Here is a 55,494-nt window from a genome sequence, read left to right on the forward strand (position 1 = left end):
GGCGCGGGCTCTCCCGGCTTCGCCGCCGGCCATCCGGCCGCGCCCGGCGCCGGCTTCCCGGTGCCGCCCGCGCCCCGGGCCGGCTGGTCCCCGAGCCCGCAGGGCGGCCAGTGGGGCGCCCCGGCGTCCGCCCCCACCGCCCAGACCGCCTGGCCGCCGGCCGCACCTGGCGCCGCCACCCAGCCGGCCTCCGGCCCGGCGTATCCGGCTGCGCCGGCGTCCGGCCCGGCGTACCCGGCTGCGCCGACGTCCGGGTCGGCGTACCCGGCTGCGCCGACGTCCGGGTCGGCCTACCCGGCCTCCTCGACGTCCGGCCCGGCCTACCCGGGCCAGCCGTCATCCGGTCCGGCGTATCCGGGCCAGCCGGTCGCCGCGCCGGGTGGCCTCGCTCCGGCCGGCGCCCTGCCCGGGGCGGATCCGGCGTACCCGGGCCCGCGCCCGGGCCGACGCTGGGTGCCGGTGGTGGCGCTGGCCCTCGCCGGGGTGCTGGCCGTGGTCGCCGGCGTGCAGGCGTACCAGATCCACCGGCTCGGCGACCGGCTCACCGTGACCGACCGGCGGCTGGCCGAGGCGCAGGGCGCGGACGGTCAGCGGTTCGACGGTCTGGAGGGCCGGGCGGACGCCCTGGAGAAGCAGGCCGGTGCCACCTTCAACCCGGAGGCCGTGGCGAGCGCCGTGCTGCCCAGCGTGTTCCGGGTCCGCGCCGGGCAGTTCACCGGCACCGCCTTCGCCATCGGCAAGGCGCCGGCCGGGGGCGGCACCACCCTGCTCACCAACTTCCACGTCGTGGAGGCGGTCTACAACAGCGGTGGCCGCAAGGTCTTCCTGGAGCGCACCGACCAGCGGTTCGACGCCACCATCGTGAAGGTCGACAAGGACAAGGACATCGCCCAGTTGCGGAGCACCGCCCGGTTCAAGGCGCTGGTCGCGGGGGCGACGCCGGTCAAGTCCGGGCAGCAGATCGTGGTGGTCGGCGCCCCGCTCGGTCTACAGGACAGCGTGACCACCGGCGTGGTGAGCGCGTTCCGCAAGGACGAGGGCGGCTCCGGGCCGGTCATCCAGTTCGACGCGCCGATCAACCCCGGCAACTCCGGCGGGCCGGTGATCAACGGCGCCAAGGAGGTCGTCGGGATCGCCACCGCGAAGGCCCGGGACGCCGAGGGCATCGGCCTCGCGGTCCCGATCAAGACCGCCTGTGACACGTTCAACCTGTGCTGACCGGCACCGTCGCCGGTCGTCCCTGACCGCAGCGCACACCGTCGAGGCGTGGCCCCCGACCACGCCGATCCGCTGAACCGGCCGTCCCGGCCGCCCCACGGGGGACCAGCAGACCTGGAGGAAAGAAGGATGTCCCAGCCACCGACCGGCGCGGAGGGTTACCCACCCCAGCCACCGGGCGGCACCATGTACGGCAACCCGTACGGTGGTCAGCCCGCGCCGGGCCAGTACCGCCCGGCCCAGCCGGACCCCACCCTGCCCCAGCCGCCCGCCAACCCGTACGCGCCGGGCGCCGCGCCCGTCCCGCCGCCGGGCTACCCGCAGCCGCTGTCGGCCCCGCCGGGCACCACCGCGCCGATGTCCGCCCCGCCGGTCTCCGGGCCCGGGTTCGGGCCGCAGCCGATGTCCGGCCCGCCGGTCTCCGGACCGGGATTCGCGCCCCAGCCGATGTCCGCGCCGCCGGGCGCGGTCCCGCCGTACGGGGCGCCGGCGGCGGGCGCCGGCAAGGGGCGGGCCACCACGCTGGTCCTCGCCCTGGTCGCCGGGCTGCTCTTCGTCCTCGGTGGGGTGATGACCGGCCTCTACGTCAACACCAACGGCAAGCTGCACAAGTCCGAGCAGACGGTCAGCCAGCGGAACGGGACGATCGCGGCCAACCAGCAGGAGATCGACAAGCTGAAGGCGGACCTGCAGTCGGTTCGGGACAAGCTCTCCGACACCGAGCAGGACCTCACCGGCACCAAGAACGACCGGGACGAGCAGGCCCGCCAGAAGCGGGTCATCGCGAGCTGCCTGGACAAGCTCACCACCGCCATCTCGGCGGCGTCCCGCGGCGACAAGGCGGGCTTCGACCGGGCCAACAAGGGCCTGGACAAGATCTGCGACGAGGCCGAGAACTACCTCTGACCGGGTTGAACGGGCCGCTCCGGGCAACCGGGGCGGCCCGTGCCGTGCCGTGCCGTGGGCTGGGCGGCGCCGGTGGGCGCGCCGTGCCGGCGGGCTAGGCGGCGCCGGCGGGGCGGCGGGTCGGCAGGGCGGTCACGCCGGGTGGCGGCAGCCCTGCGGTCGAGGCCAGCAGGGTGCACCAGCCGAGCAGGTGCGGGGCCAGGTCGACGCCGAGCGGCGTCCAGGACGCGCGGATCTCGATGTCCCCGGCGGCGGGCGGGCCGGCCAGCTCGCCGAACCGGGTGGAGAGGGTCTGGGTGACGGTGCCGCCGATCGCCCGGTGCCGGGCGTCCTGCGCGTCCAGCGCATCGGTCAGCCAGGTCCAGCCCACCCCGGGCAGCAGCGGGTCGCTGGCCAGGTCCACCTCAAGCTCGGCGGTCACGTAGGTGACCAGCCGCAGGGTGCCCTGCCACGCCTCGTGGCCGGCCGGGTCGTGCAGCAGGATCAGTCGGCCGGTGGCCACCTCGTCGCCGTCCCGCAGCACCGCGGCGGAGAGCGCGAACGCGTAGGGGGCCAGGCGCTGCGGGGCGCCGACCTCCTCCAGCACGATCTCCGGGCGGCAGGTCACCGATCGCAGCCCCGCGACCGCGCGGACGAAGGTTTCCGGATGCGCGATCGGGGGGGCCATGCCGGCAGCCTATGCCGCCGTCCACCCGCTCGGCGGGACGGCACGCCGGGCGCTCGTCTCGATCATCCGGGAACGGGGGAGGGCGCGCGGGGCCCCGGTTCCCGAGACGCCCCTGCGTTCACGTCACAAAAGGTGATGGTGACGGCGGACGCCGGTCCGGCGCGTGGCACGATTGGCCGCGATGACCACCGAGACCACGGGCACTGCCGCCCGAGACGGAGAAACCCGCCGCGGCGGGCCGGCCGACTCGCCCTTCGTCCGCGCCTGCCGGCGCGAGCCGGGCCCGCACACCCCGGTCTGGTTCATGCGCCAGGCCGGCCGGTCGCTGCCGGAGTACCGGGAGATCCGGGCGAACGTGCCGATGTTGGAGTCGTGCCGCCGCCCCGATCTGATCACCGAGATCACCCTCCAGCCGGTCCGTCGGCACGGGGTGGACGCGGCCATCCTGTTCAGCGACATCGTGGTGCCGGTGGCCGCCGCCGGCATCGACCTGGACATCGTGGCCGGCACCGGGCCGGTGGTGGCCGAGCCGGTGCGTACCGCGGCCGACGTGGAGCGGATCCGCCCGCTCACCCGGGACGACGTGTCCTACGTGGACGAGGCGGTCCGGCTGCTCGTGGCCGAGCTGGGCGACACCCCGCTGATCGGCTTCGCGGGCGCCCCGTTCACCCTGGCCAGCTACCTGATCGAGGGCGGGCCGTCGCGGACCCACGCGAAGACCAAGGCGCTCATGTACGGCGACCCGGAGCTGTGGCACGCGCTCTGCGCCCGGCTGGCCGAGGTGACCTTGGCGTTCCTCCGGGTGCAGGTCGACGCCGGGGTCTCCGCGGTGCAGCTCTTCGACTCGTGGGCCGGCGCGCTCTCCGAGGCCGACTACCGCCGCTACGTGCTGCCGCACTCGGCGCACGTGCTCGCCGGCCTCGTCGACGCCGACGCCGACGGCGCGGGGACGCGACCGGGCGCCGGACCCGTCGAGCCGGCCGTGCCGCGGATCCACTTCGGGGTGGGCACCGGCGAGCTGCTCGGCGCGATGGGCGAGGCCGGGGCCGACGTGGTCGGCGTGGACTGGCGTACGCCGCTGGACGTCGCCACCGGCCGGATCGGTCCGGAGAGGGCCGTGCAGGGCAACCTCGACCCGTGCGTGCTGCTCGCCCCCTGGCCGGTGGTGGAGGCCGAGGTGCGCCGGATCCTGGAGCAGGGTCGGGCCGCCCCCGGGCACGTGTTCAACCTGGGTCACGGCGTGCTGCCGGAGACCGACCCCGAGGTGTTGACCCGGGTGGTCGCGCTGGTGCACGAGCTCAGCGCGCGGCCCCAGGAGGCAAGGAGCTGATCATGGCGCGACCGTGGCGGGTGGCGATCATCGGTGGGGGCATCACCGGGCTGGCCGCCGCCGTCCGGTTGCGCGACCGGGCCCCCGCCGGCACCGAGATCACCGTGTACGAGCAGTCCGGCCGCCTCGGCGGCAAGCTGCGCACCGGCGAGCTGGCCGGCGGCCCGGTCGAGTTCGGCGCCGAGTCGTTCCTGATGCGGGACCCGGCCGGCGCGGCGTCCGGGGCGGTGGCCCTGGTCCACCGGCTGGGCCTGGCCGAGCGGATAGTGCACCCCACCGTCGGGCAGGCCGCCCTGGTGATCGACGGCGGGCTGCGCCCGGTCCCCGGCGGCACCCTGGTGGGCGTACCCGGGGATCTGGCGCAGGTGGCCGCGGTGGCGCGGCCGGCCGCGGCGGCCGACCGGGACGAGGGCCGCCCGCTGCTCGGCCCGGACGACGACATCGCGGTCGGCGCGCTGGTCCGCGCCCGCCTCGGCGACCAGGTGGTGGACCGGCTGGTCGACCCGATGCTCGGCGGGGTCTACGCCGGCCGGGCCGACGACCTGTCCCTGGTCGCCACGATGCCGGCCCTGGCCCGGACGGCCCGGGTGGAGCACACCCTGGTCGGGGCGGTCCGCGCCGCACAGGCCGCCGCGCCCCGCGCGCCCGGCGCCCCGGTCTTCGGCACCCTGGTCGGCGGGTTGAGCACCCTGGTCGACGCGGCGGCGACGCAGAGCGGGGCGACGATCCGCCGGAACGCCGCCGTCCGCGAGCTGCACCGCACCCCTACCGGGTGGCGGCTCACCGTCGGACCCACCCGGTTGCCCGACGGCTCCGCGCCGCGCGCCGGGGTGGAGCCGTCGGCCGTCGAGGTCGACGCGGTGGTGCTCGCGGTGCCCGCCCGCCCGGCGGCCCGGCTGCTCGCCGACGCCGTGCCCGCGGCGGCCGCCGCCGTCGGCGGGCTCGACTACGCCAGCGTCGCGCTGCTCACCATGGCCCTGCCGGAGCCGGAGCTGCCGGGGCTCTCCGGCCTGCTGGTGCCGGCCACCGAGGGCCTGCTGATCAAGGCAGCCACCTTCTTCACCACCAAGTGGGGGCACCTGCGCCGCCCGGACGGGCTGGCCCTGGTCCGCGCCTCGGTCGGCCGGTACGGCGACGAGGCCGCGCTCCAGCTCACCGACGACGACCTGGTCGCCACCGTGCACCGGGAGCTGTCGAAGGCGCTCGGCACCCCGCTGCCCGCCCCGGTCGACCGGCACGTGCAGCGCTGGGGCGGGGCGCTGCCGCAGTACCCGCCCGGCCACCTCGGCCGGGTCGCGACGGCCCGGGCGGAGCTGCGCGCCGCCCACCCGACGCTGGCGCTGGCCGGCGCCGGCTACGACGGGGTCGGCATCCCGGTCTGCGTCCGCTCCGGCGAGACCGCGGCCGAAGAGATCATCACAGCACTGGGAGGATCGGCAGCATGACCGAGCAGACCAACGCGGCCCGGTTGCGGGAGCTCAACGACAGCATCCGCTACACCATGTGGTCGGTGTACCGGGCCACCAGCCCGCTGCCGTCCCTGCGGGAGAACGTCGTCGACGAGGTCGAGTCCCTCTTCGAGGAGCTGGCCGGCAAGGACGTCACCATCCGGGGCACGTACGACGTGGCCGGGCTGCGCGCCGACGCGGACCTGATGATCTGGTGGCACTCCTCCTCCAGCGACGCCCTGCAGGACGCGTACCTGCGGTTCCGCCGGACCACCCTGGGCCGGGCGCTAACCCCGGTCTGGTCGCAGATGGCGCTGCACCGGCCGGCCGAGTTCAACAAGAGCCACATCCCGGCGTTTCTGGCCGGCGAGGAGGCCCGGGCGTACCTCTGCGTCTACCCGTTCGTCCGCTCCTACGAGTGGTACCTGCTGCCGGACGCGGAGCGGCGGGAGATGCTCGCCGAGCACGGTCGGATGGCGCGCGGCTACCCGGACGTGCGGGCCAACACGGTGGCCTCGTTCGCGCTCGGCGACTACGAGTGGATGCTCGCCTTCGAGGCCGACGAGCTGCACCGGATCGTGGACCTGATGCGCGAGCTGCGGGCCGCCCGGGCCCGCCGGCACGTCCGGGAGGAGATCCCCTTCTACACCGGCCGCCGCCGGTCCGTCGCCGACATCGTCACCTGCCTGGTCTGAGCGGGCGCCGGCACGCCCTGCCGGCCGGCGACAGCCGGACCCGGCCGGGATCGCGCCCCTAAAGGGGTGGCGACCCCGGCCGGGCGGCGGTCAGGCGCTCGTCGTGCAGGAGAGGTTGCCGGGCACCGGGTTGCTGCCGCTCCACGAGCCGGTGAAGCCGAACGTGGTGCTGGCGCCCGCGCCGAGGCTGCCGTTGTAGGCGACGTTGCGGGCGGTCACCAGTGTCCCGCTGGCGCTGACCGTGGCGTTCCACGCCGAGGTGACCTGCTGGCCGTTGGCGTAGGTCCAGCTCACCGACCAGCCGCGGATCGGCGAGCCGCCGTTGGTCACCTGCACGTCGGCCTGGAAGCCGCCGCCCCACTGCCCGGTGATCTTGTAGGTCGCCGTGCAGGCCCCGGCCGGGTTCGGCGTGGTCGGCGGCGGCGTGGTGGGCGGGGTGGTGGTCGGCGGGGTCGTGGTCGGCGGCGTGCTGGTCGGCGGGGTCGTGGTCGGCGGGGTGGTGGAGCCGCCGCCGAAGTCGACGTCGCTGCACAGGTAGTACGACTGGTCCAGGTGGCTGGCCTGCCAGATGGTGTAGACCATGTGCCGTCCGCTGCGGCCCGGCGCGTTCGCCGGCACCTGGATCGACACGCCCGACGTCTCCTGCGTCCACTGGCTGGCCGGGGTGTTGCCGATCTGGCCGACCAGTTCCAGATCGCTCCAGCGCAGCGGCGAGGTCAACGCGTTGAAGCCCTGCTTGGTCACGTACACCCGGATGTAGTCGGCGCCGTGGCTGGCCTGGTCGAACAGCTTGATCCGGAAGTTGTTGGAGATCGACGTGGTCTTCCAGGCGCCGACCGTGTCGAGCGCGTTGTAGCGGCCGGACTGGGTGTGCCCGGCGCTGCACAGCTGCCCGTCTGGGATGGCCGCCTGGTGGTTGCCGGCGACGCCCTCGCGGAACAGGCCGTTCCAGTTCCACATGGCGTTCGGGTCGGCCTGCCAGGCCTGCCAGCACATCGGGTCCTGGGTGGCCATCGCCGGGTTCTGGAAGTCGCTGCCCCAGCGTTGCCAGCAGCTGTAGTTGCGCGACGCCGGGTCGACCACCGACCCGTGCGCGGAGGCCGGGCCGGCCAGGGTGAGGTTCAGCAGCGCCGCGACGACCGCGCCGACACTGAGGAGGGCCGCCGCGACGAGGGCGCGGCGGCGGTACGGAGTGGACATCGGAGCCTCCGGGTGGAGATGTCGGTCAAACGACGCCCGGACGGTGCGGGAGTTGCCCCTCCCGTGCCGCGTGCGCTGGCTCCCGTAGCGGTTCCGCCCTGGCACCGTGCCACAGGAAAGCGGTATCCGTCAATCTCTGCGGCGGGCCGCGGTCACCCGTCCCGGCGCATCGGGGTGTGCGGGATGCCGTCCTCGACGTAGCCCGGGCCGCTGGCCGTGAAGCCGTGGCCGGCGTAGAAGTCGACCAGGTGGGACTGCGCCTCCAGCACGCACGGCCGGTCGCCGACCAGCGCGAGGGCCTCGGTCATCAGCCGGCCGGCCAGGCCGCCGCCGCGGGCGGCCGGCGCGACCACCACCCGGCCGATCCGGGCCACCCCGGCCGGGTCGGCCAGGATCCGCAGGTACGCCACCACGGCCCCGTCCCGGGTCAGCCACAGGTGCCGGGTGCCGGGCTCGACGTCCCGGCCGTCCAGCTCGGGGTACGGGCACGCCTGCTCGACGACGAAGACGTCGATGCGCAGCCGGAGCAGGTCGTGGAAGGTGCGGGCGTCCAGCTCGGCGAAGCTGGCCAGGTGTGACTCGACGGGCATCCCGCGATGTTAGGTCGGGTCCGTCCCGGCACCCCGCTCGGCCCGGGCGACCGGGGCGACGGCGGTGCGCGCGGGGACGGTGGCGGTCGGTGCGGTGGCGGTCGGTGCGGTGGCGTGGCGCCGACGGACCTGCGTGATCACGGCGGGGACCGCGACCAGCACGGCGACCGCGGCCGCGACCGGCCACGGACCCCACTGCGCCAACCGGTCGCTCAGCGCGCCCTGCACCCGGCCGGCCGCGGCGACCACCGGGTCGTCGGCGTTCCGGCCGGCGAAGAGCCGGACCTCGTACCAGCCGTACCAGGCCACGTAGCCGCCGGTGAACATCAGCAGCAGGCCGGCCAGCCGGCCGAGCACCGGCGCCGCCCGTCTGGTGCGCCGGAGCAGGGACTCCCGGGCCAGCGCCACCACGAGGGCCGCGGCGCCCACCGCCAGCCCCATGCCGAGGGCGTACGCGACGAACAGGCCGGCGCCGCCGGCCGGGCTGCCGGCGCGGAAGCCGGCCACCACCACGGCCAGGAACGGCCCGATCGTGCAGCCGAGCGAGGCCACCGCGTACGCCACACCGAAGAGCACCATCGAGCCGAACCGCGCCTGGACCGCCGGGCCGGTCGCCGGACGCGGCGTGATCGTCGGCAGCTGCCGGCCGGCGAGCAGCCAGCCGCCGGCCACCACCAGCGCCACGCCGATCAGCACCGACACCCACGGCAGCCGGCGCGCCACCGCGTCCGCCACCGGCCCGGCGAGCAGCCCGAACCCGCCGAAGACCGCGACGAAGCCGAGGGTCATCGCGCCGGTCAGGGCCAGCGCCCGGCGCACCGGCGCGAGCGGCCCGCGGCCGGCCGCCCGGTCCTCGCCCAGCACCAGCACCGACAGGTACGCGGGCAGCAGCGCGAACCCGCAGGGGTTCACCGCGGCGAGCAGGCCGGCGGCGACTGCCAGCCCGTACGGGGTGTCCGACATGTCAGACCAGCTCGGCGACCCGGCGGCGCAGCTCCGCCTGGGACAGCGCGCCGGAGTGCACCACCTTGCCGGTGGAATCGAGCAGCACGTACCACTCCTGGCTGGTGACGCCGAACCGCCGCCACAGCGTGCCCTCGTCGTCGGCCAGGTTGGGGAACGCGGTGATGCCGGTGTCCCGGACGAAGCGGCGCATGGCGTCCGCGCCGCTGCCCAGCCCGGCCACGCCGACCAGGTTGACCCGGTCGGCGTGGTCCCGTCGCACGGCGGCGACGTCGTCGGCGACGCCCCGGCACCGGCTGCACCAGGCCGCCCAGAACCAGAGCACGGCCGGCCGGCCGGCCAGGCTGCGCCCGGCGAACGACCCGCCGTCGACGGTGCGGGCGGTGAAGTCGAGCGTGCCGGGAACCGGCGTGGCGTTGCCGGTGCTGCCGACCGGGCCGGTCGCGGTGGGACCGCTCGTGCCGGTGGCGCCGGCCGCGCCGGTGGTGCCGTTCGTGCCGGTGGCGCCGTTCGTGCCGGCGAGGCCGGTCGGCGCGGCGGCGGCCGGCCCGCCCGACGTCGGGGCGGCGTCGTCGGTCCCGCCGCTGTCCGCGCAGCCGGCGAGGGCGAGGGTGACGGCCAGGGCGAGCGGCAGCAGTGCCGATCTGACTGCGGGCATGCACGGATGCTAGCCAGACCCGCGCCCCGCCGACCCTTACCGCCCGCTTACGACAGGCTCGTCCCGTGCCAGGACCGCGCCGGTCCCGAGGTTGCCGCTGCGGGAGGTCGGTGGGTCGGCGGGCCGGGAGGCCGGGTGGCCCGGCGGTCGTCGTCCGGGCGGGCCGGCGCTGGAGCCGGCGATGTCTGGGATCGACGTGCGCAGGTCTCGGCCGGAAGGGATCCCTGTCGAAAGGCGATATGCCGCTGCGGCATCTTTATGCCTCAGCGGCATATCGCTTTCAGGCGGGGTGCCCGGTAGATCGGAGGACGTCGGCGGGTGCGCCGTCCCGCGGTCGCCCCCGGCCAGCACCGGCGTGGACAGCAGGCTGGCGGGCCGCGGCCGAGGTGCAGTCCCTACCGACCAGGGCGAGGTCCGGTCGTGCCGCCGGGCTGCTGGTGGTGGAGAAGGGCATCACCATGGCGCAGTCGCAGGCCAGATGACCAGGGCGTGGCGCGATCCGCTGGGCAGGCACGCGCCGGCCCGTGCGGCGGGGTGGGTCAGGCGGGGCGGGCGCCCACCGCGTCGCGGATCTCGGCGCCCTGCTCGCCCTCGACCGCCCGGGCGCAGTGGGCCGAGCAGAAGAACCGGCCGGAGACCTCGACACCATGGCCGACGATCTTGATCTGGCAGTGCTCGCAGATGGGTGCCATCCGGTGGATGGCGCACTCGAAGGAGTCGAAGGTGTGCGTGGCGCCGTTCACCGTACGCACCTCGAACGCCATCCAGTAGTCGTTGCCGCAGACCTCGCACGTTGCCATCTGAAACCCCCCGAAAACGGACCCGTCACCACAGCGTCCGGCACCGGACACCGGCCGGCAACCGAAACCGGCGAACCTGGTCCGGCTCGACGGCGCGTCACCCCCGGCGTGTCGCGCGTTAGGCCAGGTGACCGCCGTGAAACGCCCCCGGAGGACCCCCGTGATCAAGCGCAACAAGCTCTTCGGCAACCAGACCCGGGTCACCTTCTGCCTGCCCCGGGACGCCCCGCCCGGCACCGTCAGCGTGGTCGGCTGCTTCAACGGCTGGGAGCCCGGCCGGCACGAGCTGGTCGGCCGCCGGGACGGCACCCGGACGGTGACCGTCCGGCTCGGCCCCGGGGAGTACCGGTTCCGCTACCTGGCCACCGGTGGCGTGTGGCTGGACGACGAGTCCGCCGACCACGTCGACGAGCAGGGCGGCACGCTGCGGCTGTGAGCCGCGGACGGGCCCGGCCGCCCGGCCAGGCCCGACCACGGCGGGTGGTCGAGGGGCGGCTCAGGTGTCCTTCGGCTCCAGCCGGACGGAGATCGAGTTCACGCAGTGCCGGGTGTCCTTCGGGGTGAAGCCCTCACCCTCGAAGACGTGCCCCAGGTGGCTGTCGCAGCGGGCGCAGCGGATCTCCGTGCGCCGCATGCCCAGGGTGTTGTCGGGGATCTCCTTGACCCTCCCCGGGATGGCGTCGTCGAAGCTCGGCCAGCCGCAGTGCGAGTCGAACTTGTCCTCGCTGCGGAACAGTTCGGCCCCGCACGCCCGGCAGTGGTACACCCCGGGGGTCTTGGTGTCGACGTACTCGCCGGTCCATGGGGCCTCGGTGCCGGCCTCGCGGAGCACCCGGAACTCCTCGGGACTCAGCCGGACCCGCCAGTCGTCCTCGGTACGGGGCAGTTCATTGTCGGAAAGACTCACCGCTCAACCGTACGTCGGGCGTCGGTGCCATCGCATATGGTCGCGCAATGGTCGCCAGCAAGGCAGTCGAGGAGATCGAGGTCGCCGGGCACACCGTGCGGCTGAGCAGCGCGGACCGGGTGATCTTCCCGGAGCGCGGGTTCACCAAGGCGGACGTCTTCCACTACTACCTGTCGGTCGGCGAGGGGATCATGCGCGCCCTCCGTGACCGGCCCACCACGCTGCAACGCTTCCCCGAGGGCATCGAGGGGGAGATGTTCTTCCAGAAGCGGGTGCCCGCCCGGGGCGTACCGCCGTGGGTGGCGACCGCGGAGATCAGCTTCCCCAGCGGCCGGAAGGCCGCCGAGCTCTGCCCGGCCGACCTGGCGCACGTGGCCTGGGCGGCGCAGATGGGCACCGTGGTCTTCCACCCCTGGCCGGTGCGCGCCGCCGACGTCGACCGCCCGGACGAGCTGCGCATCGACCTGGATCCGCAGCCCGGCACCGACTTCACCGACGCGGCCACCGCCGCCGGTGAGCTGCGGGCCCTGCTCGACGAGCTGGGCGCGACCGGCTGGCCGAAGACCTCCGGCGGCCGGGGCGTCCACGTCTACCTGCGGATCCACCCGCGCTGGACCTTCGTCGAGGTACGCCGGGCCACCATCGCGCTGGCCCGGGAGCTGGAACGCCGCCGCCCCGAGCTGGTCACCACCGCCTGGTGGAAGGAGGAGCGGGGCAGCCGGGTCTTCGTCGACTTCAACCAGATGGCCCGGGACCGCACCATCGCCTGCGCGTACTCGCTGCGGGCGAACGCCCGGGCCACCGTCTCCACCCCGGTCGACTGGGACGAGCTGCCCGACGTGGACCCCGACGACTTCCACCTGGGCAGCGTGCCGGCCCGGTTCGCCGAGCGGGGCGACCCGCACGCCGGCATCGACGACGCGCCGTGGGACATCAGCCCGCTGCTGGAGTGGGCCGAACGGGACGCCGCCGCCGGGCAGGGCGACCTGCCGTACCCCCCGGAGTATCCGAAGATGCCCGGCGAACCGAAGCGGGTGCAGCCCTCCAAGGACCGGGACCGGCCCCGCGACTGACCGTCCCGCGCGATCACGCGGCCGATAACGATCACGTAACGCGCGCGAACCTTTCCCGGCCCCCGACCGCTCTTGGAGGGCATCGGCCCGACGGGGCCAGGGGAGGGCCGGATGAGATTGGTGTTGAGGCGGGCCAACGAGGCGCGCGGACTGCTGCTGGCCGCGGTGGCCGCGGCGCTGGTCGCGGTCGCGTTGGTCACGGGGCTCACCGACTACAACCGTCGGGCGGTGGAGGCCGGCCAGCGGGCGCTGCTGAGCAAGGCCGCGCTGGAGGAGCGGAGCATCCTGATGAGCGGCGCCGGCGGCAAGAACGCCGCCGAACTGGCCGCCCGGGACCAGGCGCTGCGCGCCGGATTCGCCACCGGTCTCGGTGGCACCCCGGTCACCGTCACCGGCGCCCGGTACGGCGGTGGCCGGGAACTGACCGGCGACCTCGGCCCGCGGGTCCGTACCGACGACGACCCCGTCTTCGCCAACCTGGGGACCCTGGACGACCTGCCCGCGCACGCCGACCTGGTCGACGGCGCCTGGCCCGCACCGGGCGCGAAGCCGCTGCAGGTGACGCTCCCCGAGAAGGTCGCCGGGGCGCTGGGGATGACCGTCGGTGAGCGCGTGCCGATGCTCGACCGCAGCACCGAACGGGCCAGCACCATGGTGCTCGTGGGGACCTGGCGACCGCGGGACCCCGCCGAGCCGTACTGGCGGTTGGCGCCGGGGGTGGGCGCGGACAGCACGGCCGCCTCCGACACCTCCTACGGGCCGTTCGTGCTGGACCCGGCGGACTTCGCCGCCACCTTCCCGGGCTCGGTCTCCGGCTGGTGGGTGATCGAGCCGGACCTCGCCGCGGCGGCCCGGGACGGCCGGCTGCTCGACGTCCGGCAGGCGCTCGCCCACGCCGTCACCGAGGTGCCCGAGAAGGCCGGCCTCGGCTCCTCCGCACAGGTCGTCACGGCGATGGAGGGGTTGCTCAACCGGATCGCCCGGGCCGACCTCGTGGGTCGCTCCTCGTTGACCACGCCGGTGCTGCTGATCGTGGTCCTCGGCGGGTACGCGCTGGTGCTGGTCGCCGCGCTCCTGCACGAGGACCGGCGGAGCCAGACCGCCCTGCTGCGGGCCCGCGGGGCCGCGCGACGGCAACTGGCGGGCCTCGCCGCGCGCGAGGCGACCCTTGTCGTCCTGCCGGCCGCCGTGCTGGGGCCGCTGCTCGCCGCCGAGACGCTGACCCGGATGAGCGGCCGTTCGAGCGCGCTGGCGCTCACCGCCGGCAGCCCCACCCTGCTCTGGGTGGCCGCGGCGGCGGCCGCCGCCGGCTGCCTGCTCGCGATGGTCGCCCCGACCCTGCGCGGGGCGGGCACCTACGTGGCCGACCTGGCGGCCCGGTCCCGACCGAACCGCAGCGCCACCGTCCAGCGGGCCAGCCTCGACCTGGTGCTGGTCGCGTTCGCGGTGCTGGCCTGGACGCAGCTGCGCCAGTACTCCTCGCCGGTGACCGGCGCGGCCGGGCGGCTCGGGGTCGACCCGCTGCTGGTCGCCGCGCCGACCCTGGGCGTGCTGGCCGGCGCGGTGGTGGCGCTCCGGCTGCTCCCGCCCGCGACCCGGTTCGCCGAGCGCTTCGTCGACCGGAAGTTGTGGACCGCCACCATCCTCGGCATGTGGCAGGCGGGCCGCCGGCCGCACGCCGGACCGGTGCTGCTGCTCGCGCTCGCCGTCGGCGGCAGCACCCTCGCCTGGTCGCTGATCGCCACCGGCGAGCGGTCCCTGGTCGACCAGGCCGACCACACCGTCGGCGCCGACCTGCGGATCACCGAGCGCAACGGGATCGCCCCGATCGGTCGGGCCGGGCAGCTCGAGGCGCTGAACGGGGTGGACCGCGTGTCGCCGGCCTGGCGGGACGAGATCCGGGTCGGCCGCGCCGACCTGCCCGCCACGGTGGTGAGCCTCGACGCGGCGACCGCGGCGCAGCTGGTGCGGCTCGACGACCGGCTGGCCGACGAGCCGGTGCGGACGTTGTTCGACCGGCAGGTCCGGGCGCGCAACGCGCCGGCCGGGGTCGAGCTGCCCGTCGGCACCAAGGCGATCACCGGCACGGTCCGCACCCCGGTACGCGACAACCTGTCGTCCCGCCCGATCGCCGTGTCGATGCTGCTGACCCGGGCGGACGGGCTGGCCTTCCGGCTGCCGGTCGCGAGCACGGACGGCGACGGCCGGCGAACCCGCTTCACCGTGGACCTGCCCGCGTCCGAGCGGCCCCTGCGGCTGGCCGGATTCGAGCTCGACGGCGGCGACGTGGCCGGCACGGCGTACGGCCTGCAGCTGACCGGCCTGCGGCTGGTCGGCGCCGACGGGACGGCCACGCCGGCGCAGCTCGGCGACGCCTGGATGGCGACCAACGGCGAACCCACCGGCCGACTGACCGTCTCGGCCACGGCCACCGGGCTCTCGGCCGAGAACCAGGTCACCTTCCTGCCGGGCGGGCGGTTCGCGTACCAGGACTCCTCCCGCTTCGTGGTGGTGCCGGCCGGCGACAACAAGCCGGTGCCGGCGCTGATGACCCCCCGGGTCCGCGAGGCGCTGAGCCTGCATACCGGCGACACGGTCACCCTGTCGCTCTCCGGGGTGTCGCTGCCGGTCACCGTGGTCGGCGAGGTGGCCGCGGTGCCCTCCACCGCCGGCGACGGGGTGCTGCTGGACCTGCCGGCCGCGGTGGACTGGCTGATCCGGGACCGCGGCGCCGTCCGGGCGGTGCAGGAATGGTGGCTGGGCACCGCCGGCGCCGCTCCGGGCACGGTGGCCCGCGCGGCCGCCGACCTGCCCGGGGTCACCGTGCTGGACCGGCAGCAGGTGGCCGAGAGCGCCGACGAGGACCCGTACTGGCAGGGCGCCCGGACCGGTCTCCTCGCCGCCGCGATCGGTTCGGTGCTGCTGGCTCTCGTCGGGTTGATCGTCGACGTCTGGGCGACCGCCCGGCACCGGCTCGGCGAGTTCGCCGTGCTGCACACGCTCGGCGCCGCCCCCCGGCTGCTGGCCCGGGCGCTGCTGGCCGAGCAGACCTTCCTGGCCGGGCTGGGGGTCGGGGTCGGGTTGCTGCTGGGCTCGGCGGTGGGTGTGACGATGGCCCCGCTGGTCATCCTCACCCCGTCGGCCAGCCGGCCGGTGCCCGAAGCGGCCTTCGTGCTGCCGTGGACGCCGGTCGGGGTGACCGCGATCGGCCTGCTGCTGGCGGCGCTGGCCTTCAGTGCGTTCATCGCCCTCGGCATCCGGCAGCGGGTGGCGGCGGCGCAGCTGCGAATCGGGGGAGACCGGTGACCGGGTGGAGCGGAGCGACAACCACGAGCGTGGAGGCGGCGAGATGAGCATCGGCGCGATCGCCCGGCGGATCCGGGCGTACGGCGGACAGTTCCTGCTGCTCGCGGCGCTGACGACGGTCGTCATGCTGCTGATCAGCGCGGGACCCCGGCTGGTCAACTCGCGGACCGACGAGGGCCTGCGGACGCTCATGGCCAGCCAGCCGGACGAGCGGCGGGACGTGACCTACACGACCCCGGAACCGATCTTCAACGCCGGCAACGGCACCTCGTTGATGGACGCGTTCGAGGCCGACCTGGCCCGCAAGCAGAACGAGATGCCGCCGGAGGTGCGGCGGCTGGTCGGCCAGCGGTGGTTCACCGCGGAGACCAACGCCGACCGGGTCCGGGGCCCGGACCTGGCGGCCAAGAACCTGCTGGTCGACCTCGGGCTACGGCACCTGCCCGGGACCGCCGACGCCGGCACCCTGGTCGACGGGCACTGGCCCGAGCCGGGGGTGCGGGTCGATCAGCCGATCCAGGTGGCGCTCTCCGCCGAGGTCGCCCGCAAGCTGAACCTGCGGGCCGGCAGCAGGCTGACCCTCACCAGGACGTCACCGGATGACACCGACGAAACGGCGAAGAAGGCCGAGCCGGTACCGATCACCGTGGTCGGCGTCTTCGAACCCCGGGACCGCGCGGACGGCATCTGGCAGGGCCTGCCGTCGATCCTGCACGTGGTCGAGCCCCCGGGGGACGCGCAGCCGTTCATCGCGTACGGGGTCGCCGACCGGGCGTCGCTGGACCGCCTCTCCCGCGACGGTTGGGGTCTGCGGTTCGGCTGGCGCTACCGGTTGGTCGCCGACGGCTTCGACGCGCGGGACGTGCCCGGGCTCATCGACAGCTTGCAGCGGATGGGTCAGCGGGCGCAGGGGGTCACCCTCGTCCAGGGCCTCGACATCCCGCTGCGACAGTTCCTGGCGGAGGTGGCCGCCGCCCGTACGGTCCTCGCGGTGATCGCGGCCGGCGTGCTGGCGACCCTGGCCGGGCTGGTCCTGCTGGCCGCCGGCCTGACCGTCCGCCGGCGCCGCGCCGAACTCACCCTGTTGCGTGCCCGGGGCGGCACGGGCGTCACCGTGGCCCGCCGCAGCCTCGCCGAGTGCCTGCTGGTGATGCTGCCCGCCGCCGCGATCGGTTGGTTCCTCGGCAACCTGGCGCCCGGAGCGCCGGGGAACACCGCGGCGCTCGCCGTGGTCGCGGCCGTCCTGGTGACGCTGGTGTTGCCGGTGGCCGCGCTCGCCGCGCCGACCGGTGGCGGCGGGCGGCGCGACCTGATCAAGCTGCGCCCGTCGGCGCGCCGGATCACCGCGGAGGCGGCCCTGGTGCTGCTCGCCGTGCTCGCGGTCGTCCTGCTGCGCCGTCGCGGTCTCGTCCCCGGTGAGATCGACCCGCTCCTGGTCTCGGTCCCGGTGCTGCTCGCCGTCGGCGCGGCGGTGCTGGCCGTCCGGCTCTACCCGTGGCCGCTGCGGCTGCTCAGCCGGCTCGCGGCCCGGACCCGGGGCAGCGTCGCCTTCCTGGGCACCGCCCGCGCCGGCCGGGCCGTGGTCACCACCCCGCTGGTGGTCGTGGTGCTGGCCATCGCGACCGCGGCCTTCTGCGCGGTCGTCGCCGGCGGGCTGCAGACCAGTCGGGACGCTGCGGCCAGCCGGCAGGTGCCCGCCGACGCGCTCATCCAGGCCGCGCGGCTGGCCCCGGAGACCGGCGCCGACCTGGACCGGCTGCCCGGGGTGCGGGCGACCGGCCCGCTGGCGCAGGAGGCGGGTCAGCGGCTGGCCAAGGACGCCAGGGGCGGGGACGCCCGACTCGGCGATGTCACCGTGCTGCTGGTCGACGGGCCGGCCATGGCCCGGGTGGTCCGGGAGTCCGGCGTACCCGTGGACGTGCCCGCCGCGCTGCTCGCCGCCCCCGGCGCGCGGTCCGGCCCGCTGCCCGCGGTGGTCTCCCCGGCGGTCGCCGCCGACCTGGCCGATGCCGGTCTGGACGGCAGCGCCTTCGTCGGCGTGCAGGGCCAGCGCTACGAGTTCAGGGTGGCGGAGCGGGCGGACAGCTTCCCGATGCTCCGGGCGGACAGCCACCGGTTCGTCATCCTGCCCTGGCAGTCGGTGCCCCGGACCGACCACGTCGTCGTGCCGACCGGCTTCCTGGTCGCCGGCGACGACCTCGACGTCGCGAAGCTGCGCGCCGTGGGCAACGAGGGCCAGCGCCGCTTCCAGCAGGGCGGGGCGGTCACCGGCGCCGAACCGCCGCGCGAGGCGGAGGTCCGCACCTGGGCGGAGGTCCGCCACCAGGTCGGCGAGGGCAGCGCGAACGCCGTGCTGGTGTTCGGCTTCGCCGCCGGCGCCGCCGGCGGAACGCTGCTGGGTGTGCTGGCGATCGCGTTCGTGGTGCTGGCCGGCGCGCGGGCCCGCGGCCAGGTGCTGTCCCGGCTGCGCACCCTCGGCCTGTCCCGCCGGCAGTGGCGGGCGCTGCTCCTGGTGGAGCTGGGTCCGCTGGTCGGCGTGTCGGTGGTCACCGGCGCGCTGGTCGGCGCGCTCCTGCCGGTGCTGCTCACCCCGGTGCTCGGGCTGTCCGCCTTCACCGGCGGCGCCCCCGTCCGGGTGGCGTTCGACCCCCGCCTCATCGCCGGGATCGTCGTGTTGGGGGCGGTCGCCCTCGGCTTCGCGGTCGCCGTCGAAGCTTTGAACAACCGCCGGATGCGCCTCGGTGAGGTGCTCCGGCTCGGAGAGGAGAGCTGATGACCGCCACCGCACAGAGCCCCGCCGTGCCGGACCTGGCCGCCCTGCAGCGCCGCGCCGCCGAGCGCGCCGCCGAGCGGGCCGGCGGCCAGGACCGCCTGCGCGGGCACATCGTCTGCGACAGCCTGGTCCGCATCTTCAAGACCGAGGGCGTGGAGGTGCTCGCCCTGCAGGGGCTGGACCTGGTCATCGACCGGGGTGAGCTGGTGGCCATCGTGGGCGCCTCCGGGTCCGGCAAGTCCACCCTGCTCAACATCCTCTCCGGGCTCGACACCCCGACCGCGGGCATCGCCCGGGTGGCGGAGTACGACCTGCTCAACCTCTCCGCCCGGCGGCGGCTGAGCTACCGGCGGGACGTGGTCGGCTTCGTCTGGCAGCAGACCGGCCGGAACCTGCTGCCCTACCTGACCGCGATCGAGAACGTCGAGTTGCCGATGCAGCTGGCGGGTCGGGGCGGCGGCCGCCGGGCCCGGCGGGAGCGGGCCCGGCAACTGCTCGACCTGGTCGGCGTCGGCTACTGCGCGGACCGCCGGCCGGGCCAGATGAGCGGCGGCGAGCAGCAGCGCTGCGCGGTGGCCGTGGCGGTGGCGAACGACCCGGAGGTGCTCTTCGCCGACGAGCCGACCGGCGAGCTGGACGAGGCGACCGGCGCCGAGGTGTTCGCCGCGCTGCGCACCATCAACGCCGAGCTGGGCGTCACCATCGTGGTGGTCACCCACGACCACGCCGTGGCGAGCCAGGTCCGCCGGACCGTCGCCATCCGCGACGGCCGGACCTCCTCGGAGGTACGCCGGACCGCCCGGCTGGCGGCCGACGGCAGCACCGAGCTGGTCAGCGAGGAGTACGCGGTGCTCGACCGGACGGGCCGGATGCAGCTGCCGGCGTCCTTCGTGGACGCCCTGTCCCTGCGCGACCGGGTCCGGCTCAACCTGGAACCGGACCATGTCGAGGTGCGACCCGGCGACCGGGCGCACAGCGAGGAGAGTGAGTGATGAGCGAGCAGCTTTTCGCGGCCCCGGCCGTGCGGGTGCCCACCGAGGAGGTGCTCCGGGTCGAGGGGGTGAGCCGTACCTTCGGTCGGGGCGAGCACGCGGTGCACGCGGTCCGGGACGTCTCCTTCGTCGCCGGGCGGGGCGAGCTGGTCGCGGTCCGGGGCCGGTCCGGCGCCGGCAAGACCACCCTGTTGAACCTGGTCGGCGGGCTGGACCGGCCGGACCACGGCACGATCCGGGTGGCCGGCCACGAGGTGACCGCGGCCGGCGAGCGGGAGCTGCTCGCGCTGCGCCGGGGCACCGTCGGCTTCGTCTTCCAGACCTTCGGCCTGGTGCCGATCCTGTCGGCCGCGGAGAACGTCGGGGTGCCGCTGCGGCTGGCGAAGGTGCCGGCCGCCGAGCGGGAACAGCGGGTGGCCGTGCTGCTGGAGCTGGTCGGCCTGGGCGGGCACGCCGCGCAGCGCCCGTACGAGCTCTCCGGCGGGCAGCAGCAGCGGGTGGCGGTGGCCCGGGCCCTGGCGAACGAGCCGGACCTGCTGATCGCCGACGAGCCGACCGGTCAGCTCGACTCGGAGACCGGGCGGTCGATCATGGACCTGCTCCGGGCGGTGGTGCACGCCCGCGGGATGACCGCGCTGGTGGCCACCCACGACCCGGCGCTGATCGAGATGGCCGACCGTACCCTCACCATGCGCGACGGCCGCGTGGCCGACGACTGACCCGGGGCCGGGCCGGGGGAGGCCTCAGAGGGCCAGCTTCATGCCCTCGTGGCTGGCCACGAAGCCGAGGTTGCGGTAGAAGCGGTGCGCGTCGGCGCGGGACTTGTCGGTGGTGAGCTGCACCAGCGCGCAGCCCCGCGCCCGGGCCCGGTCGATCGCCCAGGTCATCATCTCCCGGCCCAGCCCCTGGCCGCGCAGATCCGAGCGGACCCGGACCGACTCGATCAGGGACCGCTCGGCGCCGTGCCGGCCCAGCCCCGGGATGTCGGTGATCTGCATGCAGCCGACCAGCTCACCGTCGCGGTCGACCACCACGAGGTGGTTGCGCGGGTCGGCGGTGATCTCGGCGAACGCCTTCTCGTACGCCTCGTCCACCTGGGTGAAGTCGCGGGCCTTGCCCAGCACGTCGTCCGCGAGCAGGGCGATGACGGCGGGCAGGTCCGCGCGGACCGCCTCCCGGAAGATCACGTCGGTCATGCCGGAAGCCTGGCACAGCGGCGGGCGCCGATCCGCCGGTACCGGCGTTCAGGGCTGGTCCAGCCACGTGCGCAGGGCCCACCACCAGTGCAGGGTTTCGCGCACCGGCCAACGCGGTCCGTCCTCGACCGGCGGCCCGCCGGTGAGGTCCCGCAGCCGGCGCAGCCGGTACCGCACGGTGTTCGGGTGCACGTGCAGGGCGGCGGCCGCCTGGTCCAGCCGCTGCCCGTGGTCCAGCCAGGCGAGCGCGGTCGAGGCCAGCTCCCGGTGGAACTCCTCGGCCGGGTCGAGGCCGGCCAGCAGGACCCCCCGCAGCAGCTCGGCCAGGGCCGGCTGGGCGTCCAGCGCGGTCTCCCCGGCCAGGTCGGTGACCAGGTGTACGCCGCGCAGCCGGCGCCGGGCCGCGCTCCGCAGCGCGGCGACGCAGAGCGCGTACATCGCCGGCGCCCGGTCCAGCGGGCGGGCCGGCGCGGCCACCACCAGTGCGTCCGGCGGGGCGGCGGCGCTCTCCGGCAGCCGGGGGACGAGGCCGGCGAACCGGCCCTCGACCGGGCCGAGCATCCCGCCGCACCGGGCCAACCGGCGGGCCAGGGCGTGCGCCCGCACCGGGTCGAGGTGCTCCGCGACCAGGCAGTGGTAGCGCCCGTCCGGGCGTAGCCCGAACCGGATCAGCTCCGCGGCCGGCTCGCCGCCGGCCGGCCCATCCGTGGCCGGCTCGCCCGCGGCGGTCCGGCCCGCGGGCGGCTCGCCGGCGGCCGGACCGAGCAGCAGCCGGCGCAGCAGTCGGGCGCGGGCCGCCCCGCCGGCGGCGGTCAGCTGCCGCTCGGCGTCCCGGTGGCCGTCGACCACCGCCCGTTCCACCGCCCCGGCATAGCGGCTGATCGTGAGCAGCCCCTCGACCAGCACGTCGTCCGGTATGCCGGCGGCCCGCCCGTGCCGCACCACCAGCTCCACCGCCCGGTTCCGGCCGGCCTGCACGCCGCGCAGCAGCCCCGCGACCGACACCCCCTGCGCCGCCCGGTCGGCACCCAGCCGGCGCGCCTCGGCGAAGTCCCGCTCGGCCGGATCGTCCCGGCGTTCCAGCGCGCCGAGCCCGCTGGTGAGCAGGGTGACGACCTGCCGGCGGACCTCCGCCGGGGGGAGCCGGGCCACCTCGGGGGAGTGCTCGCGGGCGGCGCGGACCACCTCCTCGACGGCCAGCGCGTCGCCGGTCAGGTCGCGCAGCAGCGTCGCGAAGGGGGTCGGGCTTCCGGTCCGGGCCATCGCCTCCCGCGCCTCCCGTTGTCGTCGCGGCACAACCGGCCCGGCCGGCTGTTGGCGTCGAGCCCCTATCGGGTGCTCGCGGCCGGCTGTTTCCCTGTTTGTTACCGCAAGGTAACACCGCCCATCGGCAAAGAGGAACGTCAATCCCGAAACCGGCTCCCAGGAGGTGCCATGTCCCCCGCACCGCCGCACCCGTCCCGCCCGCGCGGCCGCCGGGCCGCCCTCGCCGCCCTCGCGGCCCTCGCGGCCCTCGCCCTCGCCGCCCCCGCGACCCCGGTGGCCGCGGCGCCCCGCGCCGCGCACGTGCCGCAGGCCGCGCTGCCGGCCGCGGCGGCCCTCCAGGAGGTGATGTTCGTAGGCAACAACTGGGACGGCACCGCGGACGTCATCCGCTCCCGCGGCGACTACGCCCGGCTGGGCCGGATCAACGTCGTCCCGGACCGGGCCCAGCGGCTGCGCGAGATCTACCTCAACCCGATCCGGCTCGCCTTCTTCCTCGGCATCCGGCAGGGCCCCGGCGAGGGCCACGACCAACTGGTCGACGACATGTACACCACCCCGGACGGGTCCGCCCTGGTGGTGTCCCGGCCCAGCTTCGCCGACGTCGTCTCCATCGACCTGGCCACCGGGGCTCTGCGCTGGCGCTTCCCGGTCTCCGGCTACCGGTCCGACCACATGGCCGTCTCCCCGGACGGCACCCGGGTCGCCGTCTCCGCCTCCACCGGCAACACCGTGCACGTGCTCGACATCCGCACCGGCCAGCAGCTCGGCTCCTTCTCCACCGGGGACAAGCCGCACGAGAACATCTTCACCGACGGCGGCCGGTACCTGTGGAACATGTCCATCGGCGAGGTGAACACCGACCTGGACGCGCCCTGGCTGGACTGGACCAAGGGGGACCGGCGGATCACCGTCGCCGACACCACCACGTTCCAGGTGGTGAAGGTCATCGACATGCGGTCCCGGCTGGACGCCGCCGGCCGGCAGGACCTCTCCGACGCCGTCCGCCCGGCCGTCTTCACCCCGGACGGCGGCAAGCTCTACTTCCAGGTCTCCTTCTTCAACGGCCTCGTCGAGTACGACGTCGCCGGCGACCGGATCACCCGCGTCGCCACCCTGCCGAAGAACCCGGCCACCAGTGATGACCGCACCACCTGGGTGAACGACTCCCGCCACCACGGGCTGTCGGTCAGCCCGGACGGCAGCCGGCTCTGCGTGGCCGGCACCATGGACGACTACGCCACCGTCGTCGACCGGGCCACCCTGCGGGAGGGCACGCTGGTGCCGGCCAGCAAGCCCTACTGGGCCACGGTCAGCGGGGACGGTCAGGACTGCGTGATCTCCGAGTCCGGCGCCGACCAGGTCACCGCGATCAACTTCGCCACCGGGCAGAAGGTCACCAGCGTGCCGGTCGGCGACCACCCGCAGCGGGTGCGCGTCGGGCACCTGCCGCTGGGCTGGACGCCGCCGGCCGGCTGAGCCGCCGGCACACCGTCACCGGGCGGGGCAGCGCAGCCCCGCCCGGGGCACGGTGAGCGAGATCAGGTACGCGTCCACCGCCTCGGTCACGCAGGCGGTCTGCGGGTACGCGGTGTGCCCCTCACCCTCCCAGGTGAGCACCCGCCCGACGCCCAGCATCGAGGCCAGCGCGGCGGTCTGCTCGTAGGGCGTGGCCGGGTCGCCGGTGGTGCCCACCACCACGATCGGCGGAGCGCCGACCGCCCGACCGGTCGGGTACGGGTCCCGCCCGCCGGGCCACTCGACACAGCCCAGCATCCCCACCGCCAGCGCCGGACCGAACAACGGGTACGTCGTGCGCCACTGCGACTGGAGCTGCCGGATCTGGTCGCGGGTCGGCTTCTCCGTCTCGTCGGCGCAGTTCACCGCCATGTTCGCGTCGAACAGGTTGGTGTAGTGCCCGTCCTCCTCGCGCCCCGCGTACGCGTCGGCCAGGGTGAACACCCCGGTCGGGTCGCCGCCCTGCAACGCGTCGATCGCCCGGGCCAGCTCCTGCCAGCCGGTCTCGGTGTAGAGCGAGGAGATCACCGCGTAGAACACCCAACCGGAGGTCGCCTCCCGGCCGTCCCGGCCCCGGGCCGGGGAGACCCGGGCCTTGTCGATGGCGGAGGTGACCGCGCCCCGGGCGTCCGGCGCGATCGGGCAACGGCCGGCGTTCGCCGCGCACCAGCGGGAGAAGTTGTCGAACGCCCGCTCGAAGCCCTTCGCCTGGCTCTCCGACCCGGCGATCAGCTGCTGCTGCGGGTCCACCGCCCCGTCGAGCACCAGCGCGCGTACCCGCTGCGGGTAGAGCTGGGCGTAGGTGGCCCCGAGCAGGGTGCCGTACGAGTAGCCGAGGTAGGTCAGCTTGTCGTCGCCGACGGCCGCGCGCACCGCGTCCATGTCCCGCGCCGCCTGCTCGGTGCCGTAGAGCGGGAGCTGGTCGCCGTACTTGGCGCCGCAGCGCTGCCCGACCCGCCGGTTGAGGTCGACGAAGCCGTCGAACGACGCCTGGCTCTCCGGGTCGGGGTCGTAGCCGAAGCTGGCGTCCAGGTCGCCGTCGGAGATGCACTTCACGGGACTGGACCGGGCCACCCCGCGCGGGTCGAAGCCGACGATGTCGAACCGGTCGGTCACCGCGGCCGGCAGCCCGCCGAAGCCGGACCCAAACGACAGGTAGACGGCGGTGTCCACGCCGGAGGCGCCGGGACCGCCCGGGTTCACCACCAGCGACCCGATCCGGTCGTGCTGCCGGTTGGAGCGGATCCGGATGAGGGCGATCTCGAAGGTCTCCCCGGCGCCCGGACCGGCCGTCGCCCCGGTGGTCGCCCCGGCGCCCCAGTTGCGGGGTACGGCGATCCGGGTGCACTCGTACCGCATGCCCGACGCGCCCCGGCCGACCAGCTCGTCGGGGACCTCCGGGCAGGCCCGCCAGGTCGGCGCGGCGCCCGGCGCGGCCGCCGCGCCCTGGCCCTCGGTGCGCGGGGCGATCACCGGCAGGGTGCAGCCGGCGCTGAGCAGCACCACGGCGACCAGCCCGGCCAGCGCGGACCAGGCCCGGCGCGGCCGGTCGGAGAAGCGGATCACGTGCCAGCCTTCCATGATCGTGTCGACGGCCAGGCTACGCCCGCCCGCCCTCACCGCCGACGGTCGCCGCCGGATCGCCGCGCAGCACCTCGTCCACGTCGTAGCGGATCGGGCGCTCGAGCTGCTCGTAGGTGCAGGAACGGGGGTCCCGGTCCGGCCGCCAGCGGACGAACTGGGCGGTGTGCCGCAACCGGTCGCCCTCCATGGCGTCATAACCGACCTCGGCCACCAGCGCCGGGCGCAGCGGCTCCCACTCCAGGTTCTTGGTGCCGGTCCACCGGCTCACCCCGCCCGGGATGCGCTGGCCGCGCTCGTGGTCGCCGTGCACCCATGGATGGTCCTCGCCCACGTCGCGGTAGGGCTCCAACTCGTCGAGCAGCTCCTTGCGCCGGGCCGCCGTGAACGACGAGCTGACCCCGATGTGGTGCAGCACCCCGGCGTCGTCGTAGAGGCCGAGCAGCAGCGAGCCGACCACCGGGCCGGACTTGTGCCAGCGGAAGCCGGCCACCACCGCGTCGGCGGTGCGGGCGTGCTTGACCTTGAACATCAGCCGCTTGCCCGGCTCGTACGGCAGGTCGGCCGGCTTGACGATCAAACCGTCCAGCCCGGCGCCCTCGAACACGTCGAACCAGCGCCGGGCGGTCTCCGGATCGGTGGTGACCTGCGTGACGTGCACCGGCGGGCGGACCTTGGCCAGCGCCTTCTCCAGCGCCGCCCGGCGCTCCGGATAGGGCCGGTCGGTCAGCAGCTCGTCGTCGAGGGCCAGCAGGTCGAAGGCGACGAAGTCGGCCGGCGTGGTCTCGGCGAGCAGCTTCACCCGGGAGGCGGCCGGGTGGATCCGCTGGGCGAGCAGCTCGAAGTCCAGTCGCGGCTGGCCGTCCGGCCCGTCGCGGCGGATCACGATCAGCTCGCCGTCGACCGCGCACCGCGGCGGGAGCTGACGGCGCGCCTGCTCGACCACCTCCGGGAAGTAGCGCGTCATCGTCTTGCCGCCCCGGCTGGCCAACTCGACCTCGTCGCCGTCCCGGAAGACGATGCAGCGGAAGCCGTCCCACTTCGGCTCGTACGTCATGCCGGGGCCGGTGGGCAGCTGGGGCACGCTCTTGGCCAGCATCGGCTCGACCGGCGGATTGATCGGCAGGTCCACGGCGACAGTCAATCAGACCCCACCGACGGCCGTGAGGCAGATCACCGCCCGCTCGCGGCGGCGTGTCCCGCTCGCGGCTCCTTCGTCACCCCCGCCCGGATGATGAAACCGCAGGTCAGAGCTAGCGTTCGGCGCGTGCCGGAGTGGAGCTGCGGGTGCTGCGGGCGCTGGCGGGTCAGCGTGGAACTGATCCGCCGGCGGTACCGCTACCGGCTGGTGCACCGCTACCGCACCGAGTTCGGTGGCGGCGCCAACGTCATCGGCGAGGTCGCCTCGGTCGTCGAGCTGGAAGACCTGCTGCGCCGGCACGCCCCGGTCGGCCTGGCCGACCTCCGCGAGGCCGCCTGACCCCTCGGCCCGCTGGCCACCCGGCCTCGCCCGCTGGCCGACCGACCGACCCAGGTTGTCGTGCCGCTCGGGGGCCCCGGCGTGGTGCCGCGTCCGGCGAGGCTCGGCGGCCGCTGGATCACCCGCTGTCGATGGGGGCTAGCCTGAGTCGGGCAATCCGCCGGGGAGGGGAGCGAGATGCGCTTCGCGGAAACCGTCGAGATCAACGCCGACCTGGATCAGGTCTGGGCCGTGCAGATCGACGTGGAACGCTGGCCTGAGTGGACCCCGTCGGTCCGCGACGCCCGCCGGCTGGAGCCGGGGCCGTTCACGCTCGGCTCCACGGCCCGGCTGGCGCAGCCTAGGCTGCGGCCCGCCGTGTGGCGGGTCACCGAGATCGACCCGCCGCACGCCTTCGTCTGGGAGTCGGACAGCCCGGGCGTGCGCAGCCGCGGCGAGCACCGCTTGGCGCCACTGCCGGACGGGCGGATCCGGGCCGAGCTGGTCATGGTGCAGACCGGGCCGCTGGCGGGCCTGGTCGGGCTGCTGGCCGGCCGGACCATCCGCCGCTTTCTGCAGCAGGAGGCGGCGGGGCTCAAGCGCCGCTGCGAGCAGGGTTGACGGCGGCCGCCCACCGGGGCCGTTGGCGGCCGGCCAACCGCGGCCAGGTTCCGGACGCCGTGCGCACGGCCACGCCCAACGCCACGACGCACCCGGGCGCGTTCGCGCCAGGGTGCGACAGCTCCCGGTTGAACGCCGGCGGCTCGTCGCCCGCCCCGGCCCCGTCGAAGAGCAACGCGAGCGGCTGACGCCCGGGGGGAGGAACGGCCACGCCGTCTCCTCGCTCACGGTGAGTGACCCGGGCCAGCCGGCGAAGAACTTCTGGCGATATGCCTCTGCGGCATAAACATGCCGCAGAGGCATATCGCGCCGAAGTGATGGACCGGTCGGCACGTGCCGAGGGACCGGATCGCCACGGGACGTCCGCGGCCGGCCGGCCCGGAGGCCGAGTCAGGTGCGCGGGCCGGAGGGTGGGTCAGGTGCGCGGGCCGGAGGTGTCGAGCAGTTTCTCCAGCACGGCCAGGCGGTTGCCGTTCTCGTCGAGCCGGTGTGACACCACCCGGTAGCCGCGCCGGGCGTACAAGCTCAGGTTCTGCTCGCTCTGCGCGCCGGTGAAGAGCGCGAACCGGCCCACCCGGCCGGTGCAGGCGTCCTCCACGGCGGCGAGCAGCCGGCCGCCGACGCCCCGGCCCTGCTGGTCGGGGGCGACGGCGAGCCGGCCCACGTGCGCGGTGTCCCCGTCGACGCGGGCGCGTACCGAGCCGACGAGGCGGGCGCGGTGGCGGGCGGCCAGCACGATGGTCGGGCCGGCCAGGGCGGCGCGGACCTCGTCCAGGGTCTCGGTCAGCGGGGGCAGGAACGGGTCGGCGTAGCGCTGCGCCTCCACCAGGTAGGCGGCGCGCTGCACGGTGAGGATCTCGCCGGCGTCCGCGACTCCGGCCGGGGTGATGGTCACCTGATCGGTCACCCGGCAAGCCCACCACAACCCGCCCGGCCGGTGTCCGGCGGCCCACCCGCCCCGGCCGTACGCTGGCGGTGTCCCACCCGAGGAGGCGGCCGTGCCCGAGTTGACGTACGCCGAGGTGGGGGCGACCCGCGACGGGCGCCTGCCGGCCGGCTACCACCATCTGCGCCACCGGGTGCGGCTGCCGGACGGCGGCTTCCCGACCGCGGCGGACGCGGTGCTCGGCTGGCGGCTGCACCGCGCCGCCGGCGTGGTGATGCGCGCCGACGCGCCGCGCGCCGCACCGGGGGTACGGGTCACCCCGGGGCTCGGGGTGGGCCCGCTGCGGATCTGGGGCCCGACCGAGGTGGTCTGGGCCGTGGACGAGCCGGACCGCGCCGGTTTCGGCTACGGCACGCTGCCCGGGCATCCGGAGATCGGTGAGGAGGCGTTCCTGGTCACCCGCGACCGGGACGGGACCTGGTTCGAGGTGAGCGCGTTCAGCCGGCCGGCGCACTGGTACCTGCGGGCCGCCGGGCCGGTCCCCCGGGGTTTCCAGCGGGCGTACGCCTGGTGGCTGGGGCGGACGCTGCGCCGGCTGTGCGCCGGCCGGTGACGGGTCAGTAGCGGGCGAAGGAGCGGATCGGGGCGCGCGGGCCGTACTTCGGCGCCTGGATGCCGGCGGCCTCCAGCAGCAGGCAGACCCGGCCGCGGTGGCCCCGGAACGGCTCCAGCAGCGCCAGCATCCGGGTGTCGTCGCCGCGCGGTTCGCCGGCGAGCGCCCAGGCCACCGTGTTCGGCACGTGGTAGTCCCCGACGCTGACCGCGTCCGGGTCCCCGTACGCGATCCGGACCACCTCGGCGGCGGTCCACGCCCCGATGCCGGGGATGGCGGTGAGCCGGCGGCTGGCCTCGGTACTGTCCGCGCAGCCTTCCAGCCGGTCCGCGACGGCGGCCGCGCGACGCAGCGTGTCGGCGCGGCGCTGCTCCACCCCGAACGGGTGGAAGACCCAGTACGGGGTGGCGGCCACGGCTGCGGCGGTCGGGGGCAGCAGCAGCGGTTGCAGCGGCCCGGGCGCCGGCTCCCCGAAGTGCCGGACCGTCGCCGCGTACGCCCGGTAGGCCTCCTTGCCGGTGACCTTCTGCTCGAACACGGCCCGCAGCACCCGGGGGAAGACCAGCCCGGTGGCCGGCATCCGCAGCCCGTGGTGCTCCCGGGCCAGCCGGTGCACCAGCGGGTGGGCCGCCGCCAGCTCGGCGAACCCGGTCACGTCGTCGCGCAGCCCGGCGACCGCGTCGGCCCGGTCGACCACCCACTCGGCGCCCGGCCCGTACCCCTCGGCGACCAGGTCGCCGGCGGCGGGCCGCAACGCCAGGGTGGCCGGCCCGGCCGGGGTGCGGGTGGCCCACCAGAAGGTGCCGGCGGCGATCCGGGCGCACGGGTCGTACGGGCTGAAGGTGAGCCCGCGCACCGACGCGGCCAGCCGGTAGCCGGCCGGGGGGCGCAGCGTCCGGCGGGCGGCGGGGTCGGTCACCCCGTCACTCTGCCACGCCGGCGGTTGCCGGCCGCGCCCTCCCCGGCTGCGACCGGCCACCGTGTCCGGGTGCGGAGCTCAGTACGAGTAGTCCGAGCCGCCGCCTGACGAGGCGCCCGACGCGGGCGGCGCGACCGCCTTCGGGGTGCCCTTGGGCAGGCAGGTCAGGTTCTTCTTGCCGTTGGGGTCGACCACGAACCAGGTGCCGCCGACGCCCTGGCCCTTCCACTGGCCGGGCTTCTTGTCGCCGATGTAGCGGTAGACCGGCCAGCCCCCGATGGTGATCTGCCGGGTGCCGTCCTGGCGGGTGACCGTGCCGACCTTGTCGTCCGAGACGCCCTGCAGCTGCGGGTTGCCGTCGGTCAGCGCGGGCGGCCAGACCTGGGCGCACTTGTCCACGCAGTTGGACTGGGGCGGGTCGGCGGAGTCCTTGTCGAAGCGGTAGAGCACCCAGCCGCCCTGGTCGGTCACCACCTTACCCATCCGGGGCAGCTTCTTGCCGACCAACTGGTCGGTGAGCTGCACGTCGGCCTTGGGTGCCGCGGCCTGGTCGGCCTCCGGGGTTGCCGAGGCCTCCGGCTCGGCGCTCGCGGTGGGCTCGGCCGCCGCGACGGCGACCGGCTCGGCCGCGCCCGAGTTCGCCCCGTTGTAGCCCGCCGGGGCGCAGGCCGTTAGTGCGATCATCGCGCCCGCCACGATGACGGTCGTCCGCTTCACGTGTGCCACGTGCCCTCCTCATGCTTGGCAGTTCACCGGTTAGTACGGGCGGCGCGCTGTCAAGGTTGAAGAGCAAAGGGTGCTCCATTTCACAGTGGATCCGTTGAACCGTTCCGGCCGGCGGCGCGTGCTGGAGCGCATCGGGCCCACGCCGCCCGGGCACGCCGAACCGGCGCCGGGCGGTGTCGCTGCCCGGCGCCGGCATCCGGCGGTCAGAGATCGGCGATCGTCACCAGCGGGGTCGCCACGCCGTTGACGTCGACCGACTGCACCTGGATCTTCGCGATGTCGTCCCGGCCGGCCGAGGTGGACGCGCTCAGTTGCAGGGCCGGCTGGTTGGTGCTCGTGCCGTAGCCGCCCCCCGGCACCGACCAGGTGGAGACGGCCTCGCTGGTGTTGTTCTTCCGGACCACCACCAGCCGGCAGGTGCGCGGCCCGGGCAGCCGGGTGAGCTGGAAATCGATCCGCGTGCCGAAGTCCCGCTCGGTCAGCCACATGGTGGTGGTCACGCCGGTGCTCGGATCGACCGCGTTGTGCTTCTCGCCGTCCTGCTCGTTGCCGCCCACGTTCGGATCGTTCGGATCGGCCGGCACGCTGCTCGGCGGGGTCACCGCGACCGTCGCCGTCGGCTCCGCCAGCGGCGCCCCGGACCCGTTGTCGCCGAGGATGCCGGCGAAGCCGATCCCGGTCAGGCCGCCGACCACCACCACGGCCGCCGCCGCCACCAGGAGCTGCCGCATCCGGTTACGCCGGCGGTCCAGCCGCACGGCGTGCAGCGTGCGGTCCAGCAGCGCCGGATCGGTGTGGGTCTGCTCCAGCGCGGCCATGCTCTCGCCGTCGATGCCGGCGAGCAGCCCCACCACCGGGACCATCGTCTCCAACTCCGCCGCGCACGCCCAGCAGCTGGCGAGGTGCTCCTCGAACCGCTCCGCGTCCTGCGGGTCCAGCACGCCGAGCGCGTACGCCGCGACGTCCATGTGGTCAGCCCGGCTCATTCCGTCACCCCCCTCTCCTGCAGAGCCGTGCGCAGCGCGCGCAGCGCGTAGTAGACCCGCGACTTCGCGGTGCCGAGCGGCAGGCCCAGCTCCTCCGCGGCCTCGGGCACGGTGCGCCCCCGGAAGTACGTGGCCACCAGGATCTCCCGGTGCGACTGGCTCAGCGTACGCAGCGCGTCCGCCACGGTCATCGTGCGCAGCACCCGGTCGGTGCTGTCCGCCTCGGCGAACGCGGTCAGGTCCCGGTCGTACGTCTCGGCCGGCCGGGCCTGCTCGCTGCGATGCTCGTCGATGGCGATCCGGCGGGCCACCGTGACCAGCCACGGGCGCAGCGACCCCTGACCCTGGATGCCCAGCCGGTGCGCGTTGCGCCAGGCGCGCAGCAGGGTCTCCTGCACGATGTCCTCGGCGCGCTGCCGGTCCCCGCCGGTCAGCCGCATCACGAACATCAGCAGCGGCCCGGCGTGCTCGGCGTACAACAGCCGGATCAGCTGGTCGGAATGACTGGCCTCAGTGGAGGTCGCCTGGTGGCGCCCGGGCGCCGGTCGCGGCGTCACCGGGTCATTCTGGCCATCCGTGGGCCGCGCGTCGACCCCCCGGCCGGACCTCGACGCGCGCGACTGGGGCTGCGCCCGGGCGAACATCCACTGGGGCGTCGCCACGTCGCCGTGCCATCCGGCCGCCACCGCATGCATGCAGACCTCCGGTGTCCACTGACATCAGCCGGCCCCCCACGGGCATGGCCGCCCGGTGGTACGCACCGCCGCGCCGAGCGGATCAACGACGCACGGAAAAAATTCCGGGCGGCGGCGGGGTGGAGTCGGTGGCGTCCGCGTCCCGGACCACCGGCGCGCCCCCGGCGAACCGGTCCAGCTCCGCACCGGCCAGCACCCGGCCGGGAAACCAGTCGCCGGCCGCCCGCCGGGTCAGCTCCGGCACGGGGGGCGCGACCCGTGACGCCACCAGCACCAGGTTGCCGTACCGCCGGCCGCGCAGCACCGCCGCGTCGCCGACCAGGCAGGCCTCGGGAAGCACGGTACGCACCGTGGCGACCTGGGCGCGGGCGTGCCGCAGCGGCGGGCCGTCGGCGATGTTGGCCAGGTAGCTGCCGCCGGGCCGGAGCACCCGGGCCACCTCGGCGGCGTACTCGGCCGAGGTCAGGTGCGCCGGGGTGCGGGCGCCGGCGAAGACGTCGGCGACCACCAGGTCGTAGCTGGCCTCCCGGGTGGCGGTGAGGGTGGCCCGGGCGTCGGCCACCCGTACCCGCAGCCGGGGGTCGGCCGGCCAGGGCAGCACCCGGCGGACCAGCTCCACCAGCGCGCCGTCCACCTCGGACACCCGTTGCGTCGAGCCGGGACGGGTGGCCTGGACGTACCGGGGCAGGGTGAGCGCGCCGCCGCCCAGGTGCAGCACGCGCAGCGCCGCCCCGGCCGGGGCGACCAGGTCGATCGCGGCGGCCAGCCGCCGGACGTACTCGAACTCCAGGTGGGTCGGGTCGGTGAGGTCCACGTGCGACTGCGGCGCGCCGTCGAGCAGCAGCGTCCACGAGCCCGGCCGGTCCGGATCCGGCACCAGTTCGGCCTGGCCGGTGTCCACCGGCTCGACCACCCGGTCGGCGCCACGGCGGCGGCCCATCAGCGCCGGACCCCCCGGGCCGCCGCGGTGAGCACCCGGTGCAGCAGGCGGGCGTCGCCGAGCATCGAGCGCAGCCGGCGCTCCAGGCCGGCGATGGGGATCAGGTTCTGCGGGGCCCGCGGGTCCTTGTACGGGGTGGAGGCGAACCGGGGCAGGGTGACCAGCGACAGGTCGGCCAGCTCGATCGCCTCCGCCTCGGTCAGCTCGGTGGAGCACTCCACCCGGACGATCCCCGCCCAGGGCGCCCCACCCGAGCCGGGCAGCCGCAGATACCAGGAGTAGCCGCCCCACGCGGTGCCCAGCCGGAACACCGGACAGCGCTGACCCGGGGCCAGGCCGGTGACCACGGCGTTGAGCCGGGCGTCCAGGTACTGGCTGTGCTGGGTCTTCACGTAGCCCAGCGTGCGCGGCAACTGCCGGCGGCTGCGCAGCGGACCGTCCACCACGAGCAGGTCACCGTCGGCCCGGGCGGCGTCCGAGACCGCCACCTCCAGCGCGGTCAGCGGCGCCTGCACGGCGGCCGGCAGCTTGCTCAGCTCGCCGGTGCCGCCGACCCGGTGCACCGGGTAGTGGATCCGCCCGGCCACCACGTCCTGCGCGGACGGGCTGGCGGTGAACAGGCCCCGGCCGACCCGCGCCCCGGCCAGGTCCGCCGCGCCGCGCTCCAGGTCGCAGCGGACCACGCCGGCCGCGTACGAGGCGGCGATGCCCGGGAAGGAACCGCCGTCCTCCTCGGCCGTCCAGACGCTGGCGTCGATCCGGCGCACCCCGTCGACCAGCAGCACCACGTGCGGGGCGGCCACGTCCCGCCGGGCGTCGATGGCCCGCCAGTCGGCGGCCGGCACCTCGACGTCGGCGTCGACCTGGGCGCTGCTGGGCGCCGCCGGCCCGCCCGCGCCGGCCGCCTCGAACGAGGTCCCGTACGCCGGGTCCCACGCGTCGACGAAGAACCGGGCCTCCGGCCCGGACGGTCGCGTCACCCGGCGCTCCTCATGGTGCCCGCCTTCCGTCCGGTATCGCGGCCGCGCCGCCCGCTCACCGGCCGGTCCGTTCGACCCGGGCGGTGCGGGCGTCCTTGCGGACCTCGAAGCGGACCGGGATCCGTTCGGCGAGGGCCGGCACGTGGGTGACCACGCCGACCATCCGGTCGCCCCGGGCGGCCAGATTCTCCAGCGTGGCCGCCACGGTGTCCAGGGTGGCCGCGTCGAGGGTGCCGAAGCCCTCGTCGAGGACGATCGACTCCAGGCTCGCCGCCGTGGTGGACATCCCGGCGAGCTGCTCGGACAGCGCCAGGGCCAGCGCCAGCGAGGCCTGGAACGTCTCTCCGCCGGAGAGGGTGCGGACGCCCCGGCGCAGCCCGGCGTCGTGGTGGTCGACGACGAAGAACTCGCCCTTGTCGTGCACCAGGTCGTACTGGCCGCCGGAGAGTTCCCGCAGGATCCCCGATGCCCCGTCGACCAGCAGGTCCAGCGCCTCGGCCAGCAACCAGCGCTCGAAGTTGTTGGCCCGCAGGTGCCCCGCGAGGGCCCGGGCCACCCGGGCCTCCCGCTCGTGCCCGGCCCGCTGCTCCCGCAGCTCGGCGGCCTGTTCCCGGCGTTCCGCCAGCCGGCGCAGCTCCGCCTCGGCCCGCTCCACCGCCACCGCGGCGTCGCGCCGCGGGTCGTCCGCCCCGTCCAGGCCGGCGGCGGTGAACAACCCGGCGATCCGGGTCTCCACCTCGCCCGCCGCCGCCCGCGCGGCGGCAACCGCCCCGACCAGCCCTTCCCGCTCGCCCCGCCGCCGCTCGGCCTGCTCGCCGGCCCAGCCGGCCAGGGCGGTCCAGGCGGCGGCGACGTCGTCCCGGTCGGTGGCCGGGGGGCCGAGCCGGGCCAGTCCGTCCCGGGTGGCGTCGAAGTCCCGCCAGGCGCGGCGCAGCCGCTCCTCCGCCCCGTCCAGCGCGCCCCGGGCCCGGCGTGCGGCGTCCCGGCCGGCCCGCACCGCGCCGGCCGCCTCCTCCAGGGCGCGGCGCAACCGGGCGTGCTCGGCCAGCGCCGCCCGCAGCGTCTCCGCGGTGGCCGCCCCGGCGAGCTGCCCGTCCAGCTCGGTCAGCCGGGCCTGGAGCTGGTCGTGCTCGGTGCGGGCGCGCAGCAGCACCCGGTCCAGCTCGCGGGCGGCGGTGTCGCGCTCCTGCACCACCCGCTTCGCCGCGTCGCTGGCCGCCCGGGCCGCCTTGCCGGCCGCGATCGCCCGGGTCACCGCCGAGCCCCGCGGCACCGCCGGCACCCGGGGGACCACCTGCTCGCAGACCGGGCAGGCGGCGCCGTCGACCAGGTGCGCCCGCAGCGCCACCGCCTGGTCGGTGGCCTTGGCCTCCTCGTGCGCCCGGAACGCCGCCTCCAGCTCGACCTCGGCCCGCTCCGCGGCCGCCCGCGCCTCGGCCAGCGCCGCGGCCGCCCGGTCGTGCTCGACCTGCGCGGCGTCGACCGCCGCGCGGACGGTGCTCAGCTCACCGGTCAGCTTCTCCCGGTCGGTGTGCGCCTTGAGCAGCAGCCGCAGCGCGCTCTCGTCGCCGGCCCCGGCCAGCTCGCCGCGCAGCTTCTCCTCCCGCTCCTCGGCGAGACCGACCGCCGTCGCGGCCTCGTCGGCCGCGGCGCGCGCGGCGGCCACCGCCCGGGCCAGCTCGGCGATCCCGTCCGGCGGCCGGACCCCGGCCAGCACGGTCAGCTCGGCGTCGAGCGCCGCGAGCGCCGCCGCCCGCTCGCCCGCCGTGGCCCGGGCCTGCTCCAGCTCCGGTACGGCCGCCGCGACCGCCCCGGCCAGCTCCCGCATCCGGGTGACCCGCTGCCCGGCGTCGGCCAGGGCCGCGTCGTCGACGTCGGCGAGCCCGCCGAGCATCTTGTCGACCGCCGCCAGCTTCGCCTCGGCCTGCCCGGCGCGTTCGGTGGCCCGCTTCTGCACGTCCTCGTAGATGCCGAGTCCGAGCAGGTTGACCAGGATCTGCTGCCGGGTGGCCGGCTTGGCGTGCAGGAAGTCGGCGAACTGGCCCTGCGGCAGCACCACGCAGCTGGTGAACTGCTCGTACGGCAGCCCGACCGCCTCCAGCACGGCCCGCTCCATCTCGGCCGGCGTGCCGGCCACCACCTCGCCGAGGTCCTCCGGGCTGAGCCCGGTGTCGAGCTTGGTGACGTCGAACCCGGGCGGCATGAGCTGGAGCCCCGCGTTGGCGGTCTTCACCGCGCCCCGGCCGTCGCGCCGGACCACCCGGGTGGCCACGTACCGGTCGTTGGCGGACTCGAAGACCAGCCGCACCCGGGCCTCGGTGGCCGACGGCGCGAGGGCGTTGGCCAGACCCCGGGCGCCGCCCCAGCGGGGCACGGTGCCGTACAGGGCGAAGCAGATCGCGTCGAGCACCGTGGACTTGCCGGAGCCGGTAGGCCCGACCAGGGCGAAGAAGTCCGCGTCGGTGAAGTCGACGGTGGTCTCCTCGCGGAAGACGGTGAAGCCCGCCATGTCCAGCCGGATCGGCCGCATCAGTGCTCCACCTCCTCGAGCAGCTCGTCGAAGAGCTCCTGGACGCCGTCGTCGGCGTGCCCCCGGCTGCCGAGGTAGTCGGCGAAGAGCTGGCTCGGGGAACGCCCGGCCCGCTGGGCGGTGCGGGTGCCGCTGCCGGGGGCGGGCACCAGCTCCGGGTCGATCCGGATCTCCAGGGCCCGGGGGAGCAGCTCCTGCACCTCCTCGCGCAGCCCGGCCCGGGGCTGCTCCCGGACGTAGACCCGCAGCCAGCCGTCCGGGACGTCGATCTCGGCGAGCTGGGCGAGGGTGCCGCGGACCGTACGCAGCGGGACCGCGCCGGGGACCGGCACCTCCCGGATCTGCGCGGCGGTCGTGGCGGTCACCTCGACGACCGTTACCGAGCCGACGTTCTCCTGCTCGCCGAAGTCGATCGCCAGCGGGCTGCCGCTGTAGCGGATCGGGCAGGGGCCGATCACCCGCTGCGAGCGGTGCAGGTGGCCCAGCGCCACGTAGTGCGCGGTGCCCGGGAAGACAGTCGCCGGCACCGCGTAGCCGAGGACGGTGTGCGCGTCCCGCTCGCCGCCGCCGGTGCTCGCGCCGACCACGGTCAGGTGGGCGGTGATCAGGTGCACCCGGTCCGGCTCGTCGAAGCCCTCGGCGAGCCGGTCGAGGACCCGGCCCAGGTGGTCGGCGTAGGTCTGGTTGGCCTCGGCGGCGGTCAGCTCGTACATCTCGACGGCTCGCACCGCGTAGCGCTGGGAGAGGAAGGGCAGCGCGGCCAGCCGCCAGCGCTCCCCGTCCCGGGTGACGCCGTCGATGACGTGCTCGGCGGGGCTGTCGCGGACGCTGCCGCGCAGGGTGATGCCGGCCGCCTCGGCCCAGGGGCGCAGCGCGTCCAGCGCCGGGCCGTTGTCGTGGTTGCCGCCGATCGCCACCACGTCGGCCCCGGTCCGCCGCAGCGCGGTCAGCGCCCGGGTGACCAGGCGGGTCGCCTCCGGGGAGGGGGCGGCGGTGTCGTACAGGTCGCCGGCGACGATGACCAGGTCGGGCCGCTCGGCGTGGGCGATCTCGATGACCTGGGCGAGCACCTGCTTGTGCTCGTCGGCCCGGGACTGCCCCTTGAGCACCTTGCCGACGTGCCAGTCGGAGGTGTGCAGGATCTTCATGCTCGGCTCACCTCAGAACGGGATGTCGTCGTCGGCGGTGCCGGAGCCCACCACCGCGAACGGGTCGGCCGCCTGGGTGATCGAGCGCAGCGTCTCCGACGGCGCCCGGCCGGCCTCGGAGACCCGGGTGGCCCAGGCCGGGAAGGGGAACTCCAGGCAGAGCGGCACCGGGATGTCCGGCTGGTTGACGAACATGGTGCCCGGCTTGGCCAGCAGGGCGCGCTGGCGCTGGGCGGGCGGGAGGAAGCCGTATTCCGGGCGGGACGCCTCGGCGGGGTCGAGCCGGCCGACCACCCGGATCGCCGAGTTGGTCACGATCCGCCGCTCCACCTCGCTGGCGGTCTGCTGCGCGCCGACCAGGATCACCCCGAGCGAGCGGCCCCGCTCGGCGATGTCGAGCAGCACCTCCTTGATCGGGGAGGAGCCCTCGCGGGGGGCGTACTTGTTCAGCTCGTCGAGGACGACGAAGAGCAGCGGCTTGGCGGTGCCGGCCTTCTCCTTGCGCTCGAACTCGCTCTTGAGCGTCACGCCGACCACGAACCGCTGCGCCCGGTCCGGGAGGTTGTGCAGGTCGACCACGGTGACCTGGGCGCTCTCCGCGGTGTTGATGCTGTGCGGGCGGCGGGTGGCCAGGTCACCCCGGATCAGCCGGCCCAGGTCCTTCTTGCTGCCGATCAGCCGGCGGGCGAACGCGTTGACCGTGCCGAGGCCGACCGCGCTGCCGGCCCAGTCGCCGCGGGTCTCGTCGTCGTTGAGCTGCTCGACGATGTGGTCGACCAGATCGGCGTAGGAGCCGAGCCGGACCCCGTCGATGCTCACCCCGCCGTCGGCGGGCTGGGCGTAGCGGGCCAGGTGGGCGGCGACCGAGTGGACCACCATCGTGTACTGCTGCCGCTCGTCGTCGGCGTCGGCGAAGACGTACGGCAGCAGCCGGTCGGCGCAGAACTCGCTCAGCGTCCAGTAGAAGCTGTCCACGCCGGTGAGCCGGCTGCTCACGTCCGGCGTGCCGGAGGAGTCGCCGACCCGGGGCGGGGCGTACACCCGCACGTCCGGGAACGCGCCGGCGTCCAGGCCCAGCTTCGCGTAGGCCGCCCGGGTCGGGTCGTCGAGCCGGGTGTTGGGGTGGTCGAGGAAGAGCAGGTCCTCGCCCTTGACGTTGAAGATCAGCGCCTTGGCGTTGACCGCGTCGCCGCCCAGCACGCCGGAGCGGAAGACCGAGTAGAGCAGGAAGGTGGCGAAGCTGGTCTTGGTGGCCACCCCGGAGATGCCGGAGATGGAGATGTGCGCGCCCCGGGTGCCGTCGAGGAAGTCGGCGTTGAGGTAGACCGGCACGCCGTCGCGCCCCATCCCCATCGGGATGCGCCGTTCCATCCGGTCGAAGTGCAGGGCCCGGGCCCGGGCGTCGCCCTCGGCCCGGTGCACCACCGCCCCAGGGGTGGGCGGCACGTAGAACTCGGGGTCGACCCGGGTGGTGGTGACCTCGGCGGCCTCCTGCACCTGGGCCGGCAGGGTGCCGTCGGCGATGGCGAAGACGTCGGAGTCGAACTGGGCGCCCTCGTGCCGGGCCCGCACCTGGGTGACCACCCCGGCGATCGTCACCGGCTCCCGGTCGGGCAGCTCGCGGCGGGTGACCACCACGTCGTCGAGTTGCAGGTAGCTGCCGGGGGCGACGGCCGTCCAGAAGGTGAGCGGGGTGGCGTCGGCGGTGCCGAGCACCCGGCCGACCCCGTCGCCGGGGCCATCGAGCAGGTCGTCGGTCATCGGCGGACTCCGGTCGGCTGGTCGTCTCGGTGGCGGGGCACGTGGTGCATCCTGCCCGAGGGATGCGACAGGTTGCCACGCGACGCGGCGGAGGCCACGCCGCGACTCCGTGACGCCTGCGCTGCGCCGCCCCGCGCTGACTCTGCGTACCGGCCGGCTCCGCCGTTCCGGCACCGCCGGACCCCGGTCCGCGAGATCCTGCAAGTGCCCGGAGGAGCGACGGCGCGAGGAGCGGCGGTGGAGGTGACCCGTAGCCGGTTGGGCATGCTGCTGCTCCTCGCCGCCGTGCCGCCGCTGCTCCAGGAGGCGGCGCTGGTGACCATCGGGTTCAACGGCGCGCGCGGCCTCGCGCCCCAGGTCACCGCGGTCTGGCCGTACGACTCGTTCCACGACCTGCGCTGGTTGCTGGTCTACCACAACTCGTGGTCGGCGTTCCTGCTCGGGCTGCTCGTGCTGGTCGTCCTGCGGGGGCTGATGTCGGCCGCGCTGACCGCGCTGGCCTGGCCGGCGCACGTGCCCCGCCCCACGTTCGGCTGGCTGCTGCGGCGGAACATCGAGGTCGCCGCGCTCGCCCTGGTGATCATCTCGCCGTGGGCCGCGATCTCGGTCGCCTTCGCGGCCGTGGCGCTCTCGCTCTACCTGTTCGCCTCGCTGGCGCCGATGCTGGTGCTCGCCCCGTTCCTGCAACGCGCCGGGGTGGTCGGCGCCTGGTGGCGCGGCCTGCCCACGATCGAACTGGCCGGCTGGACGATGCTCAACTTCGCGGTGCTCACCGTCGCCGGCGCGGTGATCACCAGCGTGCCGGGCTGGTGGGGGGTCGTCGTGGCCGGGCTCGCCGGGCTGGTCAACGGCCTGCTCTGGCGGCGCACCGTGGCGGCGGCCGTGGTGCCCGCCCGGGTCCGCTGGGCCCGGGCGCCGGTCGCCCCGGTGGCGATCGTGCTCACCATGGCCGCCGCGGTGGGCGCCCAGTCGGTGGTCGCCACGGTGACCGGTCCGCCGGAGGAGTGGGCGCCCCCGGTGGTCACCGAGCGGCTGCCCGACCGGGTGCCGCACGCCGTCATCGCGATCGCCGGGCACGACTCGCACTGGACCGGCCGGGAGCCGGTCGACCCGCGGGTGGAGCGCTTCTCGTACGCCGGCCTCGACGCGCGGGGCCGGCCCCGGCCGTACCAGCCGCAGGACACCCACCGGTCGCTGGACACCAGCGCGGTCCTGCTCGCCGCGCAGGTCGACGCGCTGCACCGGCGCACCGGCCGGCCGGTGGGCCTGCTCGGCTTCAGCGAGGGCGCCATGGTGGCCCGGACCTACCTGGACAAGTGGCCGAAGCCGTCCCCGGTGGAGGCGGCGATCCTGATCAGCCCGCTCGTCCAGCCCGGCCGCGCCTACTATCCGCCGCCGGGCTACAGCGGTTGGGGCGTGGCGGCCGGCTGGGAGCTGCGCGGGATCTTCTGGCTGGCCAATCTCGGGCGGGAGGTGAAGGACGATCCGGACGAGCCGTTCGTCCGGTCGATCCTGGTGAACGCCCCCTTCTACCGCAACCGGACGCTCTGCCCGGTGGCCGGGGTGCGGACGGTCGCCTTCCTGCCCACGGTCAGCGCGGCCGAGGCGCCGCCCGGGGAGTACAGCCAGGTCCCGGTCTTCCAACTGCCCGCGTTCCACGGCGGGATCATCGGCCGGCAGGTCGCCGAGGACCGGGTGATCGACTTCCTCGCCGGCGACCAGGTCGACGCGCCCCGGCGGGAGTACCGCCTGCTCCAACGGCTCGGCGCCGCCTGGCAGGCGCCGCCGCTGCCGCTGATGCTCAACCCGGTGTGGGCCGCCGGCCGGGAGGGCGACCCGGCGTTCAGCGGCCGGATCTGCCAGCCGCGCTGACCGCCGCCGGCCGCCGGGACGCGGGACTCACCGGCCGCCCGGGGCGGCGCGGCGGTGGCGCAGCAGCAGCCGGATCGCCGCGGCGTTGACCGTGGCCACCAGCGCCGCCCGGAGCGGCGCGTACGGCAGCATGAGCAGGTCCAGGACGATCGCCAGGGTGGCGCAGCCGATGGCCGTGCCGGCCGTGCCGCGCCGGCCGGTGAGGGTGAGCAGCCCGGCCAGCGCGACCAGCGTGCCGATCGCCAGGTCCAGCCAGGCCCAGGCGGCGATGTCGAGCTGGTGGACGCCGCTACGGGTCAGCACCAGGAACGGCGCGGCGGTGGTGTTGGCGTAGGCCGCCAGCATGTCGACCAGTCCCGAGCCCACCAGCAGGCCGGCGGCGAGCAGCGGCCGACCGTTCCCGGCCGGGCCGGCACCCGGATGACGCATTCCCCGAGGTTACGGGTCTGAGGGCTGACCGGGTGGCGGTTCGGCGAGCCGCCGCCGGCAGCGCGGCCCGGTCGCGCCGCGGTCAACCGGCCGGAAAATCCGCGCACAAATCTGGCCGGAGGGCGTGACAGACAAGGGCGGGGTGCGGCAAGAATGTGCTTCAACGCATCGAGGATCTTTCCTCCATCGATCCCTGGTGCGCCGCCGTGCCTGGTCAACCCCGCCGGGCCCGGCTGATCCGCCGCGCCCAGAGGCAGGCGGATCGCGCCGTCGGTACCCCCCCGATCGGCAGTCCGAACGAAGGTAGGAGCTTCATGCGTCGTACCACCCTCATCGGCGGGCTGGCCACCGCCGCGCTGCTGGCGGCCGCCGGCGGCCTCCCCGCCACGGCCTCCGCCGCCCCCGTGTCCACCGACGCGTTCACCCGCGCGGTGGCACAACTCAAGGCCCACTCCGGCAGCGCGCTCGTCGCCGACGGCCAGACGTTCACCCTCCGGAACATCACCACCGACGCCGACGGCACGGAGCACGTCCGGCTCAACCGCTACGCCGACGGCCTGCCGGTCCTGGGCGGCGACACCGTGGTGCACCTGGGCCGGGGCAACACCTGGCGGGGCGCCGACCAGAACCTCGCCGCCGCCCCCCGGCGGGGGGTCAAGGCCCGGGTCGGCGCGGCCGCCGCCGGCCGCGCCGCGCTCGCCGTCTCCACCGCCGCGACCCGCCGGGTCGACGGCAGCCAACTCGTGTACGACGCCGACACCACCGGCACCGCCCTCGCCTACGAGGTCGTGGTGGGTGGCGCGTACGCCGACGGCACGCCGAGCGAGCTGCACGTGCTGGTCGACGCCGGCACCGGCGCGGTCCGCGACTCGTGGGAGGGCGTGCAGCGCGAGGGCACCGGCAACACCTTCCACTCCGGCACGGTCACCGTGGGCAGCACCCTCTCCGGCAGCACCTACCAGCTCACCGACGCGAGCCGGGGCGGGCACCGGACGTACGACCTCAACGGTGGCACCAGCGGCACCGGCACGCTGGTCGCCAGCGCCTCGAACGTGTTCGGTGACGGCACCCTGGCCAACCGGCAGACCGCCGCCGCGGACGCCGCCTACGGCGCCCAGGTGACCTGGGACTACTACAAGAACGTGCACGGCCGCACCGGCATCCGCAACGACGGCGTCGCCGCGTACAGCCGGGTGCACTACAGCAGCAACTACGCCAACGCGTTCTGGCAGGACTCCTGCTTCTGCATGACCTACGGTGACGGCGGCTCCGGCTGGTACCCGCTGACGTCGCTGGACGTGGCCGGGCACGAGATGAGCCACGGCGTCACCAGCAACACCGCCGGCCTGCGCTACAGCGGCGAGTCGGGCGGTCTCAACGAGGCCACCAGTGACATCTTCGGCACCCTGGTCGAGTTCTCCGCCAACAACGCCAAGGACCCGGGGGACTACCTGATCGGCGAGAAGCTGCGCAGCAGCGGCGCGCCGCTGCGGTACCTGGACAAGCCCTCCAAGGACGGCGCCTCCGCCGACTGCTGGAGCAGCTCCGTGGGCCGGCTGGACGTGCACTACTCCTCCGGCGTGGCGAACCACTTCTTCTACCTGCTCGCCGTGGGCAGCGGCTCCTCCTCGTACGGCAACAGCCCGACCTGCAACGGCAGCACGGTGACCGGCATCGGCAACGCCAAGGCCGGCGCCATCTGGTACCGCGCGCTCACCCGCTACATGACCTCGCGGACCAACTACGCCGGCGCCCGCACCGCCACCCTGTCGGCCGCCGCCGACCTGTACGGCAGCACCAGCACCGAGTACCGGACCGTGGCCGCCGCCTGGTCGGCCGTCTCGGTCAACTGATCCGCCCGGCCCGGCGTCGGCGGCCTCCTCCCCGTCGGCGCCGGCCGGACGCGACCCGCCACGGCGGGCGCGGGCACGCCACCTCGGCGTCCCGCGCCCGCCGTCGCCGTGCCGGAGGGGTCAGCCGGCGAGCACCTGGCGCAGCCGGGCGGCGAAGGCCGGTGGGTCCTGGACGAAACCGATGTGCCCGCCCGGGAACATCGTCGGCGACGTGCCCAGCGCCGCCGCCAGCGCCCGGGAGGTGCGGTCGCAGACCTCGCCGGTGGACCGTTCCCCGAGACCGACGACGACCCGGGTCGGGCCGTCGCGCAGGGCGTCGACGTCGGGCCGGAAGCGGGTGGTCCCGGCGATCATGTGCAGGTACTGGAAGTGCTCGTCGGCCGCCGCCTGCGGATCCGGTTCACCGCCGAACATGCCCAGCACCACCTCCTCGGGCAGGTGGATGTTCGCGTTGGCGAGGAACTTCCGCCCGGCGCCGAGCCGGTCCCCGGCGCGGTAGGTGGCGATCATGTCGTCCTCCCCGGCCAGCAGGTCCGCCCGGTCGGGCAGCAGGCCGAGCAGCGGCGGTTCGTGCGCGACGACCGTGTGCACCAGCGTGCGACCCGTCTGGGCCAGCGCCAGGACGGTCACCGCGCCACCGCTGGACCCGAGCACGGCGGCCGGACCCGCGTCGACGTGGGCGAGAAGCCGGGCGACGTCGTCGGCGCGCAGTTCGGGGGTGGAGTCCTGGTGCGGGTCGTGCAGGACGCTGCGGCGGATTCCGCGCGGGTCGGTGGTCAGCACGGTGTGCTCCGTGGCCAGCAGGTCGGCCAACGGCGCGAAGGCGTCGGCGTCCATGGGGGCGGCGACCAGGGCCACGAGCGGCCCCCGGCCGCGCACCTCGTAGTACAGCCGCCCGTCGGGCACCGCCAGGGTGCCGGTGGTGACGGGCGCGGTGGACATGCTGCTCATCGGGTCCTCCAGGGTCGTGACGGGCGAGCCGTTCACCTTCCTGACTCCGGCGCTGCGGCAGAATCGTCGGTCGTGAGCGTCCGTACCCCGGCCACCGCCGGCTCGCCCGACCGGGCCCCGGTCGACGAGGCCGACTTCACGGCGCTGGTCGCGCCGCTGCGCCGGGAGCTGCACGCCCACTGCTACCGGATGCTCGGCTCGGTCCACGACGCCGACGACGCGCTCCAGGACGCCCTGCTGCGGGCGTGGCGCGGGCTGCCGACCTTCGCCGGCCACGGCTCGCTGCGCTCGTGGCTCTACACCGTGGCGACCCGGGTGTGCCTCGACGCCATCGCCGGCCGGGCCCGCCGGGCGCTGCCGGTCGACCTCGGCCCGGCCAGCGACAGCGCCGTGCCGGGGAGCCGCCCGGTCCACGACGTCGCCTGGCTCGGTCCGTACCCGGACGGCGGCCTCGCGCCCGGCCCCGTCGCCCCGGGTGCACGGTACGAGCAGCGTGAGGCGGTCGAGCTGGCCTTCGTGGCCGCGGTGCAGCACCTGCCGGGCAACCAGCGGGCGGCGCTGCTGCTCTTCGACGTCCTGGGCTACTCCACGGCGGAGATCGGCGCCATGCTGGGCACCTCGACCACGTCGGTGAACTCGGCGCTCGCCCGGGCGCGCCGGGTGCTGGCCGAGCGGGTGCCGGCCGCCACCCAGCAGCGCACCCTCCGGATGCTGGACGACGTCCGGCTGCGCGAGGTCGTCACCGGCTATGCCACCGCGCTGGAGAACGGTGACGCGGACGCCCTCGTCGCCCTGCTCACCGAGGACGTCACCTGGTCGATGCCGCCCATGCCGCACTGGTACCGGGGCGTCGCGGCCGTGCTGGACTTCGCCCGGTCGGCGCCGCTGGGCCCCTGCGGCAGCTGGCGGCACCTGCCGACCGGCGCGAACGGCCAGCTCGCGGTCGCCGGCTACCTGCGCCGGGGCGGGACCGGCCGGCACCTGCCGTGGTCGGTCGACGTGCTGACGCTGCGGGGTGACCGGATCGCCGGGATCACCTCGTTCGTGGGCACGGCGCCGTTCGGGGCGTTCGGGCTGCCGGACTCCCTGCCGCCGGCCCGCTGACGCCGGCCCGGCGCGCGATGCGGGCCGGGCCGCTGACGCCACGGCGCGGGCCGTCCGCTCCGCCGGGGAGCGGCCGGTGGCGCACGTCCCGCGGGACCGGGGCAGACTGTCCGCGTACCCCCTCCGGTCCTGGCCCTGGCGCGGCGGGCCCCGGTCAGGCGGCCGGGGCGGCCCCGGCCGGCGGCGCCTCGCCGGGGTCGCGGGCGTAGCGCAACATCAGCACCCCGTCCCCGGCGGCCAGCACGTGGCGCAGCGGCAGGTGCCGCGGCGCGCTGCCGGCCCCGGCGGTGATCCGGCCGGGGCCGGCGCCGGCGAGCAGCGGCGCGACGGTCAGGCAGAGTTCGTCCACCAGGTCGGCGGCGGTGAGCGCCCCGAACAGGTGCGGCCCGCCCTCGCAGAGCAGCTGGCCCAGCCCGCGCCGGCGCAGTTCGGCCAGGCCGGCGGCCAGGTCGACCCGCTCCGCGCCACAGCGGACGAGGTCGGCCACGTCGGTCAGCCCGGGCGGCGGCTCGGCGGCGGCGTGGGTGAGCACCAGCGGCCGGACCGGCGCGTCGGCGAAGCACGCCTGGGCCGGGTCCAGGTCCAGCGAGCCGGAGACCACCACCAGGGTCGGGTACGCGGCGAGGCCCCGCTCGGCACGCCAGGCTCGGCGCGGCTCGCTCAACCGGAGCGCCCGGTAGCCCTCGTGGCGCAGCGTGCCGGCGGCCACCACCAGGCCGTCGCAGAGCATCCGCAGCAGGCCGAAGACCCGCTTGTCCGGCTCGCCGGAGAGCCCGGCGGAGTAGCCGTCCAGGGTGACCGCGCCGTCGGCGCTGGCGACGAAGTTGACCCGCAGGTGGGGGCGGGTGGCGCGGCCGTAGAGCGCGGCCAGTTCCGGGTCGGTCAGCGGCCCGGTCGCGGGCGCCGGCCAGGCCCGCGCGACGGGGGTCGTCCCGGCGGTCATTCGCCGGCCGGACCCGTGACCGGCGGGGTGGGTTCGGGGGTACGGTGCTGGCAGTCGCACCACTTCCGGCCCGGACAGTCGTCGTGCCGCCGCTCCCGGCACGCTCGGCAGATCATGCTGGCAGCCTATGCCGAGGAGGATGGGACAGACATGCCGCGTCAGATCTTCCAGCTCCAGGTGTCCCTGGTCGGGGTCCGGCCGCCGGTGTGGCGGCGGGTGCTGGTCCCCGGCGGGTACACGCTGGACCGGCTGCACCGGGTGGTGCAGCACGCGATGGGCTGGCGGGACTGCCGCCTGCACTCGTTCGAGATCGACGGCCGGCAGTACGGCGAGCCCGACCCGGACGGCGAGCTTCCGGTCCGCGACGAGCTGGACGTCCGGCTGGACGCGGTGGTCGGCAAGGGCAGCCGGTTCCGTTACCTCTACGACTTCGGCGACTGGTGGGAGCACGACCTGGTGGTCGAGGACGTCTGCACCGCCGACCCGGACGAGCGCTATCCGTCCTGCCTGGCGGGGGAGCGGGCCTGCCCGCCGGAGGGGGTCGGCGGCCCGGCCGGGTACGCGGTCCTGCTGGCCGCCCTCGCCGACGCCGAGCATCCGCAGCGGTGGTTGATGCGGGACTGGGCCGGCGCGGACTTCGACCCGACCGCCTTCGACGCGGCCCGCGCCACCACCCTGCTGCGCCGCTTCTGCTGACCGTCGCCGCCCAGGCCACCAGGTCGCGCGGTAACGATCTGGGAACGCTCCCATCGGTCTATTGACACCCCCGATACCTGCCGGCAATCTCATGGGAGCGCTCCCGGGAGTGGCGTGGATCTCACTCCTGCCCGCTCCCCGGGTCGCCGCCGACAGCCCGCCGGGCCGCCGGCGGCGAAAGCACGCGAAAGCACCCCCCACCACACAGATATCGCCTCACCACCGAAAGAGGGGTCTGAAGATGAGCGTCCCAATCCGCCGCCGTCGGCTCGCGGCCATCGCGGTCGCGTCCGCCGCGGTGCTCGTCGCCGCCACCGCCTGTGGCGACGATTCGTCGGGCAGCGACAGCAAGAGCGACGGCCCGGTCACCCTGGTCGTCGACGTCTTCGGCGACCAGGGCTTCGGCTACGAAGAGCTCTACAAGCAGTACCAGGCCGACCACCCGAACATCAAGATCCAGGAGCGCGGCAAGGGTCTCGGCCTCGGCGACTACAACACCCGCCTGACCCAGCAGATCACCGCCGGCTCCGGCGCGGGCGACGTGGTGGCCCTGGAAGAGGGCACCATCGTCCAGTTCTACGCCCAGGCCGACAAGTTCGTGAACCTCGCGGACCAGGGTGCGAACGAGCTCAAGGGCAACTTCCTGCCGTGGAAGTGGGAGCAGGGCAGCACGCCCGACGGCAAGGTGCTGGGCCTCGGCACCGACGTCGGTTCGATGGCGCTGTGCTACCGCAGCGACCTGTTCAAGGCCGCCGGGCTGCCCACCGACCGCGAGCAGGTCGGGGCGCTCTGGCCGACCTGGGACCAGTTCATCGCCACCGGCCAGCGCTTCGCCGCCGCCGACAAGAAGCACAAGTTCGTCGACTCGGCGACCAACTTCTACAACGTCGTGCTCATGCAGATCGCGGGCGCGAACACCGGCTACACCTACTACGACAAGAGCAACAAGCTGGTCATCGGCGAGAACCCGGACATCAAGGCCGCGTACGACATGACCACCAAGATGATCGCGGCGGGTCTGTCGAACAACCTCCAGTCGTTCTCCAACGAGTGGAACGCCGGCTTCAAGAACGGCACCTTCGCCACCATCGCCTGCCCGGCGTGGATGACCGGTGTCATCAAGGGCCAGGCCGGTGACGGCGCGGCCGGCAAGTGGGACATCGCCAAGGCTCCCGGCAACGGCGGCAACTGGGGTGGCTCGTTCCTGGCGGTGCCGAAGTCGAGCAAGCACCAGAAGGAGGCCGTCGAGCTGGCCAAGTTCCTGACCAGCGCGAAGGGTCAGATCGAGGCGTTCAAGAAGGTCGGCAACCTGCCGTCCTCGCCGCAGGCCCTCGCGGACCCGGCCGTGGCCGACTCGACCAACGACTACTTCAACAAGGCCCCGGTCGGCAAGATCTTCGCCACCGGCGCCAGCGAGCTGAAGCCGGTCTACCTCGGCCCGAAGAACAACGCGGTCCGCACCGCTGTGGAGAACAGCCTCCGTGCGGTGGAACAGGGCAAGACTGCCGAGGAGCAGTGGCAGGCGGCACAGAAGAACGGTGCGGCCGCCGGTAAGTGACCCGGCCCGGCCATCCGTGGGTGGCGTCGACCCCGCAAGGAGGTCGGCGCCACCTGCGGTGCCCACTTCCGGTGTCGCCCGTTTGTGGGCGGGTGACGCCGGCCGAGGAGAAGGACCTCCCATGAGCCTCGATCTGCACCGCGCGGCGCCGCCCGACCGCAACCGCGCCGCCCGCCACGCACAGCCCCGCCGCGCCTCGTTCACCCGGCTGGACCTGCGGTACTCGCCGTACCTCTACGTCCTGCCGTTCTTCGTGATCTTCGCGGTGTTCAGCGCCTACCCCATCGTGTACACGGTGTGGATCGCGCTGACCGACCGCTCGCCGCTGAACTCGACGATCTCCTTCGTCGGCCTGGACAACTTCGTCGAACTGCTCACCGACGACCCGCAGTTCTGGAACGCGGTGGTCAACACGTTCGGCATGTTCGTGCTCTCCACGGTGCCCCAGCTGATGCTGGCGCTGCTGCTGGCGAACGCGCTCAACCGGCGGCTGCGGGCGCAGACGTTCTTCCGGATGGCCATCGCCATGCCGATCATCACCTCGACCGCCGTGGTGGCGCTGATCTTCTCGATGATCTACGCCAAGGACTTCGGCCTGGTCAACTGGCTCCTCGACGGCATCGGGCTCGACCCGATCGACTGGCGGGCGAACCGCTACGCCTCCTGGTTCGCCATCTCGACCATGGTCGACTGGCGCTGGGTCGGCTACAACGCCCTGATCTACCTGGCCGCCATGCAGTCCATCAGCAAGGACATGTACGAGGCGGCGGCGCTGGACGGCGCCACCCGCCGCCGGCAGTTCTGGTCGATCACCATCCCGCAGCTGCGTCCGACGATCATCTTCACCCTGATCATCTCCACCATCGGCGGGTTGCAGCTCTTCACCGAGCCGCTGCTGTTCACCAGCGGCTCCGGTGGCCTCTCCGGCGGCTCGGAGGGCCAGTTCCAGACCATCACGATGTACCTGCTCGACGTGATGAACCAGCGTTTCCGGTGGGGTTACGCCGGCGCGGTCGCGCTCGTGCTCTTCGTGCTGATCGCGCTGATGTCGCTGGTGAACTACCTGCTCGCCCGCCGCATCAGCTCCGACAAGTGAGGTGACGAGATGACGACCACCACGCTCCGCCCGCCCGCCCGTCCGGCGGCGCCGGCCCCCGCCAGCCGCCAGGCCGAGCGGCTCTGGAAGGCCAGCCCGCTCACCTGGTTCGGCCTGGTCCTCGGCGTGCTCCTGTCGCTGTTCCCGTTCTACTGGATGATCGTGATCGCCTCGCGTACCAACGACGCGGCGAACTCCTGGCCGCCGCCGTTCCTGCCCGGCGGCAAGCTCGGCGAGAACATCCAGCGGGTGCTCGACAACGGTGACGCCAACATCGTCAAGGGCCTGACGAACTCGTTCCTGGTCTCCGGGACCATCACGGTGGCCACGGTGTTCTTCGGCTCGCTGGCCGGCTTCGCCTTCGCCAAGCTGCGCTTCCGGGGCAAGAACGCGCTGCTGCTGATCATCCTGGCCTCGATGATGGTGCCGATCCAGCTCGGCGTGCTCCCGCTCTACATCCTGATGGCGAAGCTCGAGTGGCTGAACACCATGCCCTCGGTGACCGTGCCGTTCCTCATCGGCGGCTTCGGGATCTTCATGATGCGCCAGTACGCCGAACAGGCGGTACCGAACGAGTTGATCGAAGCCGCCCGGGTGGACGGCTGCTCGACCTGGAAGGTGTACTGGCACGTGGTGGTGCCCGCGCTGCGCCCGGCCGCCGCCGTGCTCGGCCTGCTCACCTTCATGGAACAGTGGAACCAGTTCTTCTGGCCGTTCGTGGTGCTGGCCGACCCGGCCAACCCGACCGTCCAGATCTCCCTGCGCAGCCTGAACACCGCCTACTTCGCCGACAACTCGCAGATCTTCGCCGGTACGTTGATCGCGACCCTGCCCCTGTTCGTCGTGTTCGTTATCTTCGGCCGCCAGATCATCGGCGGCATCATGGAAGGCGCCGTCAAGTCGTGAGCAACCCAGCCAGCCCGCCCACCCTCGGCGTCCTCGACGAGCGGTCGGAGCTCACCTTCCCGCCCGGCTTCCTCTGGGGCGCGGCCACCGCCGCGTACCAGATCGAGGGCGCGGCGGCCGAGGGTGGCCGTACCCCGTCGATCTGGGACACCTTCAGCCACACCGAGGGCCGGACGGTGGCCGGGCACACCGGCGACGTGGCGTGCGACCACTACCACCGGATGCCCTCGGACGTGCGGTTGATGGCCGAGCTGGGGCTGAAGTCGTACCGCTTCTCGGTCTCCTGGCCGCGGGTGCAGCCGGGCGGCACCGGGCCGGCCAACCAGGAGGGGATGGACTTCTACCGGCGGCTGGTCGACGAGCTGCTGGCGCACGGCATCGAGCCGTGGCTGACGCTCTACCACTGGGACCTGCCCCAGCCGCTCGAGGACGCCGGCGGCTGGCCGGCCCGGGACACCGCCGCCCGGTTCGCCGACTACGCGGGGCTGATCGCGGACGCCCTCGGCGACCGGGTGCGGTACTTCACCACCCTGAACGAGCCGTGGTGCTCGGCGTTCCTCGGCTACGGCTCCGGCGTGCACGCGCCGGGCCGCTCCGACGGGGCGGACGCCGTCCGGGCCGGGCACCACCTGATGCTCGGCCACGGGCTGGCCGTGCAGGCGCTGCGGGCCGCCCGGCCGCAGTCCCAGCTCGGCATCACGGTCAACCTCTACCCGGTCACCCCGGCCACCGACTCGCCGGCGGACACCGACGCGGCCCGCCGCATCGACGGCCTGGCCAACCGGTTCTTCCTGGACCCGGTGCTGCGCGGCGCCTACCCGGCGGACCTGCAGGCCGACCTGCGCCAGGTCACCGACTTCGGGCACGTCCGCGAGGGCGACCTGGCGATCATCTCGACCCCGCTGGACATGGTCGGGGTCAACTACTACAGCCGGTACGTGGTCGCCGGGCCGGCCGAGAGCGCCGAGCCGGAGGCGTACTGGCGGGCGCCGTCGTGCTGGCCGGGCAGCCAGGACGTCCGGTTCGTCACCCGGGGTGTCCCGGTGACCGACATGGACTGGGAGATCGACGCCCCGGGCCTGCTGGAGACCCTGGAGCGGGTGCACCGGGACTACACCGACCTGCCGCTCTACGTCACCGAGAACGGCTCGGCGTTCGTCGACGCGGTGATCGACGGCCGGGTCGACGACCCGGACCGGCTGGCGTACTTCGACGCGCACCTGCGGGCCGCCCACGCCGCGATCAGCGCCGGGGTGCCGCTGCACGGCTACTTCGCCTGGTCGCTGATGGACAACTTCGAGTGGGCCTGGGGCTACACGAAGCGCTTCGGCATGGTCTACGTCGACTACGACAGCCAGGCGCGAATCCCCAAGTCCAGCGCCCGGTGGTACGCCGAGGTGATCCGACGCAACGGCGTGGCCGCCGCACAATAGGCTGGGCCAGCCAGTAACGGGCGGCCCGGCACCCGCGCCTCAACAGGTGCCGGGTCCGCCCGAGGTCGGAGGAGCACACGATGACAACGCAACGCACGCGGTCACTCGGGCGCCCGACCCTCGACGCGGTCGCCGCTCGCGCGGGCGTGGGTCGGGGCACGGTCTCCCGCGTGGTCAACGGCTCGCCCCAGGTCAGCCCGGAGGCCCGGGCCGCCGTCCAGCAGGCCATCGCCGAGTTGGGGTACGTGCCCAACCGCGCCGCCCGGGCGCTGGTGACGCAACGGACCGACTCGGTGGCCCTGGTGGTCTCCGAGTCCGGGGAGCGGGTCTTCACCGAGCCGTTCTTCGCCGGCATCGTCCGGGGCGTCAGCTCCGCGCTGCTGGAGACCCCGATGCAGCTCTGGTTGGCCATGGCGCAGTCCCAGATCGAGCGGGAACGGGTCGAGCACCACCTGACCAACCAGCACGTGGACGGCGTCCTGCTGCTCTCGCTGCACGACGCCGACCCGCTGCCCACCCTGCTGGAGGAGCGCGGCCTGCCGACCGTGCTCGGCGGCCGGCCGGCCCGGATGCTGCACCCGAACGCCCAGCCGGCCTGGTTCGTGGACGTGGACAACGTCGGCGGCGCCCGGCAGGCGGTGGAGCACCTCTTCGCCCGCGGCCGGCGCCGGGTCGCCACCATCGCCGGCACCCAGGACATGGGCGCCGGCCTGGCCCGGCTCTCCGGCTACAAGGAGGCCGTCCGGGCCGCGGGCGGCAGCGTCAACCCGGACATGATCGCGTACGGCGACTTCAGCGAGGGCAGCGGCACCGCCTGCATGCGCCGGCTGCTGGAGGTCTGCCCGGAGCTGGACGCCGTCTTCGTCGCCTCCGACCTGATGGCCGTCGGCGCACTGCGCGCGCTGCGCGAGTCCGGTCGCCGGGTGCCCGAGGACGTCGCGGTGGTCGGCTTCGAGGACGCTCCGATCGCCCGGCAGGCCGAGCCGCCGCTGACCACGGTCTTCCAGCCGGTGGAGGAGATGGGCCGGCAGATGGCCCGCCTGCTGGTCTCCCGGATCCGGGGCGACGAACTGCCCAGCCCGCACGTCCTGCTGGACACCAAACTCATCCACCGCGCCTCCGCCTGAGGGCGGGGGCGCGGTCAGGCCCAGCGGCGCAGCTCGCGCTTGGCCAGGGAAGCCTTGTGCACCTCGTCGGGGCCGTCGGCGAGCCGCAGGGTGCGGGTCTGGGCCCAGAGGGCGGCCAGCGGGGTGTCCTGGCTGACGCCGGCGCCGCCGTGCGCCTGGATCGCCTTGTCGATCACCCACTCGGCCATCGCCGGGGTGGCGATCTTGATGGCCTGGATCTCGGTGTGCGCGCCCTTGTTGCCCACCGTGTCCATCAGCCAGGCGGTCTTGAGCACCAGCAGCCGGGCCTGCTCGATCCGGACCCGGGCCTCGGCGATCCACTCCCGCACCACGCCCTGCTCGGCCAGGGGCCGGCCGAACGCCACCCGGGCCAGGGCCCGCTGGCAGAGCAGCTCCAGGGCCCGCTCGGCCATGCCGATCAGCCGCATGCAGTGGTGGATCCGGCCCGGGCCGAGCCGCGCCTGGGCGATGGCGAAACCGGTGCCCTCGGCGCCGACCAGGTGCTCCGCCGGCACCCGGACGTCGGTGAAGTCGATCTCGGCGTGCCCGCCGTGCGCGGCGTCGCTGTAGCCGAACACCGTCATGCCGCGGCGTACCGTCACGCCCGGGGTGTCCCGGGGGATCAGGATCATGCTCTGCTGGCGGTGCCGGTCGGCCGCCGGGTCGGTCTTGCCCATCACGATGAAGATCTCGCAGCGCGGGTCCATCGCGCCGGACGACCACCACTTGCGGCCGTTGACCACGTACGCGTCGCCGTCCCGGGTGATCCGGGTGGCGATGTTGGTGGCGTCGGAGGAGGCCACCTCCGGCTCGGTCATGCAGAACGCGGAGCGGATCTCGCCGTCCAGCAGCGGCTTGAGCCAGCGGTCCCGCTGCGCCTCGGAGCCGAACTCGGCCAGCAGTTCCATGTTGCCGGTGTCCGGGGCGGCGCAGTTGAGCGCCTCCGGAGCCAGGTGCGGGCTGCGGCCGGTCAGCTCGGCGAGCGGGGCGTACTGGAGGTTGGTCAGGCCGGCGCCGTAGCGCGGGTCGGGCAGGAACAGGTTCCACAGGCCCCGGGCGCGGGCCTCGGCCTTCAACTCGTCCATGACCGCCGGGCGGGCCCACGGGTCGCCGGTCGCGGCCACCTGCTCGGCGTGCACCGGCTCCGCCGGGTAGACGCACTCGGTGAGGAACGCCGTGAGCCGCTCGCGCAGCTCGAGCGTCCGGGCGTCGTACGCGAAGTCCATCATCTCTCCCTGACCGCGTGCAGACCGTGCTCGACCAGCGGGGCGACCATGTCGCCGATCCGGTCGAAGCCCCCGCCGAGCGTCTGCCCGAGGGTGTGCCGGTAGTGGATGCCCTCGCAGATCACCGCGAGCTTGAAACAGCCGAGCGCCACATGCCAGTGCAGCGGGCCGACGTCGACGTCGCTGCGGCCGGCGTACCGGTCGATCAGCTCTTCGCCGCTGGGGAAGCCGGCGCGGGGCCCGACGCCGTCGGCCACCGGGTTGCCCTCGGTCAGCTCGCTGTCGCCGAGCACGCTCCAGTAGGTGAGCAGCAGTCCCAGGTCGGCCAGGGGATCGCCGAGGGTGGCCATCTCCCAGTCGAGCACCGCGCGCATCGAGACCGGGTCGACCGAGGCGAGCAGGTTGTCCAGCCGGTAGTCGCCGTGCACGATCCGCCCGGCGTTGGCCCCTTCCGGCACGCTGCCGGCCAGCGCGTCGCGCAGCTCGTCGATGCCGGGCAGCGGCCGGCTGCGGGACCGGTCGAGCTGCCCGGCCCAGCGGCGGACCTGCCGGGCCAGGTAGCCCTCCGGACGGCCGAAGTCGGCCAGCCCGACGGCGACCGGCTCGACCAGGTGCAGCGCGGCGAGGGTGTCCATCATCGTCATGGCCAGCTCGCGCCGCTGCGCCGCGGTCAGCGGGTCGGTCTGCGACCGGCTCCGGTAGACCTCGCCGTCGACCTTCTCCATCAGGTAGAACGGCGCGCCGATCACCTCGGCGTCGGCGCAGAGCAGCAGCGCCTCGGGGACCGGCACGTCGGTCGGGGCGAGCGCGGAGATGACCCGGTGCTCCCGGGCCATGTCGTGCGCGGTGGCCAGCACGTGCCCGAGCGGCGGCCGCCGCAGCACCACCGTCCGGTCGCCGCAGCGCAGCAGGTAGGTCAGGTTGGACTTGCCGCCGGCGATCAGCCGCGCCG

Annotated in this window: 50 protein-coding genes (1 of these 50 cut by a window edge); 24 read left to right on the forward strand and 26 right to left on the reverse strand. The window is 74.8% G+C overall.

Annotated features, from left to right (window positions below; translation table 11 throughout):
* Both ACIBPB_RS21055 and ACIBPB_RS21060 read left to right on the forward strand, forming a co-directional pair.
* Positions 1 to 1,218: trypsin-like peptidase domain-containing protein (locus tag ACIBPB_RS21055; protein ID WP_396841220.1), on the forward strand; the 1,218-nt coding region annotated here is incomplete at its 5' end.
* 129 nt (positions 1,219 to 1,347) lie between these two features.
* The gene (locus ACIBPB_RS21060; protein ID WP_396841221.1) at positions 1,348 to 2,124 is read left to right on the forward strand and encodes a hypothetical protein; all 777 of its coding nucleotides are present in this window, start codon (positions 1,348 to 1,350) and stop codon (positions 2,122 to 2,124) included.
* Between the two features lie 94 nt (positions 2,125 to 2,218).
* Here ACIBPB_RS21060 and ACIBPB_RS21065 read toward each other — a convergent pair whose 3' ends face one another.
* Positions 2,219 to 2,791, reverse strand: coding sequence for a DUF3000 domain-containing protein (locus ACIBPB_RS21065; RefSeq protein ID WP_396841222.1), 573 nt, complete (start codon positions 2,789 to 2,791; stop codon positions 2,219 to 2,221).
* A 181-nt stretch (positions 2,792 to 2,972) separates the two neighbouring features.
* Here ACIBPB_RS21065 and hemE point away from each other — a divergent pair, with 181 nt between their 5' ends.
* Genes hemE through hemQ form a run of 3 tightly spaced genes read left to right on the forward strand, consistent with a single transcriptional unit; the run spans position 2,973 to position 6,264 of the window.
* Positions 2,973 to 4,121 (forward strand): uroporphyrinogen decarboxylase, encoded by a 1,149-nt coding sequence (gene hemE, locus ACIBPB_RS21070; protein ID WP_396841223.1) that lies wholly within the window; start codon positions 2,973 to 2,975, stop codon positions 4,119 to 4,121.
* A 2-nt stretch (positions 4,122 to 4,123) separates the two neighbouring features.
* Positions 4,124 to 5,566, forward strand: a complete 1,443-nt coding sequence (gene hemG, locus ACIBPB_RS21075; protein WP_396841224.1) for a protoporphyrinogen oxidase — start codon at positions 4,124 to 4,126, stop codon at positions 5,564 to 5,566.
* The gene (hemQ, locus tag ACIBPB_RS21080; RefSeq protein WP_357314639.1) at positions 5,563 to 6,264 is read left to right on the forward strand and encodes a hydrogen peroxide-dependent heme synthase; all 702 of its coding nucleotides are present in this window, start codon (positions 5,563 to 5,565) and stop codon (positions 6,262 to 6,264) included. The genes hemG and hemQ overlap by 4 nt, the downstream gene beginning before the upstream one ends.
* A 90-nt stretch (positions 6,265 to 6,354) precedes the next feature.
* Here the strand turns inward: hemQ and ACIBPB_RS21085 are convergent, their stop codons facing one another.
* The 5 genes from ACIBPB_RS21085 to ACIBPB_RS21105 form a co-directional block, all read right to left on the reverse strand.
* Positions 6,355 to 7,464 carry a lytic polysaccharide monooxygenase gene (locus ACIBPB_RS21085; protein ID WP_396841225.1) on the reverse strand — a complete coding sequence of 370 codons (1,110 nt, stop codon included), beginning with the start codon at positions 7,462 to 7,464 and terminating at the stop codon, positions 6,355 to 6,357.
* Between the two features lie 152 nt (positions 7,465 to 7,616).
* Complete coding sequence (locus tag ACIBPB_RS21090; RefSeq protein ID WP_396841226.1) at positions 7,617 to 8,054, reverse strand: GNAT family N-acetyltransferase; 438 nt, start codon at positions 8,052 to 8,054, stop codon at positions 7,617 to 7,619.
* A 9-nt stretch (positions 8,055 to 8,063) separates the two neighbouring features.
* Positions 8,064 to 9,017, reverse strand: a complete 954-nt coding sequence (locus tag ACIBPB_RS21095; RefSeq protein WP_396841227.1) for a cytochrome c biogenesis CcdA family protein — start codon at positions 9,015 to 9,017, stop codon at positions 8,064 to 8,066.
* Between the two features lies 1 nt (position 9,018).
* Positions 9,019 to 9,675, reverse strand: a complete 657-nt coding sequence (locus ACIBPB_RS21100; protein ID WP_396841228.1) for a redoxin domain-containing protein — start codon at positions 9,673 to 9,675, stop codon at positions 9,019 to 9,021.
* A 539-nt stretch (positions 9,676 to 10,214) separates the two neighbouring features.
* Positions 10,215 to 10,475, reverse strand: coding sequence for a hypothetical protein (locus ACIBPB_RS21105; RefSeq protein ID WP_046565734.1), 261 nt, complete (start codon positions 10,473 to 10,475; stop codon positions 10,215 to 10,217).
* Between the two features lie 160 nt (positions 10,476 to 10,635).
* Here ACIBPB_RS21105 and ACIBPB_RS21110 point away from each other — a divergent pair, with 160 nt between their 5' ends.
* Positions 10,636 to 10,911 carry an isoamylase early set domain-containing protein gene (locus ACIBPB_RS21110; RefSeq protein WP_396841229.1) on the forward strand — a complete coding sequence of 92 codons (276 nt, stop codon included), beginning with the start codon at positions 10,636 to 10,638 and terminating at the stop codon, positions 10,909 to 10,911.
* 60 nt (positions 10,912 to 10,971) lie between these two features.
* Here ACIBPB_RS21110 and msrB read toward each other — a convergent pair whose 3' ends face one another.
* Complete coding sequence (msrB, locus tag ACIBPB_RS21115) at positions 10,972 to 11,382, reverse strand: peptide-methionine (R)-S-oxide reductase MsrB (protein WP_396841230.1); 411 nt, start codon at positions 11,380 to 11,382, stop codon at positions 10,972 to 10,974.
* 47 nt (positions 11,383 to 11,429) lie between these two features.
* Here msrB and ligD point away from each other — a divergent pair, with 47 nt between their 5' ends.
* The 5 genes from ligD to ACIBPB_RS21140 all read left to right on the forward strand — a co-directional run bounded on the left by ligD (position 11,430) and on the right by ACIBPB_RS21140 (position 20,245).
* Positions 11,430 to 12,455, forward strand: a complete 1,026-nt coding sequence (gene ligD / locus ACIBPB_RS21120; RefSeq protein ID WP_357314620.1) for a non-homologous end-joining DNA ligase — start codon at positions 11,430 to 11,432, stop codon at positions 12,453 to 12,455.
* 111 nt (positions 12,456 to 12,566) lie between these two features.
* A complete protein-coding gene (locus tag ACIBPB_RS21125) occupies positions 12,567 to 15,761 on the forward strand; it encodes an FtsX-like permease family protein (RefSeq protein WP_396841231.1) in 3,195 nt (1,064 codons plus the stop codon).
* Between the two features lie 43 nt (positions 15,762 to 15,804).
* Positions 15,805 to 18,534 (forward strand): FtsX-like permease family protein, encoded by a 2,730-nt coding sequence (locus ACIBPB_RS21130; protein ID WP_396841232.1) that lies wholly within the window; start codon positions 15,805 to 15,807, stop codon positions 18,532 to 18,534.
* Positions 18,534 to 19,526 (forward strand): ABC transporter ATP-binding protein, encoded by a 993-nt coding sequence (locus tag ACIBPB_RS21135; protein WP_396841233.1) that lies wholly within the window; start codon positions 18,534 to 18,536, stop codon positions 19,524 to 19,526. Before ACIBPB_RS21130 ends, ACIBPB_RS21135 begins: the two co-directional genes overlap by 1 nt.
* Positions 19,526 to 20,245, forward strand: a complete 720-nt coding sequence (locus tag ACIBPB_RS21140) for an ABC transporter ATP-binding protein (RefSeq protein WP_396841234.1) — start codon at positions 19,526 to 19,528, stop codon at positions 20,243 to 20,245. The genes ACIBPB_RS21135 and ACIBPB_RS21140 overlap by 1 nt, the downstream gene beginning before the upstream one ends.
* 24 nt (positions 20,246 to 20,269) lie before the next feature.
* Here the strand turns inward: ACIBPB_RS21140 and ACIBPB_RS21145 are convergent, their stop codons facing one another.
* Positions 20,270 to 20,722, reverse strand: a complete 453-nt coding sequence (locus tag ACIBPB_RS21145; protein ID WP_396841235.1) for a GNAT family N-acetyltransferase — start codon at positions 20,720 to 20,722, stop codon at positions 20,270 to 20,272.
* Positions 20,723 to 20,770: 48 nt separating this feature from the next.
* On the reverse strand, positions 20,771 to 21,985 hold the full coding sequence (locus ACIBPB_RS21150; protein WP_396841236.1) for a helix-turn-helix domain-containing protein: 1,215 nt from the start codon (positions 21,983 to 21,985) through the stop codon (positions 20,771 to 20,773).
* 171 nt (positions 21,986 to 22,156) lie between these two features.
* On the opposite strand from ACIBPB_RS21150, the gene ACIBPB_RS21155 reads away from it, so the two are divergent.
* Complete coding sequence (locus tag ACIBPB_RS21155; RefSeq protein ID WP_396841237.1) at positions 22,157 to 23,464, forward strand: YncE family protein; 1,308 nt, start codon at positions 22,157 to 22,159, stop codon at positions 23,462 to 23,464.
* 15 nt (positions 23,465 to 23,479) lie between these two features.
* Here the strand turns inward: ACIBPB_RS21155 and ACIBPB_RS21160 are convergent, their stop codons facing one another.
* Together ACIBPB_RS21160 and ACIBPB_RS21165 are read right to left on the reverse strand one after the other, a co-directional pair.
* On the reverse strand, positions 23,480 to 25,084 hold the full coding sequence (locus ACIBPB_RS21160; RefSeq protein ID WP_396841238.1) for an alpha/beta hydrolase: 1,605 nt from the start codon (positions 25,082 to 25,084) through the stop codon (positions 23,480 to 23,482).
* 19 nt (positions 25,085 to 25,103) lie between these two features.
* Complete coding sequence (locus tag ACIBPB_RS21165) at positions 25,104 to 26,216, reverse strand: ATP-dependent DNA ligase (protein ID WP_396841239.1); 1,113 nt, start codon at positions 26,214 to 26,216, stop codon at positions 25,104 to 25,106.
* A gap of 135 nt (positions 26,217 to 26,351) precedes the next feature.
* On the opposite strand from ACIBPB_RS21165, the gene ACIBPB_RS21170 reads away from it, so the two are divergent.
* Positions 26,352 to 26,564 carry a hypothetical protein gene (locus ACIBPB_RS21170; RefSeq protein ID WP_396841240.1) on the forward strand — a complete coding sequence of 71 codons (213 nt, stop codon included), beginning with the start codon at positions 26,352 to 26,354 and terminating at the stop codon, positions 26,562 to 26,564.
* Positions 26,565 to 26,741: 177 nt separating this feature from the next.
* Positions 26,742 to 27,164, forward strand: coding sequence for an SRPBCC family protein (locus ACIBPB_RS21175; RefSeq protein WP_396841241.1), 423 nt, complete (start codon positions 26,742 to 26,744; stop codon positions 27,162 to 27,164).
* Positions 27,165 to 27,579: 415 nt separating this feature from the next.
* Here the strand turns inward: ACIBPB_RS21175 and ACIBPB_RS21180 are convergent, their stop codons facing one another.
* Positions 27,580 to 28,071, reverse strand: a complete 492-nt coding sequence (locus tag ACIBPB_RS21180) for a GNAT family N-acetyltransferase (protein ID WP_396841242.1) — start codon at positions 28,069 to 28,071, stop codon at positions 27,580 to 27,582.
* A 91-nt stretch (positions 28,072 to 28,162) separates the two neighbouring features.
* On the opposite strand from ACIBPB_RS21180, the gene ACIBPB_RS21185 reads away from it, so the two are divergent.
* Positions 28,163 to 28,663, forward strand: a complete 501-nt coding sequence (locus ACIBPB_RS21185; RefSeq protein WP_396841243.1) for a DUF1990 family protein — start codon at positions 28,163 to 28,165, stop codon at positions 28,661 to 28,663.
* A 4-nt stretch (positions 28,664 to 28,667) separates the two neighbouring features.
* Here ACIBPB_RS21185 and ACIBPB_RS21190 read toward each other — a convergent pair whose 3' ends face one another.
* The 9 genes from ACIBPB_RS21190 to ACIBPB_RS21230 all read right to left on the reverse strand — a co-directional run bounded on the left by ACIBPB_RS21190 (position 28,668) and on the right by ACIBPB_RS21230 (position 39,348).
* Positions 28,668 to 29,582, reverse strand: a complete 915-nt coding sequence (locus tag ACIBPB_RS21190) for a DNA-3-methyladenine glycosylase family protein (protein ID WP_396841244.1) — start codon at positions 29,580 to 29,582, stop codon at positions 28,668 to 28,670.
* A gap of 78 nt (positions 29,583 to 29,660) precedes the next feature.
* Positions 29,661 to 30,308 carry a hypothetical protein gene (locus ACIBPB_RS21195; protein ID WP_396841245.1) on the reverse strand — a complete coding sequence of 216 codons (648 nt, stop codon included), beginning with the start codon at positions 30,306 to 30,308 and terminating at the stop codon, positions 29,661 to 29,663.
* Between the two features lie 203 nt (positions 30,309 to 30,511).
* On the reverse strand, positions 30,512 to 31,294 hold the full coding sequence (locus tag ACIBPB_RS21200; RefSeq protein WP_396841246.1) for an anti-sigma factor family protein: 783 nt from the start codon (positions 31,292 to 31,294) through the stop codon (positions 30,512 to 30,514).
* On the reverse strand, positions 31,291 to 31,989 hold the full coding sequence (locus tag ACIBPB_RS21205) for a sigma-70 family RNA polymerase sigma factor (protein WP_357314582.1): 699 nt from the start codon (positions 31,987 to 31,989) through the stop codon (positions 31,291 to 31,293). The genes ACIBPB_RS21200 and ACIBPB_RS21205 overlap by 4 nt, the downstream gene beginning before the upstream one ends.
* Positions 31,990 to 32,071: 82 nt before the next feature.
* The gene (locus tag ACIBPB_RS21210; protein WP_396841247.1) at positions 32,072 to 32,929 is read right to left on the reverse strand and encodes a spermidine synthase; all 858 of its coding nucleotides are present in this window, start codon (positions 32,927 to 32,929) and stop codon (positions 32,072 to 32,074) included.
* Positions 32,929 to 33,909, reverse strand: coding sequence for a hypothetical protein (locus tag ACIBPB_RS21215; RefSeq protein ID WP_396841248.1), 981 nt, complete (start codon positions 33,907 to 33,909; stop codon positions 32,929 to 32,931). Before ACIBPB_RS21215 ends, ACIBPB_RS21210 begins: the two co-directional genes overlap by 1 nt.
* Positions 33,910 to 33,964: 55 nt before the next feature.
* Positions 33,965 to 36,439, reverse strand: coding sequence for an AAA family ATPase (locus ACIBPB_RS21220; RefSeq protein ID WP_396841249.1), 2,475 nt, complete (start codon positions 36,437 to 36,439; stop codon positions 33,965 to 33,967).
* Positions 36,439 to 37,587 (reverse strand): exonuclease SbcCD subunit D, encoded by a 1,149-nt coding sequence (locus ACIBPB_RS21225; RefSeq protein ID WP_396841250.1) that lies wholly within the window; start codon positions 37,585 to 37,587, stop codon positions 36,439 to 36,441. Before ACIBPB_RS21225 ends, ACIBPB_RS21220 begins: the two co-directional genes overlap by 1 nt.
* A gap of 12 nt (positions 37,588 to 37,599) precedes the next feature.
* Positions 37,600 to 39,348: an ATP-binding protein gene (locus ACIBPB_RS21230; protein ID WP_396841251.1), complete on the reverse strand. Its 1,749-nt coding sequence runs from the start codon at positions 39,346 to 39,348 to the stop codon at positions 37,600 to 37,602.
* Between the two features lie 264 nt (positions 39,349 to 39,612).
* Between ACIBPB_RS21230 and ACIBPB_RS21235 the strand changes: the two genes are divergently transcribed.
* The gene (locus ACIBPB_RS21235) at positions 39,613 to 41,220 is read left to right on the forward strand and encodes a hypothetical protein (RefSeq protein WP_396841280.1); all 1,608 of its coding nucleotides are present in this window, start codon (positions 39,613 to 39,615) and stop codon (positions 41,218 to 41,220) included.
* A 27-nt stretch (positions 41,221 to 41,247) separates the two neighbouring features.
* Here ACIBPB_RS21235 and ACIBPB_RS21240 read toward each other — a convergent pair whose 3' ends face one another.
* A complete protein-coding gene (locus ACIBPB_RS21240; RefSeq protein ID WP_396841252.1) occupies positions 41,248 to 41,649 on the reverse strand; it encodes a hypothetical protein in 402 nt (133 codons plus the stop codon).
* Positions 41,650 to 41,963: 314 nt separating this feature from the next.
* On the opposite strand from ACIBPB_RS21240, the gene ACIBPB_RS21245 reads away from it, so the two are divergent.
* Complete coding sequence (locus ACIBPB_RS21245; protein WP_396841253.1) at positions 41,964 to 43,502, forward strand: M4 family metallopeptidase; 1,539 nt, start codon at positions 41,964 to 41,966, stop codon at positions 43,500 to 43,502.
* Between the two features lie 120 nt (positions 43,503 to 43,622).
* Here ACIBPB_RS21245 and ACIBPB_RS21250 read toward each other — a convergent pair whose 3' ends face one another.
* Positions 43,623 to 44,453, reverse strand: coding sequence for an alpha/beta fold hydrolase (locus ACIBPB_RS21250; RefSeq protein WP_396841254.1), 831 nt, complete (start codon positions 44,451 to 44,453; stop codon positions 43,623 to 43,625).
* Between the two features lie 72 nt (positions 44,454 to 44,525).
* Here ACIBPB_RS21250 and ACIBPB_RS21255 point away from each other — a divergent pair, with 72 nt between their 5' ends.
* Complete coding sequence (locus ACIBPB_RS21255; protein WP_396841255.1) at positions 44,526 to 45,557, forward strand: sigma-70 family RNA polymerase sigma factor; 1,032 nt, start codon at positions 44,526 to 44,528, stop codon at positions 45,555 to 45,557.
* A 154-nt stretch (positions 45,558 to 45,711) separates the two neighbouring features.
* Here the strand turns inward: ACIBPB_RS21255 and ACIBPB_RS21260 are convergent, their stop codons facing one another.
* Positions 45,712 to 46,500, reverse strand: a complete 789-nt coding sequence (locus ACIBPB_RS21260) for a pyrimidine reductase family protein (protein WP_396841256.1) — start codon at positions 46,498 to 46,500, stop codon at positions 45,712 to 45,714.
* A gap of 150 nt (positions 46,501 to 46,650) precedes the next feature.
* On the opposite strand from ACIBPB_RS21260, the gene ACIBPB_RS21265 reads away from it, so the two are divergent.
* From ACIBPB_RS21265 to ACIBPB_RS21290, 6 genes are all read left to right on the forward strand, one after another.
* Positions 46,651 to 47,196, forward strand: coding sequence for a plasmid pRiA4b ORF-3 family protein (locus tag ACIBPB_RS21265; protein ID WP_357314557.1), 546 nt, complete (start codon positions 46,651 to 46,653; stop codon positions 47,194 to 47,196).
* Between the two features lie 241 nt (positions 47,197 to 47,437).
* A complete protein-coding gene (locus ACIBPB_RS21270; protein WP_396841257.1) occupies positions 47,438 to 48,754 on the forward strand; it encodes an ABC transporter substrate-binding protein in 1,317 nt (438 codons plus the stop codon).
* A gap of 121 nt (positions 48,755 to 48,875) precedes the next feature.
* Complete coding sequence (locus ACIBPB_RS21275) at positions 48,876 to 49,850, forward strand: carbohydrate ABC transporter permease (RefSeq protein ID WP_396841258.1); 975 nt, start codon at positions 48,876 to 48,878, stop codon at positions 49,848 to 49,850.
* A 9-nt stretch (positions 49,851 to 49,859) separates the two neighbouring features.
* Positions 49,860 to 50,756, forward strand: coding sequence for a carbohydrate ABC transporter permease (locus ACIBPB_RS21280; protein WP_357314551.1), 897 nt, complete (start codon positions 49,860 to 49,862; stop codon positions 50,754 to 50,756).
* Positions 50,753 to 52,189 (forward strand): GH1 family beta-glucosidase, encoded by a 1,437-nt coding sequence (locus tag ACIBPB_RS21285; protein ID WP_396841259.1) that lies wholly within the window; start codon positions 50,753 to 50,755, stop codon positions 52,187 to 52,189. The genes ACIBPB_RS21280 and ACIBPB_RS21285 overlap by 4 nt, the downstream gene beginning before the upstream one ends.
* An 80-nt stretch (positions 52,190 to 52,269) precedes the next feature.
* Positions 52,270 to 53,316 (forward strand): LacI family DNA-binding transcriptional regulator, encoded by a 1,047-nt coding sequence (locus ACIBPB_RS21290; protein ID WP_396841260.1) that lies wholly within the window; start codon positions 52,270 to 52,272, stop codon positions 53,314 to 53,316.
* Positions 53,317 to 53,330: 14 nt separating this feature from the next.
* Here ACIBPB_RS21290 and ACIBPB_RS21295 read toward each other — a convergent pair whose 3' ends face one another.
* Both ACIBPB_RS21295 and ACIBPB_RS21300 read right to left on the reverse strand, forming a co-directional pair.
* On the reverse strand, positions 53,331 to 54,542 hold the full coding sequence (locus ACIBPB_RS21295) for an acyl-CoA dehydrogenase family protein (RefSeq protein WP_396841261.1): 1,212 nt from the start codon (positions 54,540 to 54,542) through the stop codon (positions 53,331 to 53,333).
* A protein-coding gene (locus ACIBPB_RS21300) for a phosphotransferase family protein (RefSeq protein ID WP_396841262.1) crosses the window boundary here: on the reverse strand, positions 54,542 to 55,494 show its 3' portion. The gene runs 124 nt beyond the window's last position; the window shows 953 of its 1,077 coding nt (coding positions 125-1,077); its start codon lies off the right edge, out of view; the stop codon is at positions 54,542 to 54,544. The genes ACIBPB_RS21295 and ACIBPB_RS21300 overlap by 1 nt, the downstream gene beginning before the upstream one ends.

The organism is Micromonospora sp. NPDC049836 (genome assembly GCF_044465125.1).
Classification (GTDB): domain Bacteria; phylum Actinomycetota; class Actinomycetes; order Mycobacteriales; family Micromonosporaceae; genus Micromonospora.

Coding starts and splice junctions, on each gene's coding strand:
- ACIBPB_RS21130 (WP_396841232.1), top strand. CDS start 15,805: ATGAGCATCGGCGCGATCGCCCGGCGGATCCGGGCGTACGGCGGACAG.
- ACIBPB_RS21125 (WP_396841231.1), top strand. CDS start 12,567: ATGAGATTGGTGTTGAGGCGGGCCAACGAGGCGCGCGGACTGCTGCTG.
- hemE (WP_396841223.1), top strand. CDS start 2,973: ATGACCACCGAGACCACGGGCACTGCCGCCCGAGACGGAGAAACCCGC.
- ACIBPB_RS21245 (WP_396841253.1), top strand. CDS start 41,964: ATGCGTCGTACCACCCTCATCGGCGGGCTGGCCACCGCCGCGCTGCTG.
- ligD (WP_357314620.1), top strand. CDS start 11,430: ATGGTCGCCAGCAAGGCAGTCGAGGAGATCGAGGTCGCCGGGCACACC.
- ACIBPB_RS21155 (WP_396841237.1), top strand. CDS start 22,157: ATGTCCCCCGCACCGCCGCACCCGTCCCGCCCGCGCGGCCGCCGGGCC.
- ACIBPB_RS21090 (WP_396841226.1), bottom strand. CDS start 8,054: ATGCCCGTCGAGTCACACCTGGCCAGCTTCGCCGAGCTGGACGCCCGC.
- ACIBPB_RS21250 (WP_396841254.1), bottom strand. CDS start 44,453: ATGAGCAGCATGTCCACCGCGCCCGTCACCACCGGCACCCTGGCGGTG.
- ACIBPB_RS21065 (WP_396841222.1), bottom strand. CDS start 2,791: ATGGCCCCCCCGATCGCGCATCCGGAAACCTTCGTCCGCGCGGTCGCG.
- ACIBPB_RS21140 (WP_396841234.1), top strand. CDS start 19,526: ATGAGCGAGCAGCTTTTCGCGGCCCCGGCCGTGCGGGTGCCCACCGAG.
- ACIBPB_RS21210 (WP_396841247.1), bottom strand. CDS start 32,929: ATGGGCCGCCGCCGTGGCGCCGACCGGGTGGTCGAGCCGGTGGACACC.
- ACIBPB_RS21145 (WP_396841235.1), bottom strand. CDS start 20,722: ATGACCGACGTGATCTTCCGGGAGGCGGTCCGCGCGGACCTGCCCGCC.
- hemG (WP_396841224.1), top strand. CDS start 4,124: ATGGCGCGACCGTGGCGGGTGGCGATCATCGGTGGGGGCATCACCGGG.
- ACIBPB_RS21290 (WP_396841260.1), top strand. CDS start 52,270: ATGACAACGCAACGCACGCGGTCACTCGGGCGCCCGACCCTCGACGCG.
- ACIBPB_RS21280 (WP_357314551.1), top strand. CDS start 49,860: ATGACGACCACCACGCTCCGCCCGCCCGCCCGTCCGGCGGCGCCGGCC.
- ACIBPB_RS21275 (WP_396841258.1), top strand. CDS start 48,876: ATGAGCCTCGATCTGCACCGCGCGGCGCCGCCCGACCGCAACCGCGCC.
- ACIBPB_RS21225 (WP_396841250.1), bottom strand. CDS start 37,587: ATGAAGATCCTGCACACCTCCGACTGGCACGTCGGCAAGGTGCTCAAG.
- ACIBPB_RS21295 (WP_396841261.1), bottom strand. CDS start 54,542: ATGGACTTCGCGTACGACGCCCGGACGCTCGAGCTGCGCGAGCGGCTC.
- ACIBPB_RS21230 (WP_396841251.1), bottom strand. CDS start 39,348: ATGACCGACGACCTGCTCGATGGCCCCGGCGACGGGGTCGGCCGGGTG.
- ACIBPB_RS21095 (WP_396841227.1), bottom strand. CDS start 9,017: ATGTCGGACACCCCGTACGGGCTGGCAGTCGCCGCCGGCCTGCTCGCC.
- ACIBPB_RS21175 (WP_396841241.1), top strand. CDS start 26,742: ATGCGCTTCGCGGAAACCGTCGAGATCAACGCCGACCTGGATCAGGTC.
- hemQ (WP_357314639.1), top strand. CDS start 5,563: ATGACCGAGCAGACCAACGCGGCCCGGTTGCGGGAGCTCAACGACAGC.
- ACIBPB_RS21270 (WP_396841257.1), top strand. CDS start 47,438: ATGAGCGTCCCAATCCGCCGCCGTCGGCTCGCGGCCATCGCGGTCGCG.
- ACIBPB_RS21105 (WP_046565734.1), bottom strand. CDS start 10,475: ATGGCAACGTGCGAGGTCTGCGGCAACGACTACTGGATGGCGTTCGAG.
- ACIBPB_RS21235 (WP_396841280.1), top strand. CDS start 39,613: ATGCTGCTGCTCCTCGCCGCCGTGCCGCCGCTGCTCCAGGAGGCGGCG.
- ACIBPB_RS21200 (WP_396841246.1), bottom strand. CDS start 31,294: ATGAGCCGGGCTGACCACATGGACGTCGCGGCGTACGCGCTCGGCGTG.
- ACIBPB_RS21060 (WP_396841221.1), top strand. CDS start 1,348: ATGTCCCAGCCACCGACCGGCGCGGAGGGTTACCCACCCCAGCCACCG.
- ACIBPB_RS21205 (WP_357314582.1), bottom strand. CDS start 31,989: ATGCATGCGGTGGCGGCCGGATGGCACGGCGACGTGGCGACGCCCCAG.
- ACIBPB_RS21085 (WP_396841225.1), bottom strand. CDS start 7,464: ATGTCCACTCCGTACCGCCGCCGCGCCCTCGTCGCGGCGGCCCTCCTC.
- ACIBPB_RS21260 (WP_396841256.1), bottom strand. CDS start 46,500: ATGACCGCCGGGACGACCCCCGTCGCGCGGGCCTGGCCGGCGCCCGCG.
- ACIBPB_RS21220 (WP_396841249.1), bottom strand. CDS start 36,439: ATGCGGCCGATCCGGCTGGACATGGCGGGCTTCACCGTCTTCCGCGAG.
- ACIBPB_RS21135 (WP_396841233.1), top strand. CDS start 18,534: ATGACCGCCACCGCACAGAGCCCCGCCGTGCCGGACCTGGCCGCCCTG.
- ACIBPB_RS21100 (WP_396841228.1), bottom strand. CDS start 9,675: ATGCCCGCAGTCAGATCGGCACTGCTGCCGCTCGCCCTGGCCGTCACC.
- ACIBPB_RS21150 (WP_396841236.1), bottom strand. CDS start 21,985: ATGGCCCGGACCGGAAGCCCGACCCCCTTCGCGACGCTGCTGCGCGAC.
- ACIBPB_RS21160 (WP_396841238.1), bottom strand. CDS start 25,084: ATGGAAGGCTGGCACGTGATCCGCTTCTCCGACCGGCCGCGCCGGGCC.
- ACIBPB_RS21265 (WP_357314557.1), top strand. CDS start 46,651: ATGCCGCGTCAGATCTTCCAGCTCCAGGTGTCCCTGGTCGGGGTCCGG.
- ACIBPB_RS21240 (WP_396841252.1), bottom strand. CDS start 41,649: ATGCGTCATCCGGGTGCCGGCCCGGCCGGGAACGGTCGGCCGCTGCTC.